Raw genomic sequence first — 57,671 nt, 5'->3', positions numbered from 1 at the left:
TGGCTTACACGGCATCGGTTTTGCGGTTGATGAAATGATACAAGGCTTTTCTGTTGCAATGAAGATGGGCGCGACTAAAGCAGATTTTGATAGTGTCGTTGCAATACACCCTACGGGCTCAGAAGAGTTTGTTACTATGCGTTAAACACATAGTTCATGGTTACACATCATAGACATGAGTTAAAAAACTTATAAATTAAAACGGTATCTGTAAAATTTTATTTTAATCGATACCGTTTTATTATCATTCATTAATGTTACACCTTAATAGATACCTCAACACACACCTCAAGAATATGCCCCAATCTCTATTGATAGCAGCTATCTAGCACTTTAAATATTCGCGCTATCTCACTAAAAACTATTCAGCTTTAAAAAGGGCTTAACCACGTATGTCAGGCTGAATTGTGTAACCAGTTAAAAATATTAGAAGTTAGAGACAAAATGAAGATAGAGATTAAGTAATGTTCAGTTGAATCCTTATTCATTTTTACTTTTTTAAACATAACTTTTATCAATATAGCTGAGCACCATCAGCCTCATCCATAACCGATAGTCGATAACCGATAGTCGATAACCGATAACCGATAACTAAAATAATTACTGATATCCATTACCCCACCTTTAACTCCATCCACCCGAACAATTATTAATACAAAACGATAAATAATGAATAAAGGGCAAATAGCTCTATTTTTCTATTTATTTGAAGGAAAATAAAAAACATACTCATAAGCAAATGAATATAAACAATAAAAATAAAATAATTCGTAAAGTTTTTTTGAAATCATTAGTTATAAAAACTAACTTAAAAAATTATTAACAATTCAAAATGCCTAAAACTCACCTCATTAAACATACAAATAGAGAATGAGAAATGCTGTATAGATCGACTTTACCGCTGATAAAAAGCGACTAATGAGAGCGAGATCATTTTATCAATAAGGAAAAATTGCCCCTCTAGTCTAATTATCGAACAATAAGCAGGTTAAAAATAATATTAAATGATTTAAAGGATTAAATATGAACATCAATAAAAATGGAAAAAAATTCAAATTATCTAAAATAGCAGTCGTTACCTTAAGTGCAGCTTTAGTTTTTGGTTGTGGTGAAGATCTAAAGTTCAAAGGCTCTACTATTGCTGATAATGGCGAAGCTAGTGAAGGCAATGAAGGCAATGAAGGCAATGGTGAAAGTGGGGCAAACCTTTATGCAGCAATTACAGATACACTAAGTATTTCAGATGATGGTGCGGGTTTCTTGAAATATAGCATTGTTGATAATCTTACCAATGAACTTACTAGTGGCGCTATAAGTATTGATGTGATTTATCCAACGGGTCAAGATCAAGACTTCTCAATTGGTCTATATGACTCGACTAATTCCACATCAAACATGGTTGCTGACGTAATTTTAAAGTCTGATGGCAGAATTGTGACGAGAGTTGCAGGTTCGGCTTCTAACACATTAACAGTGAAGCACACATTAGGTGATACAAACAATTTCAAAATAACTTGGGATGCGACAACGAATGAGTACGCCCTATCTTTAAATAATACAGAGATTTATACGGGTGATTATAACAATACTACTGCATCGGGTGTTGCCTATTTCGGCGTTAAACTTGGGTCAAATACTAAAGTAGCAGCTAAAACCTCAATTGTTGACAATATTGTAATTTATTCTGATACAGCCATGGCAACGACCGTCTTTGAAGATGACTTCGAATCAGGTTATATCGTTGGCGAATCACTTGATGGTGATGGCGATGTTTATAGTGGATTACAAGCGGTTGTTGCAGGGTCTGAAGCAGATGAAGAGAATGAAGAGGAAGCAGGAGATTTCCCTACTGCACTGGATGAATTTAGTTTTACGTCAGGATCATATGCTAACAGCGGTTCAGCAACCACTCCACTTAAAGGGTCAGGTAATGATACAAATGTAATATCAAACACAGCAGGTGCAACTTCAGCTGAAAATATGGCGCTAAATCTTGCTCAAGGTAGTTCAGTTTTTGAAGAAGAAAGCTCAGAACCTTATGCATATTTATCTTACACAAGCACAGAAGGCTCTGGTGCAGATCAAATTACAGGCTCATTTACTTTAGAAGCGGTTATAAATCTTTCAAGCCGTGCGATTGCGAGCGATGTAGCTTTAATTGATTACGCTAATACCAGTAACTATTTAGGATTCAAAACTTACATAGAAAGCTCTGATGCCGATGAGGGTGTCGTTAAGTTTAAAATATATGGTGGTGTTATCGATGGAGAAAATCAATCCACAGAGGCCGTTACATCATCACCATTAGCAACAAATTCTTGGAGCCATATCGTCACAGTATATGATGCAGATGCGGCAGATTCAGGGACATATGGTTCTTTAACTATTTATATTAATGGTGTAGAGCAAGTAACTAAAGATGTTAACTTTGTCCCAGTCGAAAATGAAGCAACTGATAAATTTATCGTTGGTGGTGGTTCTGGCAGTTCAGATAAAAACTTAGATGGAGATCTAGACAATATTGCAACTTGGAACGTTGCATTAACTGAAGCACAAGTTATAGAACGAGCAGCTTTGTTCGGTTTATAAGGCTTAGCTTATGCCCTCCTAATTAGGGGGCATAAGCTCACAATTCAAAATACAGCATCTTTTATATGCATGAAATGTATAAATATAAAGCCTAGCTTTATTAATCAGATGCAAAAATAAAAATATTCATCCTCAAAATATATACCTATCTATCGATTATCATGAACATGAACATGGAATTCCACAATGAAACATAAATTAGTCAGTACCGCTTTATTCTCTGTATTCCTTGTCGCGTGTGGAGGAGGTGGAAGTGGAGGTAGCACAAAAACCACTTCTGTTAGTTCAGGTAATAATGCCTCATATACCGGCGTCCCTTATGATTACCCGCAATATATCAATGCACTTAAAATGGCAAACTTACAACAGAGTGAACCATCCGATGGAACAAAAAGTGATGTAGTAAAAGCAGGCCAATATCAATACTACGATAATGATTACTTTTATATTGATAAAAAATCAGGCTGGCTTACTTTTGAAATGAATGGTGAAAGTAACCGTTCGGAATTACGCTTTATAGACAACTTTAAAAGTGACAACAGTGAGACTTATACATTAAGTGCCGAAATACTGCCCATTAATCCCACTCAGTCGGTAATAGAAAGTAATGACGGGCAAGAGATAACTTTATTACAAGTGCATAATAAAGGTAAAAATGGGGACACCGATGATACCGTTTTATCGCATCCTTTGTTGCGCGTAATTTGGGATGGAGAAAGCCGTAGCGACGATAGTACAGGTGATTCTTACAAGAATGCATATTGGGCGATCATTAAAACCAATGCATTAGAATGTAAAAATCAAGACAACCCGAATTACAATGCTAACTGCCCCGATTCATATAACTATTATTATCTAGCTGATTACGATGCTAATAGCCCAACTAAGTTTGGAATAGAAGTAGGTGACAGTAAATTAATCATCAACGTTGATGACTATCAAAAAGTAGATTTTGATATTAGTTACTGGTCTGATTTTTACAGTTATTTTAAAGCAGGTGTCTACAACCAATATCAAAATGGTAATAGTATCGTGCAATTTAAAAGCCTGATTTATAATAACAAGTTACCAATAGCAACCTTAAACCCCTCTTTACCACCCTCTGATAACTTCATCTTAAATGATTGGTATTTGAGTGTGCCCATTGATGATGACAACAGTGGTACGGCGGACTCGATTAAAGAAGGTGAATTAAGCGATGGTTACGAGTCGAGTGACTATTTTTATACCGGCATCGATGGTGGCATGGTCTTTAAAGATTATATTAATGGTTTTAAAACCTCTACCAACACATCTTATACGCGTACCGAATTACGTGAGATGTTGCGTGAAGGAAATACCGATATTGATACCCAAGGTGTTAATAAAAATAATTGGGTTTTCTCAACGGCTCCTAATAGCGAGCAAGCTAAAGCGGGTGCGGTCGATGGTATATTAAATGCTACTTTAGCGGTTAATAACGTCACTACAACGGGAGCTGATTATCAAGTTGGCCGAGTTGTCATTGGGCAAATACACGCCAATGATGACGAACCGGTGCGACTATATTATCGTTTATTGCCAGGACATAGCAAAGGTGCTATCTATTTTGCCCATGAGCCAAGAACAGGCGACGAAGTTTGGGTGGAAATGATTGGTAGTAGAAGTGACAACGCTAGCGAACCAAGTAATGGTATCGAACTCAATGAAAAATTCTTTTATCAAATTAAGTCCGTTGGTAATAACTTAACCGTGACTATCATGCGAGAAGATAAAGCAGAGGTAATCGCCTCCATTAATATGACAAATAGCGGTTATGATCAAGCTGGTCAATACATGTATTTTAAAGCGGGTGTCTACAACCAAAATAATACCGGTGAGAATGATGAGTTTGTTCAGGCCACTTTTTATTATTTAGATAATCAGCATTAAACCATTAATTAATAACAAGATTTTCAGAATAAGTCACTTACTTTAGGCTAAAAAATATTCATTATATTGAAATGAACCAACCTGTTATTGAGCTAGTTACACATAGAGTATCAATAACGGGTTCCCCCCTATTCTCGACTATATCAAAGCACTCAAGATGCTGATAATTAGCACAACTTTAATCTACTGCATACATTTTCATAAAGATTATTAAGCTTTTAGCCCTCCCGTAACTTATATACCGGTTACCAATCAATAGGCATGATTCAATCATCAATTCGAACATCATGCGATGTGGCATGATGTGCCTTGGACATTTGGTGCATTAACTTCCCATCTGAAAGTGTAAAATAAGTATTTTATTTAAATACCTAATTCTCAGTGCTTAATGCTTACTTAGTGCTTATCGAATATTACAACGTCATCCTATATTTAAAATAAGAGTTAGTGCTCCACAGGGCAAGCCGTGATGCACACATCCTTATTCCTATTATAAAAGGGTAATAAAGCAACAATTTAATCCGTTAGATCTTTATGTTTATTGAACCGATTCACCGAAGCGTTAACTAATTTTTGTATCTTGATGGTAACCGATATAAATGGAGGTATGAGGTTTGTTTCAAATAACAGCAAACGAGTGATTTAAGGTGATAGCGGATGTAAAACTGAAGTTAAAGCAGGGTTTATTTAACGCAAAAAAAAGCGGTTAGATAAACTAACCGCTTTATATTAGAAAACAAAATTAAAATTATATACGAATGAAATTAGCTCAATTCAGGCAATTTATCGTTATTATCGTCATCATCATCTTCATTAACAACACTAACAGCTTTCACTAGTAGTAGACCTATAGCGAACACGATACCGCCACATAAAACAAAGATTAAACTTTCGCTAAATGTATTTGGCAAGAAGAACATTCCCATAATACCAATACCAGCAATCGCAATTAATTTACCTAGCATTGTACGTTGTTTGTTATCAAGGTGAGCTTGAGCACTAGACGTATTATGTAAAGGTGTTGCTAAGTTATTAAAGAAAGTATCGATATCTTTTTCACGATGCTCTGCTAAAGGTTTGTAGAACGCCATCGTACAGATAAAGAAACCACCAGTAATAACAATATGACCGATTAGACCAAGAGCAACTTTAAGATCTTTCCATTCACGACCCGTTAAAGCAGTATCTAGATTGAACCAGTTTTGAATATCTCCTGCAGTGATAACTAAACCAACGTAGTAAGATACACAAGCGCCCACTAGTAGTGTTGCCCATGCAGCCCAGTCCGGTGTTTTACGAATGAAGAAACCTAGGAACGTAGGTACTGTCATAGGGAAACTGATCAAGGCACCTACATACATCATCGTATCAAATAAGCTCAAACCTTTAAGTGAGTTGATGAATAATGCAACACCAATGATAATTAAACCAAACACAGTTGAGGTAATTTTAGAACAAGTTACTAACTCTTTCTCAGTTGCTTTAGGACGAACTACAACTTGATAGAAGTTTTTAACAAAGATACCTGAGTTACGATTTAGACCTGAATCCATTGAAGACATTGTCGCCGCAAACATTGCAGAGATAAGTAAACCAACCATACCAGCAGGCATGTACTCATCAACAAAGTATAGGTAAGCATAATCAGCTGCTTTTTTACCCGCGTCAGGGTACATAGCTGATAAGTCAACACCAGTAGATGCAAGGAACCAACTTGGTAGGAACCAAATTAATGGACCCATTGTCATTAATACACAAGCTAATAGTGCAGCTTTACGAGCATTTTTTGAATCTTTTGCTGCAAGGTAGCGGTATGAGTTAAGCATGTTATTAGTAATACTGAACTGCTTAACAAAAATAAAGAATGACCATATAGCAAAGATACTTAAGTAGTTAATCTGTGTACCAACAAGGAAGGTTACTTCACGTGTTTGCTCAAAACCATCAATGATATTTGAAATACCACCACCAAGATTAAGCGCCACAATCGCACAAGTAATAGTTACTGCCATGATGATAACCATCTGCATAAAGTCAGATGCGATAACCGCCCATGAACCACCTGTTACAGACATTGCTAATACAACAAGTCCAGTGGCCCATATAGTATATTCGATATCAACGTTGAATAGACCAGAAGCAATGATAGCGAGTGCGTTTAACCAAATACCAGCATTAATAACACTGGTTGGCATGCTAGTCCAAGTAAACACTTGCTCATTTTTACTACCAAAACGTTGGCGAACTGCTTGAATTACCGTTACAACACGTAGTTGGCGGAATTTAGGAGCAAAATAGGCGAAATTCATAAAGTAACCGAATGCGTTAGCCATGAAGATAATCGCTACGGTAAAACCATCGTTATATGCCTTACCGGCTGCACCAGTAAATGTCCAAGCACTAAATTGTGTCATGAAGGCAGTTGAACCTACCATCCACCAGAGCATGTTACCGCCCCCACGAAAGTAATCACTTGTATTGGTTGTAAATGTTCTAAACATCCAGCCAATGGCAATGAGAAATAGGAAATAAACTCCTACTACTAATAAATTAAAATCCATATTGATGTCCTTTAGAGTTAATAAGATTATGTAGACCATATAACAGAGCTATGTTTATTTGTATTACAATAGTAGAAGTATGTGATTAGAATCATGTTTAATGATGACTGTTTACAAATAACCTAACCTAGATCAAATTCAAGCGGCTTCTTAATAAATGAAATAAATCCAGTGACAAAGCAAAAGCTTAAAAATAATTGCTGCAATTATTTTAATAAAAAAATAAAAATAACATTAAAAAACAATGACTAACTATAATTAAAGAATATTAAAGCTAATTTTTATTAACCTTACGCTAATGGAATTTAAATATAAAAGGCTAAAAATAAAGTTTGGATAGTTTGCGGCATATGAATAAAAAAAGAAGAAACGAAGTATTTATAATAATGTCATTAACAATAAGAAGGCTTTGCCACATAAAAAACACAAAAACAACACACCACCCAAAAGTAACACAAATTAAATCCAATAAATGTTATCCACCTCTCTATAAATACCAATACCTTACATTTAAAAACAAAGAAATTAAATGCAAGCCATTGATATAAAACAAATTTAAAATAAGTAGAAATACAGGGAATAATTTAACTATAAAAATAAGAGCCCTATCACAGAACAAAACAACAAAAATTATGTATTCTATTTGTATTATGAAATGCTAATTAAGAATCGGTATGGAATAAGAGATTTAAGTTTTACTGCTCAAGATGTAACAAAACCTATTTGGTTTTAATTGAATGTAACAACAATCGACTTATTAGCAATAAAACTAAAACATAAATTTAACATATCAACATCAACATGGATGATAACAATGAAATTACAAAATAAATTAATATTTGCTGTTGCAACAACCTTATTATCAGGTGCAGCTTCTGCTGCACAAATCGATTTCCGTCATGAATGGCGTTCGCATGATAATAAAGAAGCAAGTCGCGTAAAATTAGGCACTGGCTTCAATATTGAGAGTGTTGATAACCTAAAAGCAAACGTTGGTATTGAGATGAAGTTTGCCAGCTTTGACAGAACTAAAACGCTGAGCAATACAGAATTGACGGAAACAGAGTTAGACTTAGGTTTAACTTACAAAATGGGTAAGTGGCAAATTAAACCAGGTATGCCCATTGCTTTAACAGATCGTAAAACGACATTTAAACCACAAATTCGTGTTGTTTATAAATCTGATTTTGGTTTAACCACTGCATTACGTTACCGCCATGAATTTGCAAACTATTCAGATCCTACGGATGGTGATACCAACGTTGAAACAGGTTTAAAGGTAAACGATCCAACTAAGTCTAAAGTGACATTAACGGGTTCTTATAAATTTGAATCTTTACCTAACTTAAAGTTAAGTTACGAAGCTAACTACATTAAGTCATGGGATAAAGTTAAACAATTTGATAATAAAGATTGGGAATACGATGCAGGTATTGTTGTCGGCTACCAATTCGGCAACTGGCGTCCATTTGCAGAAATTTGGAGTATAGATGAAGGTTCAAGTTCAAGTAAAAGACAAGCTAAGTATCGCGCTGGTATTAAATACAAGTTCTAAAGCAATAAAATGATTTGGGTCCTTAAAAGGCGGCTTACGTAAAGTGAGTCGCCTTTTTTGCAAATTATAAATATCAACTTATTAATGTGTACTCAGTTGTTTCAACATGTTGTTAAGTGTTTCGAGCATATTGTTAAGTGAGCAAGTATCACACCTCATTTCATTAAGTGTATGAAAAAGTTAAAATACTCTGCTGTAATCAAATTTCATATGACGTACCCTCGAATCTGCACCTTCAAAACATTTTTTTAATAATGCTAAGTACAACTCCCCTGTGGCTAAAGAATCTACCAGTGCACCATGTGCTGAATATTCGGGTAAATTGTGTCGAGCACGAATAGACCCTAATCTAAAGTCATCAGCACCAGAGCTATCTTTATAAGCATGTAAGGATTTCTCCATCTGTAAGGTATCAACCCATAACAAAGGTAAAGGCGGTAATTGATATTGTTGCGCAATGTAGTAGTTTAGAAAACGCTTTTCCACGACACTACCATGCACGATAAGCACTTTTCCTACCAGTTCATCTAATAATGTATCAAGCACCTCAGCCCAAGGTTTACCTTGTTCAAGCATTTCAGGGACAATATGGTTGATCACTGCGGTTTCAGCTTTAATATTTTCTGCACTGTTAATTAAGGTTTCTACAGCTTCAGATAGTAACAATTGTTGATTAATTAATGGTAAGTAACCAACACTCAATAAAGAGTCATATTTAGGGTCAAAACCCGAGGTTTCAAAATCCACAGAGAGGTAATCAAGCGAAAAAATATCTTCGTCTAAATCAGGTAAAGGTGCGGATAATAGCGCTTTTATATTATCAGGCACTTGGTGTTTATTGAGATAACGTTCACGCTCTCGCTTTAATTTATTGAGTGGATGAAAATGTTTTAAAATCAGACGCATAGTTTCCTTTTATTAATCAATAACCCTAACATAAGTCTTTTTACTAACCATTAAACTTTAGCTTGGTGTAATCTTGCAAGTCTGCAATGATCCTAAAGGCATCTTTTAAGTGCTTTCTTTCAAAACTACCAAAAGTTTCAGGAACAATATTATTATCAGGTACTTTACCTTCCTGTAAGGCACTTAACTGATGTGACAAACGTACTTGTGTCAGGAATTGAAATGAACCTTGTACATTTTTAAGCATATCTTCGCTTAATAAATTATGTTCATGAGCATGTTCAAAACGAGCCATTGTTTCTGCTTTTTCTGAGCCCGATGACAATCCGTAAATACGCGCTAAATCAACCAACAAATTAATCGCAAACTTTTTGATATTTAAGGTTTTAGAGTTTTCGCCGCTTTTCTCTAATACTAATGAGTTAAAAATACCTAGTGGTGGACTCACTGAGACTGAGTCTCTCACCATTGAAGATAGAAAAACATTTGAAGCCTTAATACTGGAAAATAGATGTGCTTGAAGTTCTTTGTTGAAGCTTTCATTGCCATATAACCAACGTGTTTCTAAAAAAACAGTGACATTCAAAAGACTCTCGTACTCTGGATTAGCTACCCACTTACTATAAGAGGCTTTCCACACTTTTAATGGCACACACCATTTAGGATTAACGGCCATAAATTTACCACTACACAAAGGATAAGCACAGGCATCTAACGCATTACATACCCACATTGCAACTCCTTGAAAATAAATACGATCTGCCGCCGTTGCATCATCAGCCAAAATAATTGCATTATCTTGATCTGACAACATATGCACTTCATTACGCGCATGGGAACCTGCCACAATCCAAGCAAATTCACAGGGAGGTTTGCCAAAATGGCCTTCTGCTATTTGTAATAAGCGGCGATTATAAGCATCCATGATCATGGTCATAACATGACCAATAATATCGCCACTAACTTTACCTTCCACTAATGCTTCAAAAATAGCTTGTCGCTCGGGTGTCAGTTTTGTCAGGTCTGCGACACTATTGGCGTATTTAATTTTTTCAATTAAGAATACTGCCTGTATTCTATTATTTCGAACTAAATGTGTTGTTGTCAGTACACCAAGTACTTTATTCCCCTCAACCACGGGTAAACTACGTACATTATTTTGCATCATGATTGATGATGCCTTAAGTACTAAGTCATTTGGTCCAATAGTTAGGGGATTCGGAGTCATGATCTCTTTGACTGGGCGGTTATAATCTAATCCAGCGACAATTACCCGTTTAGTCATATCACGGTCAGTTATCAAACCAACAATTTCACCGTTTTCGGTGATCACCGCCGTTGGTGAGCACACTGCCATGATCTCTTCAGCGACTTTTCTGATTGGTGTACTGGAGTCTGCGACTACAATTTTATCACTGGCGACTTCAGAGACTTTTTTAACAAAAATGCCCTTCTCACTATCTGACCAGACAACATCGAGTGCAGAATGCAAGCGTACTTGAACGTTACCAGCAAAGTGTTCTGCAAAATCAGGATACTCTTCTAGTAAGCGTAACAAGTCTGAATGCGGCACCAAATAAAGCAGGGTATTTTCAATAGCAATGGCATTGTAATCCTGTTGAGACTCTTTATGTTTATCTAAAAAAGTAAAACCAAACAGATCTTCAGGCCCTAATTTGGCTCGCAACATACCATTATGCTTACGCTGTTCCATGGAGCCAGTACGGATCACATATAGATAACGCAGCTCCTGATCTCCACCAAATTGAATTTGCTCACCTTTCGCCAAATAAGTTATTTTTATACAACAAGCTATTTTACGCTGTAAATCTTTTGGCAATTTATCAAAGGGATCAATAGTGGCGATGAAGTCATGAACATTGGGGATCAAAGTTTGAGGCATAAACAGTCCTTTAAATGGCATCAATAGACTAAACCCAAAAACCATCTCTAGAGCAGTGGATCTTCCGAGGTTATTTTCAAGTGACTTGTATAAGATACAATCTATGTAATTGAGTAAGTTTATATAAAATAATGTTATATAAACAGATGGCAAGCTTACAAGAAACAGCGAAAGAGAGTGGTTTTAAAATTTAATTAAATTATTATCTGTTTCTTTTCAAGCATACTAGCTGTCTTCAGCGCACTAACTACTTTCAAGCGTACTGAACTAAATGTTTTCAGGCATAGCAATTTTGACAGTTTAGGTATAAACATCTAGACCGCTGGGTATATAAATATTTAGGCATCTAGCTAAACAGACACTTATTCTAAGAGCCTAGAGATCCTACTAGATCCTCTAATTACTGTTCAGTAATCGTTAAAGTACCCTAAGACTAAAAACTAACTTTTATCTTACAAGTCAAAATCCTAATAAAATATTGTAATACAATAAAAATAAAAAAGTTATTATTCAGTACTTGGTAAGCGGCGCTTACTTTTACTTAACAGCTCTACATTTGCTTGCCGCGCTTTGTTTGCATCTCCTGCCATTATTGCAGAATAGATAGCTCGATGCTCTCCAATACAGGTGCTGCCTTTAATTGAAGAATGAGCAATAAAGCTTTTAAACATGGTGCAGAGAACGTTTGCAAGCGGTAAATAAAAACTGTTTCCCGTAGACAAAAATATCAATCGATGAAATTCCATGTCAGCTTCAGTCCAACGCTCAAGGTCGAAGTTTTTAGATATATAATCCATCTGTTGAAACGTAGCAGACAATAAAATACGCTGCTCTGCGGTTGCGTTTTCAGCCGCCAATGCTGCAGCTTCAGGCTCTAATGCATTGCGTAGTGATAAGAAATCACGATAAACAGCATTATTATCACCAATACCTGTCAACCAATCTAACAATTGAGAGTCTAAAAAATTCCAGTTTTCCCGACTTGTTACACGCGTTCCAACTTTAGGTTTTGATTCCAACAGCCCTTTTGATGTCAGCAACTTAATTGCTTCACGCAGTGAGGTTCGGCTGACCTTAAACTGTCCGCATAGTATCATCTCACCTGGAATTATTTCATTTTGAGCTACTTCTCCTGAAAGGATTTTACGCGCGATCTCACGTGCAACTTGCACATGTAGGCTACGTTTTCCTCCAGCGATTTCTTCAAATGCATTATGCATAAGGTATATTCCTTTAATAAAGTCACTTAATAGTAATACAAATAGGGCGACTTTCATATACACAAATACTAAGGCTATTTGTCTTCTGTGATTTATGTAGGTAAATAACTTTCATGTTTTGTAGTATTTGTGAACTAATACTCAGGTATAAATCTAAAGCAAGTCAGAAATGCCATCGTTAATGTGAAAAAATCCTAATTTCATTAAATGAGTTTTGCCAAGGCAGTCGCTAAGAGAAAATAGCTAGTAAAAAGCCCACTATAAAGTGGGCTTGAGTTTATTGTTTCGTGTATTACAAGATTAACGTCTTGAAATGCTTATACTGAGAAAGGATATTTAATCGCCTCATGGCATTGGTAATTAAGCACTTCAAAGTCATCCATCGTTACCCACGTTTCTAAGTCTTCAAGGGATTTAATTTCTGGATTAATCTTCAATTGTGGAGATGGAAAAGGCTCTCTTTTTAATTGTACCTCTTGCATCAAGCTTAATTGGTCTTCATAAATGTGTGCATTAACAATTTTATGATAGGCCTTACCCGCTTTTTTACCGGTGATTTGTGCTATTAATGCTAAGAAAGCAAATACTTGCACTTGGTTAAAATTAAGACCTAAAGGCACATCACACGAACGCTGATAACTAGTGAGGTGCAACGTATCGCCTAATAATGAAAAAGTGTGCGTGTGCATACATGGACGAAGACAGCCCATATCAAATTCACCGGGATTATAAAAAGTAAGTATCTCAGCGCGGTCATCAATACCGTTTCTTAAGTTATCAACAATTTTTCTTAATTGATCTAAGGTAGTTCCATCGGGTTTTGCCCAAGCACGCCCTTGCACGCCATAGACTCTCCCCATATCATCTTCACCTTTACGGTATTTATTATTTAACCATGCCTCATTTAAATTAGCATTCGCATCCCACGTTTTTGTGCCTAAAGCACGGAAATCTGCAGCATTATCATAACCACGGATATAACCCAAAAACTCCGCAATAGCAGATTTATAAAAACTCTTACGAGTGGTGATCATGGGTAATTGATTATTACCGACGTCATACTCTAAATCTGCATTGATCACCGTTAAACAACGTTTACCAGTGCGCTCGTTTTCAATCCAAGTACCTTGATCAATAATGCGTTGGCATAACGCTAAATATTGTTTCATTATTTCTTACCTTTATTTTTTTTAGGTTGGCTTTGCGCTACTTCAACTGGATTGGTTTTGTAAGCATAAACCATCAAACCAGACCCAATCAGGATCATAGGTAAAGATAGAATTTGCCCCATACTCAATCCTAACGTTAATAAACCAAGCTGTGCATCTGGTTCGCGAGCAAATTCAATAATGAAGCGGAATATACCGTAACCTAATAGGAATAAACCAGCGACAGAACCTGCGGGTTTTGGTTTGCGAATAAATAATAATAAGATAATTAAAAGTAATACACCTTCTAATGCAAACTCATAAAGCTGTGAGGGGTGGCGTGCTAAAGGCCCTGCATTTGGGAAAATGACACCAAAAGGTGAATCGGTTACTCTTCCCCATAGTTCAGAGTTAATAAAGTTACCAATACGACCAGCTCCTAGGCCGACTGGTAATAATGGCACGATAAAATCGCCAACGGATAAAATTGAACGTTGATGACGTTTAGCATAAATGATGATCGCAGTAACCACACCGATTACACCACCATGGAATGACATGCCGCCTTCCCAAATCCTAAATAGGTATAATGGGTTATCTAAGAAGCTAGGCAATTGATAAAAGAAAACATAGCCAATACGTCCGCCGAGAATAACCCCCATGAATCCAGCAAATAAAAGATCACTTGCTTGTTCACGAGTCCATACACCATTGGAGTTATCACAAACTCTATTCGCCATCCAAAAAGCATAAGCAAATCCAACTAGGTACATCAGGCCATACCAACGAATATCTAAGGGGCCAAGACTAATAGCGATCGGGTCGATATGGGGTAATACATAATGAGATGATGACATTTTATACTCTGGTTAGTGATTTTAATGGCGATATCATAACGTAATCCTCTCTCTACATTAAGCCGTTTTTGTCTATGATATTTTGAAAGGTAAAGTCAATGTCCAACGCTGCAGTTTTAAATCCACTTGCTATCATTAAATCCACTGCTACCAATGATATTGACTCAAATCCTTTTATTGCCCTAAATGTTATTGTTGACTTATATATTGTGCTCATAGTTGTAACACTGATATGAGATAGCTATTTAACGGTTATCTAAATTCAAGGTCTATTCAGCAAAAATTTTAAGTGATCTTTATTCACTTGTATAAAAATAAAGCAATCGACAGATAAATTTATTGCAACATTTCTTCATAAGGACATCAGCAATTAAGCGTATTACTACCTCTATCACCTTATTAATTAAAAATTAGTAATTACAGCACTATATCGCCGTTAATTATGCTATTTTCTTTGCCAAATTCTGATCTGTAATAATTCCTGACATATATGAGTTGTTACAATCACCCTAAATCAATCATTATAAAAATAACGTTATACCAATTAATTTAATAAGTGTGGTTGGTATTACTTATCGCTGAATGTCTAAATTAAGCATTTATGCCTTAATCGCTTTTAAAATAAAAATAGGAATATTTATGAGTTCAACCCCCACTCTCATCCAACGTATGATGAATGGCAGCTTAGTTTTACAGATTGTTGTCGGCATTATCGCAGGTGTTTGCCTTGCATCTATTTCACCAAGCACCGCAACTTCAGTGTCTTTTCTTGGTGGCTTTTTTGTTAGTGCATTAAAAGCTGTTGCTCCTATCCTTGTTTTTATTTTGGTTGCATCATCAATTGCCAACCAGACTAAAGGTACACATACTAATCTTAAGCCTGTTATTCATCTATATTTAGTAGGCACTCTATTAGCAGCAATTACAGCAGTTTTATTTAGTTACGCTTTTCCAACAGAGTTAGTACTGATTACTACTGATATTAACGCCACTCCGCCAGAAGGTATTTTAGAAGTATTAAATACACTGCTATTTAAAATAGTAGATAACCCTGTTAATGCGTTATTAACAGGTAACTTCATTGGTATTTTAGCTTGGGCTGTAGGCTTAGGATTAGCACTACGACATGCTAACCAATCGACTAAAGATATATTACATGACCTAGCACACGGCGTTTCAAGAATAGTACAGCTGGTTATTCGCTTAGCTCCGATCGGTATCTTTGGTTTAGTGGCAGCAACTTTTGCAGAAACAGGCTTTGATTCGTTAATTGGTTATTCACATTTATTAGCCGTATTAATCGGTTCAATGTTGTTTATTGCTTTAGTTGTAAACCCCATTATTGTGTATATCAAATTAGGCTCGAATCCTTACCCATTAGTCTTTCAATGTTTACGTGAATCAGGTGTAACTGCGTTCTTTACACGTAGCTCTGCGGCTAATATTCCGGTTAATATGGCTTTATGTCACAAATTAAAACTGCATGAAGATACCTACTCTGTATCTATCCCATTAGGTGCAACTATTAATATGGCGGGTGCTGCGATCACCATTACAGTATTAACACTTGCAGCAGTAAATACCCTAGGTATTGAGTTTGATATTCTAACTGCTATTTTATTAAGTGTTGTAGCGGCTATTTCTGCATGTGGTGCATCCGGTGTTGCCGGTGGCTCTTTATTATTAATACCATTAGCTTGTAGCTTATTTGGTGTTCCTAATGAAGTCGCAATGCAAGTGGTTGCAATTGGTTTCATCATTGGTGTGGTACAAGATTCAGCTGAAACTGCATTAAACAGCTCAACGGATGTTATTTTCACTACAGCTGCTTGTCGCGCTGAAGAAGCAAGAGAGTTAGCAGCTAATCGCTAAGTTTTAATCGCATCAAAAGTTAATTTCAAATAATTGGCTTCAAATAAAAAAACCGAGCAATGCTCGGTTTTTTGTTTTTGTTATATACTTTTTTGCTGACTTAAGTTGTTAGTGAAGCTTCACATTAAAGTTTACTTTTTACCTGCTCGAACAAAACCACCCAAACCTTTGGTATCTAAATAATCAATAAAGGTTTTTTTAATAAATGCACCATCATGTCCTTTTAGTGCAACTTGCGTGCATGCTTCTAACTCTGGAATGGTCACTTTATTAAGTAAATATTTAACCTTATTAATATTAAAAGCATTCATACTAAGTTTGCGATACCCTAAACCTAACAACATTAATAAACCGATCGGATCCCCAGCAAGCTCACCACAAATACTCACTTCAATGTTATTTTTTTGGCTCTGCTGTAAAATAAATTGCATTGCTTGTAGTACTGCAGGGTGATAACTATCAAACAGGTCTGCAACACGGCTGTTATTTCGGTCAACAGCCAATAAATATTGTGTTAAATCATTAGTCCCAATGGATAAAAAGTCCACCAGCGGAGCTAATTGATCAATAATAAAGATAGCCGAAGGCACTTCAATCATTACACCAATATCAGGTAGAGGAAATTGTTCAGCGGTTAAATGTTGCTCCCAACAAATCTCTTGCCATGCTTGTTCAATTAAACGCTTCGATTCTTCCACTTCCCCTACAGACCCGACCATCGGTAACATAATGCGCAAATTCTGTGTATTAATACTGGCACGTAACATAGCACGGATTTGAATCAGAAATATCTCAGGGTGATCCAGTGTTAAACGAATACCACGCCAACCTAAAAATGGATTTTCTTCAGTGATTGGGAAATAACTGAGTTGCTTATCGCCACCAATATCCAAAGTACGCATGGTTACTGGTAGATTTTTGTATTGTTCAAATAAAAGTTGATAAGTGCTGACTTGCTCTTGTTCTGTCGGGAAAGCGTTACTGAGCATAAAAGGTAGCTCAGTACGGTATAAACCAATACCAGAAAAATTTTGTTCTATAAACACGTCCGGTGTGGTGTTGAGTCCCGTATTCAGAAGCACTTCAATCTCACAGCCATCTTGGGTAATTGCCGCTTGATTTGCAACCAGTTCAACCAGCGCTTTCATCTCATTTTCTTCATCAAGCAGTATTTGATATTCTGCAATTAAAGAAGGCTCTGGCTCAATAATAATAGTGCCGGCATAGCCATTAATAATAATATTTTTATGCGCTAGATTTTTAACCCTTAAAGACACACCCAATACAGCAGGGATCCCTAATGCTCGCGATAAAATGGCAACATGAGAACTCAAACCACCTCGTACCGAGACGATACCTTTTAGTTTATCAGGTGGGATCATTGCTAGCATCGAAATAGTGACTTCTTCAGCAACGAGAATAATCTCTTCAGTAAAGTCTTGCTTTTCATCATCACGATTTGAGAGATGGTATAATAAGCGCTGGCCAACATCTCTAATCTCAACAGCCCGTTCTCTTAAGTACGGATCACTCATGCTCTCAAACTGTTGAATATAAGTTTCTGCTACGGTTTTAACGGCACTTTTAGCGGTTAAATGTTGTTCCCTGATTTGCACTTCAACTGCCGTTAGTAATGCTTTATCTTTTAATAAATGACCGTAAACATCAAATAACATAAAAGCATCTTTAGACACTTGTTCTTTAAGTGTAATCGAAACTTTAGAAAATTCATCTGCACAAGCTTGTACCGCATTACTAAAAGATTGCATCTCCAAATCAGGATCTTGACTTAACTCGATACTAACATCACTCAGTAATAAATGAGCTTGTAAAACATGTGCTTTATTGATCGATATGCCGGAACTCGCAGGGCTACCTTGTAAATGCACCGAGCGATTTTTGGGTGCTTTTTCATCGGGTAAATCTAATAAAGTCCCACCTAATACACTGCCCAGGTGGACAGCTAAGGTCACTAAAAATGATTCTTCTAACTCATTAAACAATCGTGGTAATCGCTGCTGAGCAACTAATACACCTAAAACTTGACGTTTATGAATAATAGGGACGCCGAGAAATGAACTAAATTGTTCTTCATTACTTGATGGTAGATATTTAAACTGAGGATGTTCTGAAACATTTGCTAAATTAATCGGTTCACCTTTTTGATAAACCAGACCAACAATACCTTCATTAAAATTAAAATGCGTTGCACCAACGACTTGGCTATCTAGACCTTCACTTGCCATCAATGTCAGCTTTTGAGTTTCTTTATTAGTAATAAAAATAGAACAACAATCCAAGATCATTGTACTTTTGGTTTGTTCTACTAATAAGTTCATAGCATCAGAAAGTGTACTTGCCTCACCGAATTGCTCTACGATTTGACGAAGTTGGCTGAACATAAAACTCTCCTATTAATAAGGGAAGAAGCAATTACTTGAAGGAACCTCGGCGAGGTCGTTTATTTCTCTTTTTATCTGATTTGTGCATTAACGAAAATGCTGCATGACAAAATTCAGCGAGTGCTCTTCGGTATACATCGCGTTTAAATGAAACCACTTGACGAACCGGGTACCAATAAGTAACCCATCGCCAATCATCAAATTCGGGATGGCCGCAAGTGTCAAATCCAATTTGCTCTTCTTCTGTTATCAATTGTAATAAAAACCAGCGTTGTTTTTGGCCAATGCATATAGGCGCGGGAGACTCCCAGCGTACTAAACGTTTAGGTAACTTATAACGTAGCCACTGACGGCTACTTACGACTACTTTTACATGCTCAGGTTTTAAGCCGACCTCTTCATATAACTCTCGATACATAGCTTGTTCAGGTGTTTCACCTTCTTTAATTCCACCTTGTGGAAACTGCCATGAATGTTGACCGAAGCGCTTAGCCCATAAAACTTGACCATTTTTATTACAAATGATGATACCTACATTGGAACGATAACCATCAGCATCAATCATTAAAAACCTTAATAAGGTTAAGATCCATCTTCATTTATACACAAGTAAATAGGCGATAACACGGGATGGATGAAATTATAATTATGGATGCATTCTTTCACAGAAACCCTTTACCATCAAACCGATAAACGCTAAAAAAATTAATCGATACTACCTGCATCACGTTTACGGAAAGTGTACTGTGAAATATATCCACTAAATCTGTGCATAACTATGTGCACAATTAAAATTTGATAAAAGATCTAGAAAACAACATAAACTTCAAGATCTTTATTTAATTATTTTACCAACAAAATTTTCAATATAAAACAATAAGTTATCTTTTAAAGATAAACTACCACCTTTTGACCCTGTCATTAGATCCAGTGTTTTTAATTCACAACCCAATGTGAATATCTTACACGTTTAAAAAATAGTCATTATCTATTTGAGTGCCATTTTTTGTTTAAAAAATAAACACTAAAACAATTTATTAGCCTACTTTAAGTTCTTTTTTAAAATAAATCTTAGGATCTTATGATCTATTCAGTTATCCACTAAAATTGTGCATAACTCTGTGTAAGTTCATTTTACAACTATGAATAACCCCAAATAAAAAAAACACGTATAATAAATGGGTCTATGTTTTTAAGCGGTTAAGAGAGTACCTATGAGGCCAACACCCCAATCAGAAGCTGAACTATTAGCCTATTGCGAAGCTATTGCTGGTTATTCATTATCGGAATTAGCTGACATTGCGAATGTTATTGTGCCTGAAAACTTGCGTAAAAATAAAGGTTGGGTTGGACAACTTATTGAATGGCACTTGGGTGCGGCGGCAGGCAGCAAACCAGAACAAGATTTCAAACACTTAGGGATTGAATTAAAAACAATCCCCATTGATAGTCAGGGTAAAGTTTTAGAAACAACTTTTGTTTGTAGTACTCCCATTCTACACACAACACACTTAACTTGGCATAACAGTAATATACGTAATAAGTTAAGCAAAGTATTATGGCTTCCTGTACAAGGTGAACGAAAAATCCCTCTTTCAGAACGTATTGTTGGTAACGGTTTTTTATGGACAGCCTCAACATTACAAGAGCAATTAATGCAGCAGGACTGGGACGAGCTAATGGAAAAAATAGCATTGGGTCAGATAGAGACGATTAGTGCTCGGGATGGACAAGTATTACAATTACGTCCAAAAGCAGCAAATGGTCAATGTGTTACCGATGCATATGGTGCACAAGGACAACTCATTAAAGTCCGCCCTCGTGGTTTTTACCTCAAGAAAGCGTTTACGCAGGACATTATTAACCATCAATTTAATCTAAATTAACTTTCATCGAATAGATGACTAGAATTTATACAGTGTTTAAAGTAAATTAAATACAGGATAATACCTTTAGGGAGCAACAAGTATGAGCATTAAAAAACAATTTTTAAAAAATAAACCAATCGTTAAAGTGACCTTTGAAGTAACAAAAGAGCTCGCAAACGGGGCAGCAAGTATCGATTTGTTGTCTGAACATAATCAATGGCAAGCCATTGAACTGAAAAAGTTTAAAAATGGTAAATTCAAGGTTGCTGAGAATATTTCAACTGAAGAACGTGAAGGTTTACAGTTTATTTACAAAGTAACTTCTGAAGCAGGTGAAGAATCAATACTGCTTCCTGATGGTGCTGATAACTACGTTGATAATGGTATGAATGATGGCGGTAAGAATGCTGTTATATTACTTACTGAATAAATCCTTTGTGGTTTTACAGTTATTTATAAAAAGTCGCTTTTGCGACTTTTTTGTTATCTTCTCTGCAAAACTCTAAAAAGCAGACTAAAAGTAAGTAACAGTCAAAATCTATATTTTAGGATAAATGACCACAGTGTTTAATGTTGGTGTTTAGTGTTGATATTTACTGCGATCACCAAGGTCATAATGCAACGGCATACGTAGTTTTTTGTAGGCCATGTAAGCGCTGATCAGTGCGCTCACTATTGCAAAAGTGGCTGCAATTATAGGTTTTGAAAAAACCACCCCATAATAGAAAACACACAATAATAAGGGATTTATTTTCACTATCATTAATGAAAAACAAAAGCTTTCTTTGTAACTCACACCTGCACAACAAATTAATAGCGCCCCTAGGCTTAAATGAGTGGCGACTTGTCCGCTACTAATAAAGCTTAAAGAAACTAACCACACACCTAACCAAGCACTAGTGACTAGAATATAACGAATATTTTTATCATAGATATGTAGATTAGCCGCCATTAAGAACACCGAAAAAGCTATCCACACTAAGCCATGTTTGTACCATACTGGATAGTACAATTGCTGCAACGCTATTATTAATAAGCTAATAGTGAAAAAGATCATGCCAGCACGATAACTAATGATGCTAACCTTATCGATCAAGGTGAGTTTTTCTTTGACTTTAATATCAGCCATTTATACGCTTTCGTTATGAATAGTAATACAGTTTCTACCGTTCTCTTTACTCTGATACAAGGCATCATCCGCCTGCTTAATAAGTTGCTCTACTGAGCTATTTTGATCTGGTATTACAGCGCTAATGCCAAAACTCATGGTGATAATTCCCCCTGGATTATGAGAATGAATAATGTGACTTTCTTTTAACGCTTGTTTTATTTTATTGGCAATTTGCCGGCCATCTTCTGCATTACTATTGGGTAATAAAATCACAAACTCTTCACCTCCGTAACGCGCACTTAAATCGGCACTACGTGTTGTTGATTGTTTGATCAAGGCACTGGTAATACGCAAGCAGTGGTCGCCATGTTGATGCCCATAAATATCGTTAAACTGCTTAAAAAAGTCGATATCAGCAAGAATTAAACAAAGTGAGCCTTTTTCTCGTTGTAGACGCATCCATTCTTTGGCAATAGTTTGATCGAAGAAACGACGATTAAATAATCCAGTAAGACCATCCTCCTGCGATAATTGTTGCAATGATTTATTAACAGCAATTAGTTCAGCGGTACGTGATTTAACCGTTTTTTCTAATTGATATTTAGCTTTGTACAAATTCAAATACAGTGTGCTTTTATTGACTTGTAAATCATGTACTCGATAAGCTAAGGCTAATGAGAAGACAACTAATTCAATCAACGATCCAAGCATAAAGCCATAACGAGTAAAGAAATTAAAAGGTAAAACCCCAGCATTAACGCCTGCAACAGCAAACACACCTAATGCATACCAACTCAACCCAAACAGAGCATAATTAGCGAGTGGTACTTTCTTAAAGTATGCAATGATATTTACTAACAATAGAAATAAAGTGCTTGGCATGGCGATATAGATAATTAAATAATAATAATGAGTGTTAATGCCACTAACCACACTTTGCAGGATAAACAATGCCATCAAGAACTGTAAACAAAAGTCTATTTTTGGCAAATTACTGCTGGTCTGTAATAATGTTCGAACAAACTGCAATAGAAAAACAAACGAGACGGAAATTGAAATTATATATAAATAATGCACTGATGCAGATTCAATGACGTATAGATCAAAGCCACTGTACATAAAGACAAAAATAATAAAAGTAACGCAGTACAGTACATAATGAAAATATAATTTGTCCCTTAATGATATCAATAAGAACAAATTATAAATAAACATAGCCAAGGACATACCAAAAAATAACCAGTATCCGGCAATCTCTATTTGCTCATCCTGCGCATATTGATAGGGAGACTTTACCTCAAGCCCGACAGTCACCAAATTAATCTCGGTATTGATCTTGGCATATATCGTTTTTATTTCGCCAGGCTGTAATGGCACACTAAAACTCGGTAGCCGATTATGAATATTACGCTCCGCAACAGGGATAGCTAAACCACTTTGATCATGAAACCATCGCGTATTCTTATGTTTCTTTTTAGTTGAGCTCGAATCTTTAACCCGATAGTAAATATCTGCTTGATAGAGAAAGGTTTCATCAAACTTAACGATCCGCTCTATCGCTTGCTCGCTTTGGTTGTGCATTTGAAATACAAACCAATAATTGGCACGTTCAACGGATATATTAATGCGTGAAGTGCTGTTATTTCCATCTAGATTAAGTTCACTGATATCATCAATGGTCATTGATTTAGAGTAATCAATATATAAATGTAATGGGAAATTCTCAGCTAGATAATTAGCTTCTGCAACTTGCAGTGGTTGGTAGTTATGGGCTAAAGAAACAGAACTCAAAAAAAGTGAGTATATAATCAAAAAAATACGTAACATAAAAAACCATCCGGTTTGCTTTAAACTTCAAAATACAAAACAAAAAGATGATTTTAAAGTAAAAATTTAGTAACAAGTAATATATTTTCAAAAATATGCGTTTGCTCCGACTCAATCTTGACTACCACTGTAATAATTCACAGTGTATTATGATTTAAATAAGAAAATCGGTTAACAAATAACACCCTCAACCCACTAGAATATATCTATTATTCAACATAATTAGCGAGTGAGAAGTAATGAACAACATTGAAATCCGCGGCGCAAAAACGCATAATTTAAAAAATATTAGCCTTTCCATTCCTCGCGATAAGTTAGTTGTGATCACCGGTCTTTCAGGCTCAGGAAAATCCTCATTAGCTTTTGATACTTTATATGCAGAAGGTCAACGTCGCTATGTTGAATCATTATCCGCTTATGCTCGCCAATTTTTATCATTAATGGAAAAACCAGATGTAGAACATATAGAAGGTTTATCACCGGCGATTTCAATTGAGCAAAAATCAACTTCTCATAATCCTCGCTCCACGGTCGGTACTATTACCGAGATATCAGATTATTTACGTTTATTATTTGCGCGTATTGGCGACCCTCGTTGTCCAACTCACGGCGTCACATTACATGCGCAAACCGTGAGCCAAATGGTAGATGCTATTTTGGAGCACCCAGAAGGAAGTAAAATGATGCTTCTCGCTCCGATTGTCAAAGATCGTAAGGGCGAGCATGCAAAAATATTTGAAAGCTTAGCGGCTCAAGGCTTTTTACGGGCTCGCATTGATGGCGATATTTGTGATTTAAGCGATCCACCAAAATTAGCATTGCATAAAAAACATAATATAGAAGTCGTTGTGGATCGCTTTAAAGTACGAGGCGACCTTAAGCAGCGTTTAGCTGAATCCGTTGAAACTACATTAGACTTAAGTCATGGGTCTGTGATATTAGCTGACATGGATAATAACCACCCAGAACAACTCTTTTCTGCAAACTTTTCGTGCCCGCATTGTGGTTATAGCATTGCAGAATTAGAACCTCGTATATTTTCATTCAATAGCCCTGCTGGTGCTTGTGAAACCTGTGATGGTTTAGGGGTCGAGCAGTATTTTGATGAAGCACGAGTGGTGACCGACAGCTCACTCAGCCTAGCAGATGGTGCCATCGAAGGGTGGAGCAGTAAATCTAATTACTATTATCAAATAATACAAGCAGTTGCTGCACATTATGATTTTTCAGTAAAAAGTCCTTTTAAATCGCTTAGCAAAAAGCAACAACAAATCGTTTTAAATGGTTCTGGTGCAGATAAAATTTCTTTCACTTATAGCAATGACAGAGGTGATAAAGTCTCTCGCCTGCATTCCTTTGAAGGTGTTATTCCTAATCGTTCGCGTCGCTATAAAGAAACAGAATCTTCTGCCATGCGTGAGTATTTAAGCAAATACATGAACCGTCAACCTTGTTCAAGTTGCCATGGTTCTCGCTTAAAAGAGTCATCACGAAATGTATTTATAAATGACGTCAATCTTGCTTATATTTCCGAGCTTTCTATTTCAGATGCAGAACAATTTTTCAGAAATATCCAACTGCAAGGTCAGAAAGCGCAAATAGCAGAAAAAATATTAAAAGAGATTTTAGAACGTCTCAGCTTTTTGGTAAATGTCGGCCTTAATTACCTCAGCCTAGAGCGAAGCGCAGAAACCTTATCAGGCGGCGAAGCACAACGTATCCGTTTGGCGAGTCAAATAGGTGCAGGTTTAATGGGAGTGATGTACGTATTAGATGAACCTTCCATTGGGTTACATCAACGTGATAACGAGCGTTTACTAAAAACGCTCACCCATTTACGTGATTTAGGTAATACCGTGATTGTTGTAGAGCACGATGAGGATGCAATTCGTCAAGCGGATCATATTATTGATATTGGCCCTGGTGCTGGTATCCACGGGGGAGAAATAATTGCGCAGGGTAATTATCAAAAAATATTAAAAGCTAAAAACTCACTAACTGCCGATTACTTGAGTGGCCGTAAAGCCATTGAGATCCCAGCGCAACGAACGCCACTCACTGGTAAATGGGTAAAACTTAATGCTGCAAGTGCAAATAACTTAAAATCTGTGGATTTAGCGTTACCTATTGGTGTTTTAACCTGTGTAACGGGCGTATCAGGATCTGGTAAGTCGACATTGATTAACGATACTCTATTTCCATTAGCGCAAACCAAGCTCAATAAAGCGACCACAATACAAGCCGCTAAGCATAAGAGTATTAGTGGCTTATCACAACTAGATAAAGTGGTTGATATCAATCAGAGTCCAATCGGTAGAACACCGCGCTCAAATCCTGCGACTTATACTGGTATTTTCACACCAATTCGAGAGCTATTTGCAGCCACACCTGAATCTCGATCTAGAGGTTATAAACCAGGTCGTTTCAGTTTTAATGTTAGAGGCGGACGCTGTGAAGCATGTCAAGGCGATGGCATGATCAAAGTAGAGATGCACTTTTTACCTGATGTTTATGTGCCTTGTGACGCCTGTAAAGGACAACGTTATAATCGTGAAACCTTATCAGTGAAATACAAAGGTAAAAATATTCATGAAACCTTAGATATGACTGTTGAAGATGCATTTAAATTCTTTGAGCCGGTGCCTGTTATCGCACGAAAATTACAAACATTAATGGATGTTGGTCTATCCTATATTCGATTAGGACAAGCAGCGACGACTTTATCGGGTGGTGAAGCGCAACGTATTAAGTTAGCTAGGGAGCTGTCTAAGCGAGATACCGGCAAAACGCTGTATATTCTAGATGAGCCAACCACAGGATTACACTTCCATGACATTGCTCAACTGCTAAAAGTGATCCATACTCTGCGCGACAAAGGTAACACTTTAGTGATAATAGAACACAATTTGGATGTTATTAAAACGGCAGATTGGATCATCGATTTAGGCCCTGAAGGCGGTAATGGCGGCGGCGAAATAATTGCAACGGGCACACCGGAAGAGGTAGTAAAAGTAAAAGGCAGTTATACGGGACAATTCTTAAAAGCGCTTTTAGACAAGAAGAAGTAACTCAATAGCGATTATTTATTATTTGGATTCAATAAATAATCGCATCACAAACAATCCTAAATAAACATGAGAGATAAATGGATTTACAACAAAAATTAACACGTACGTTTTTTATTAGTTTTACACTTTTAATGGGATTCGGAGCGCATTACTTTCAACATAATCAAGGGGGAAGTGGCTTAGAACTTGCGGTTAATAATGTCGTTTGGATATTTTTCTCTCTGTTAATCGGATTAGGATTATGGAAAATAAGTGCACAACAAAAAATAATTTACTCTAAATATACTGCCATTATTTTTATTGCCTTAGGATTATTCTTTGTACCTGTTTTCTACCCCAACAATGTCTTAGCAGATCAAAGTTATACGCGTTTATTGGGTCTATTTGCAGGCATTTTACTGTTTCTCAGTCTGCAGCAATTTAACTTCACTCGGCAACAAGTTGAAAAGATCTTATTGTTAGTTGTATTAGCAGGTTTAATACAAGCTTGTTATAGCCTGATGCAGGACTATTTATTATCCGCCGATAACTACTTTGGTTACAACGTAGGTTATGGGCGCCCCTATGGCATTTTCCAACAACCGAATGTATTAGCTAGCTTTATGGCGACAACACTTATCTTAAGTGGCTATTTACTGCAGAGAATAGACAATAAAAAGCTTCATATATTCTTATTACTCACTGCAATGCTGAATATTTGGGTGATCACCGTTGCCATGTCTCGCACTGGTTATTTAGGCACTGCGATTGCGCTTGTATTGATTGCACCGTGGGCATGGCAAACTAACAAAAAGCGCTTAGGCTTATTTGTACTGGCGATTATATTAGGTACCGGCTTTGCTTCAATGAAGGGTGATGCCTTAGGCGCTCGTAATATTGAAGTAATGAAAGAAGGTGGTGCGCGTGTTCAGATGTATCAAAATTCATGGGACATGATCAAAGAAAAACCTTTACTCGGTTATGGATATGGTAGTTTTGAAAAATCATATTTAGTGACAACTGCTGAAAAAGTAAAGAATGGCCAATCAAAACCTGAAAGTGCAGTACTGACACATCCACACAATGATCTACTTTTTTGGGCAATTGAAGGTGGTGTTGCCCCTATACTGGGTATATTACTGCTAGTATTCACTTTTATACTTTTATTGTGCTCATTTAAGTTAAACAAAGCTTTAGCATTATTGGCTTTAGTCGTGCCGATTGCAGTACATACTCAAACAGAATACCCCCTCTATCATTCCGCCTTACACTGGTTGGTATTGATAGTATTGGTTTTTTATGTCGATTACGAATCCGAAACAACGCATCAAAAACGCTTTACCCCGACTTTTTTCCTGCGTGTTACTGGCACCTTGATTCCGCTTTTCACTGCTATTTTTATGGTGACCAATTTATTTACTATTGCAAAAATAACCGCATTTGAACGTAGTCAAAATCCAGATATTAGAATCTTAATGCATATTGTTAACCCATTAGTTTTTGATACGAATTTCACTTTCCACCTTTATAACTTTCGCTTAAATGGCGCCATACAAAGTGGTAATGAAGCAGAAATAAAACAAATTATTAACGAATTAGAGACAACTGTTTATCGCTCTCCAAAACCTTTTTACTTTCATATTTTATATCTCGCTTATAAACACAGCGAACAACCAGAAAAAGCACTTCAAACATTACAATATGCTCGATTTTTATATCCCAAAGATAAAGGTTTAAAAAATGCAGATGTAGTACAAAAATCAGCTTCAAGCCCAGTTTCAACGGCTTTAACAACACATTCACAAAAAGCAGATGTAAGTAGTAATGAGCTCAGTATTAACAAGATGGCTTCTGACCCAATCAATAGTGATAATGAGGTTTCTCAGTAATATGTTGAGAAATCTCTTAAAGTCACGATTACTCTCTCAAATGAAGATAAAGTTAAAGCTGATATTACCTTCATTTATCTGCTTATTGAGCTTAATTACAAGTGTATTTGTATCCACTGCAAGCGCCGATATTTATATGTATACGGACAAAAGTGGTAACAAATTTTTCTCCGAGCGGAAGGAAAACAAAAATTATAAGTTATTACTTCGCAGTGATAGCAATAGAGCGCCACCTAGTTTTAAAAACTGGAAAGCTAAGAGTTATACCAATATCGCCATTCCACGTAATAAAACGCTACAGAGAAAATATCATCCGATTATTGTTAATGCAGCCAACAAACATCAGTTAGATCCGGCATTTTTACACGCGGTGATCACTGCGGAGTCTGCTTATCAACGAAAAGCAATATCATCGGCAGGTGCTCAAGGGTTAATGCAACTAATGCCTGAAACAGCAAAGCGATTTGGTGTTAACGACCCATTCGATCCCACGCAAAGCATTTTTGCTGGGGCACTTTATTTAAAAACATTATTAAAAGAATTTCGTAGTAAGGATTTAGCATTAGCGGCTTATAACGCAGGGGAAGGGGCTGTAAGACGATATAAACGTCAGATTCCACCTTATCCGGAGACACAAAAGTATGTTTCCAAGGTGCTGACGTTTTATCAATATTATAAACACAATTTATAGCAGTGTTGGTCAGATAAAAGAGAATATTAAACGCATGAAAGATAAGGTAATAAAGCACAGCTTAACAATCTTATCTTTCTTATTTTTCTTATTTTTCTTATTCTTTAAGCAGTCCTAATCTACGATGACTGTTCGCATTCAAGCTGAGTGCATAAACGGTATATTATTGACTAATACGTAGTTTGAATTGTTCACGCGTTTTTCGATCTGCTTTCTGGTACCAATAATCTAACATTTTACCCGCAACATCTACTTCAGACTGAGTACCTGGAGTGGTAATAATTGTAATACGCTGTTGTAATGAAGCAGGTTGAGAGGTCAGATTATAATCTTTCATTTCTGCCACTAAATCGCGGTCAAACTGCATACCGTTTTTCAATAGTTTTCCCTGCTCAAATAGTACGTCCTGTGACTGGCTATCTTTTAAGCTAATACTGGGCTTTTCATTAAAAGCATCACGTTCAGCTTGTGATGTTAATTTAGGTATAGCCATCACATAATTATCATTCTTTCCCGCAAAGGTCATAATGATAATGTCAGAAGAATAAAATACATCATCTCCTCCTACGCGATAACGATCTTGATAGCGAAATGCGATTTGGTTTTGACCATTTTTTAATAATACCGGTGAGGCACTAGATGACTTTTCACCATTAACAAGCTGTAATTTAACTTGTGAAGGTATGGTTAACTGGATATCCGCTAACACCTGTGAACTTATGCAACAGGCCATTGCGATGCTCAAAACATTCCAAAATTTCATCTTTAATTATCTCCAACTAAAACTAAAAAAGCACTCAAAAAGAGTGCTTTTCTGAATGAACTATATCGTGAACAATAACTTAGAAGCCGTAACGAGCACCTAGTTGTAGTTCATTTTCACGTTTGTCGTTACCAGCAGACATATCGTTATTTAGTGCTAATTTGTAACTACCGTATACAGCAAAGTTACCGATGTAACGTGCATATTCAACAGCAACAAAGTTAGTCTCTAACGACGCGATGTCATCGGCTGAATAGTAGCTATAACCAATATTGACCAAGTTACCATTATCTTCACCAAAGTAGTAACCTGCATAAGCGTCCGCAGCAACAAAATCAGAATCTGCAATAGGATCTGGATTAGTATCGTCCCCATTGTTAGCAGAAATATTACCAGTCATCCCAGTAACCGCTAAATACACATTACCTTTTGAGTATCGTGCACCGAGCATATAAGAATCAGATTGTCTTTTTTCCGCACTATTACCGTATTCTTGGTTACTGCTTGCTACACCAGCAGCTAATTCTACTTCAGGCGAGATTTTATATGCAGCCATTACACCAAAACCATCTGCGTTATTATTTGCATTTTGAGTGCCAGATGCCTGAAAAGTTAACTTATCAGCTTCATAGATGTAACGTAATGTGTTCTTTGAACGGTCAGCTGATGTTTCTGTGTTGTCATTAATATAACCACCAAACGTTTCAGCTACATCGGTGAAGTCAGTTAGGTAGGTAACGGCATTACTTTGATGACCGTAAATAACAGTACCAAATTGAGTATCGCCACCCACATAAAGATGACGTGTTGTTAGGTTTGCTTCATTGTCATCTTTGTTTTCTTTAATTTCAAATTCATAACGACCAAAAACAGTCAAATCTTCATTTAACTTGTTTTTACCGTTTACATTCAAACGTACACGAGATTTATCAGTGTATTCGCCATCAGTTAGGTTACCACGTACTTCTACACGTCCACCTACATTGAATTCTTGGGCATCGTTTTTGTAAATAGTAGCAGCAGAAAGCGGAGCAGAGAGAATAGCACCAGAGGCAACGGCAATTAAATATTTATTGAATGTCATATTCATTTTCCTATAGTTTAGAATCATTTTTATTGATGATTTTGAGAGATAAGTGCTCGAATAAGCACCATTACTTTAGTCAAAAATGTAGACGATCCGTGTCCCTGTTAAGTAACGCCCCTAACTTATATAAGTTTTCAAAGAAATTCATGAAAAAATGATATAAAAAACAAAAATAGTGACCGGCATCACACAAATAAAAAGGTTCAAATTTAAACTATTGAAATATAAATAAAAAAATGTAATTTTTATCAACGACAATTAACTATTGTGATCCTTAAAAGCTAATTGGTTTTCGATTTTTTTTAGCAGCTTGTGGTAATTCTGATTGCTTATCTTGTTTGCCATTATTATTCGTAATCGGCTGCTCCTGCTCTACAAACTCATAATCAGCTGTTTCACCTTGTACGGCAATCTGAAAATATTGTTCATTAAAGTAAATCAGATCGCCCGCATAAACTTTTTTACGCTTTTGAGTTTCGACTTCTCCATTCAGTGAAACATAACCTTCTGCGATCACTTGCTTCGCTTCGCCACCACCGGAAACAAGGTTTTCAATTTTTAATATTTTATATAACTCGATCGGTTCACGCTTAATTTCTACTAACGTCGCATAAATCTCTTCTTCTTGTTCGAACTCTGTCATCTTTATTTTCCTTATATCCGTTACTCATCAAAATACATTATTTTTGCACTTAAATGGTAACGGGAATAGCCATTATTTTGCAGTTAAACTATGATCCCAATCTTTCCAGACCACTTCATAACCTTGTTTTTTAACAATCTCCGCCATCATAGCAGGTGAACGCTCATCACTGATCTCAAATTGCTCTAATGCCACCTCTGATTGCTCTGCATAACCGCCTGGTTGAGTACTTGAACCAGCGCTTAGAGAGGTAATACCTAAGGGTAAAACATGGTTGCGAAAGTGTTCAGATTCACGTGTTGATAATGACAATTCAACTTCGGGGTTAAATAAACGATAGGCACAGATTAACTGTACTAGCTCTTTATCGTTCATCACTGACTTTATTTCCATTCCACCTTCACAGGGGCGCAAACGCGGAAATGAAATAGTATAACGACTTTGCCAATATTTTTTCTCCAAATAACTTAAATGCGCCGCTACATAAAAACAGTCCGTACGCCATTCTTCTAGGCCAATCAGACTTCCTAATCCCATTTTATGAATACCCGCTTTACCTAGTCGATCATGCGTATCCAATCTGTAGATAAAATCAGATTTTTTACCTTTAAGATGGTGCTCAGCATAGGTGACTGGATTGTAAGTTTCTTGGTACACCAATACTGCGTTGACTCCATATTCAATCAATTCACTGTATTCGTTTTGATCAAGTGGTTGTACTTCGATGGTGATGTTTGCAAAGTGTTTTTTGATAACAGGTAAAGCTTGCTTGAAATAATCCATACCTACTTTACGTTCAGATTCCCCGGTCACAATTAAGATATGATCAAACCCCATTTTTTTAATGGCGAGGCATTCATTCTCAATTTCTTGCATGTCGAGAGTTTTACGACGCAATGCATTGTGCATTGAAAAACCACAATAAGTACAAATGTTACTGCACATGTTAGACAGGTAAAGTGGAATATAAAACTGCTGCGTTTTACCAAAACGTTGCAAAGTTAACTGCTGTGATTTTTGCGCCATTTGCTCTAGATAAGGTTCAGCAGCTGGACTTATTAACGCTTTAAAATCTTCTAAATCTAAACGCGGCTTTGATAAGGCACGTTGTACATCGGTATCTGTTTTAGCGTAGATAGATAAGCGAATATCGTCCCATTGATACTCTTTTATTTTGTCACTGAAATTCATAGACTTGCCTCAAGAAATGCCGTTAACGGGCTTGAAGCAATAGCTTGTGAGCTTTGTCCGCCTAAGCCAGCTAAATATCCTTGACGACCAGCTTGAACCGCTCTAGCAAAGGCTTCACTCATCGCCACAGGATTGCCAGCCACGGCAATTGCAGTATTCACTAATACAGCGTCGGCGCCCATTTCCATAGCGAATGCTGCATGAGATGGACTACCTAATCCAGCATCGACAATCACAGGAATATTGGCTTGTTCAATGATAATTTCTAAAAAATCACCAGTTTTAATGCCTTTATTTGAGCCAATCGGAGCGCCTAATGGCATCACAGCAGCACAACCTGCTGCCTCTAAGTGCTTACACAAAACAGGGTCAGCATGAACATAGGGCAAAACAACAAAACCTTTATTAGCTAACATTTCGGCTGCTTTTAAGGTTTCAATTGGATCGGGTAGTAAATACTTTGGATCGGGATGAATTTCTAATTTAACCCAATTCGTTTGCAATGCTTCACGGGCTAGCTCTGCAGCAAATACGGCTTCTTTGGCATTACGGGCACCAGAGGTATTTGGTAATAGGTTCATGCCATTTTTAATGAGGGGCGCAAGAATGTCATCATCTCGATGTTGCATATCCACACGTTTTAACGCCATTGTGACTAATTCTGATTGCGATGCTTTTAAGGCTGCCACCATAGTTTTTTGGTCGTTAAATTTTCCAGTCCCTGTAAATAAACGAGAAGAAAACGTTTTATCACCAATGATTAATTGGTCATTTTTATTCATTTCATCAAATAACATGATTTACCCACCTGCAATCACTTGGAATAGAGAGATATTGTCACCCTCGTTAAGAATAGTGTCGGCCCAATGAGAGCGACTGATAATGTCTTGATTAACCGCAACAGCACTGCCCATAAGGGGTTTATTTAAATGTGCTAATAATTGCTCGATATTGGTATTCTCTGCGAGCTCTACTACTTGTTCATTAATTTGTATTTTCATTACTTACCATCCAATTAATCTTTTTCTATCAGTGCAATTTAATGAGCGTAACCAGATTAATGCTGTCCACATACTTTGCATTTTGGATCTTTATTAACCGTAAAAGTTTGCCAATCTAGTGACTTTCCATCGAATAACTTTAATTTATTTTTAATCCCTGAAGGCAAACCCACAAAGTATTTAATCGCTTCTAATGCTTGTAGTGTCCCAATGGTACCAACCACAGGGCCAATAATGCCTGAGTTACTACAATTGAGTGCTTGCTCTTCTGAACTTGGAAATAAGCAATGGTAACAAGGTGAATTTACTTCACTATGATCAAAGAACATTAGTTGACCTTCAAAGCGGATCGCGGCGCCTACAATTAAAGGCACTTTTGCATTAACACAGGCTTTATTAATCAACTGTCGACTCGCCATGTTGTCAGTGCAATCCAACACTAAATCCGCCATGGTCAATTCCATGGTCAATTGCATCTCGTGCATTTCTTTATTGATACTTCGAACTTTAATTTCTGGGTTGATTTGTTGTAATTTACGCTTAGTCACTTCAACCTTGGACTCACCAATATCTGAACTTTGATATGCGATTTGACGCTGTAAATTACTGACTTCAATATGGTCAAAATCATTCAACACGATATGCCCAATACCTGCAGCCGCAAGATATAGTGAAGCAGGCGCACCCAACCCACCCATCCCAATAATCAGTACTTTGGCATTCTTGAGAGCCTGTTGACCCGTTTCTCCAACATCTTCTAATAAAAGATGGCGGCTATAACGTAATAATTCGTCGTCATTCAACATATTTTTATCCTTTATTCACTACTAGCACATGATCTCATTAAACTGATTAATCACCTGTTTAGGGTCATCTGCTAATGTAATTGCTGTTACAACCGCAATACTACCAATTCCCGTCTGCCATACTGCTGGAGCACGTTCTAAACTAATACCTCCGATTGCAACGGTTGCCATATCTGACATCAAGTTCGCATACTTAGACAAACGTGTTAACCCTTGTGGATCGGAAGGCATATCTTTCGTTTGTGTTGGGAAAATATGACCTAGTGCGATATAACTTGGCTTGAGTTGTCTTGCACGTAACATTTCATAATAACCGTGTGTACTAAGCCCTAAACACAATCCTGCATCGGCAATTAAAGGCAAATCAGCTACATCCATATCTTCTTGACCTAGATGTACTCCATAAGCATTATGTTTAATCGCTAACTGCCAATAATCATTGATAAATAATCTTGCGTCATACTTTTTACCTAACGCAATAGCATCAATAATTTGTTGTTCTACTTGCTCAGGCTGTTTATCTTTAATACGCAACTGTAGTGTTTTCACACCCATTTTTAAAGCTCGCTCGACCCACTCCACAGAGTCTAAAACAGGATATAAACCTAGCTTAGTCGTATCACAAGGCTCGAAACCAGGACCCGCTTCTAAGTTACCAGGTAGGTCAAGTTCGTAACCAATAGAGGATTCAGGTAAAACGACTTCAGGAAAGTTTTCTCTTAGTGTTGGCCAGCCACAATGAGCGACAGAGCCTTCACCAGCACCCAGGGCTTTAGATGCTTTTAAACCTTGGTTTAAATAAGCTTTTGCAATAACGAGAGCATCCTCAATAAAATAATCGAGTGCCATTGCTGCAGCAATCGCACTGGCTAAGGTGCAACCTGTCCCGTGTGTATGAACATTATCTAAACGTGGGCTGGTTAATGCTATTTCTCTGCTTCCATCACTCCAATAATCAAGTGCAATATCATCCACCAGCTCAAAGTGCCCCCCTTTAATCAGAACACTAGCGCAACCCATGCTGATTAACTTATCCACTGCCGGTTTAAAGGATTCACCAGAAATTAATGCATGACCAGATAACGTAAGGACTTCATTTGCATTAGGTGTTAGAAGATCAATTTGCGGTAATAATTGTTTTTTAATGACCTCAAGAATTCCCTCTTCAGCCATTTCATCACCCGTTGAAGCGACGGCGACAGGGTCGTAAATAACAAAGGGCTTATGCGCCCAAGTTTGCTTATATAAAGCTAACTGTTGAGCTAGTATTTTGACGTGCTCAACACTTGCAACCAAACCTATTTTAATGATTTTAGCGGGCATATCTTCCGCTAAGCTAGCTAACTGTTGTGTGAACATTTTTTCTGAAACACTTTCAACTAACTGCACGGCTTGAGAATTTTGTGCAGTCACAGCGGTGATCACAGAGCAACCATCAGCCCCTAAATCATGAAATGTACAGAGATCGGCTTGGATCCCTGCACCGGCACTAGAGTCTGATCCAGCTATTGTCCACACTATGTTATTCATATTTAACCTTAAACTTGTTTGTAAACCGGCGATCAGTAAAGGACTAATCGCCGATAATTTTTTGCCATCATACTTTATCTAAGCTTTATATTTTATCCACAAAAGCTGGTTGATAAATTTCAGCACCATTGTCATTAAATTCTTTAGCTTTAAGCGCCATACCTTGTTCCGCTGTCATTTCTGTCGTCATAACAATGGTTTCATCTAATATTTTGATCGATATTTCACCTGAATCTAACTTTGCAGTAAAGTCGCGTACATCTTGGGTAATTTTCATTGAGCAAAATTTAGGACCACACATAGAGCAGAAATGCGCAACTTTCCCCGATTCTTGCGGTAGGGTTTCGTCATGATACTCACGTGATGTTACGGGATCTAAACCTAGATTGAACTGATCTTCCCAACGGAATTCAAAACGTGATTTTGATAGTGCATTATCACGAATTTGTGCACCAGGATGACCTTTTGCTAAATCAGCAGCATGTGCAGCGATTTTGTAAGTAATCAACCCCACTTTTACATCATCTTTATTAGGTAACCCTAAGTGCTCTTTAGGTGTCACATAACAGAGCATTGCACAGCCATACCAGCCGATTTGGGCAGCGCCAATACCAGAAGTAATATGGTCGTAACCCGGTGCAATATCCGTGGTTAATGGACCTAAGGTATAAAATGGGGCTTCAAAACATTCTGTTAACTGTTTATCCATGTTTTCTTTGATCATCTGCATCGGTATATGACCTGGGCCTTCGATGATCACTTGCACATCATATTCCCACGCTACTTTAGTCAGCTCACCTAATATTTCTAATTCAGAAAATTGTGCTTGATCATTTGCATCAGCAACCGAACCTGGACGCAAGCCATCACCGAGTGATAACGACACATCATACTGCTGACAAATTTCACAGATTTCACGGAAGTATTCGTAAGCAAAGTTTTCTTTGTGATAGGTCAAACACCATTTCGCCATGATTGAACCACCACGAGACACAATACCAGTCACACGTTTAGCCGTCATCGGAACAAAGCGTAACAATACACCGGCATGAATAGTGAAATAATCCACCCCTTGCTCTGCTTGCTCAATTAACGTATCGCGAAACACTTCCCAACTTAAATCTTCGACCACCCCATTCACTTTTTCTAGAGCTTGATAGATAGGGACAGTGCCAATTGGTACTGGAGAATTACGCATGATCCATTCACGTGTTTCATGAATGTTACGACCCGTTGATAAGTCCATTACCGTGTCTCCGCCCCACAGCGTTGACCACACTAATTTTTCCACTTCTTCTTCGATGGAAGATGAGACAGAAGAGTTACCGATATTAGAATTAACTTTAACTAAAAAGTTACGGCCAATGATCATCGGCTCTAATTCTGGATGGTTGATATTTGATGGGATGATTGCACGGCCTCTCGCCACTTCTGAACGTACAAATTCAGGTGTGATCGATTCCTGTAAATTCGCCCCGTAACTTTGCCCTGCATGTTGTGAATGTAATGCTTCACATTTAATACGCTCACGGCCTTGGTTTTCACGAATCGCAATATATTCCATTTCTGGTGTGATAATACCCTGACGAGCATAGTGCATTTGTGTTACGCACTGCCCTTTTTTCGCACGCAAAGGCTTAGGTAAATTTGCGAAGCGTAATTCATCTAATGAATCATCCGCTAAACGTGTTTGTGCAAACGCAGACGTCACTCCGTCAAGTTTTTCAACATCATCACGCGCTTCTATCCAGCTTTGGCGTAGTTTTGGTAACCCCGCATGAACATCTATTTTAGTATTCGGATCAGTATAAGGGCCTGACGTATCGTAAACAGGAATGGGCTCATTTTGTTCATAAACTGGATTATCTTCACTGCCGCCAACAAACGTATCGGTTTGGTGGATCTGACGCATCGCGACCTTGATAGGATGGATATCCCCATCGATAAAGATTTTTTCAGAGTTGGGGTAAGACTCATTATTCAAATTTTGAATATAGTCTTGTGCAGCTTGGCGTGATTCTCGGCGTGATAGACCTTTACGATCGGTTGTTTTTAATGTTGAGTTAATATCTTTAGACATAGCATTCTTTACCTGTTTATTATAAAAAGCTTATAAAAAATTAGAAGAGTGCTTGTCGAATTTGTGTGGAAGTTAAAAAAGATCAATGGAATGAAATTTTCTACTTGTTCCCTTCGTAGGTATTAGCCCAATCAGGTTCCACGGATCCCACATAATTTTGTTAACACTGATTAGTACCATGTATTAAAAAATTATTTAATGTGGTCTCAGCCTTTGGGACATTCCCATTAGCACTCCGACAAGATGCAGGCAGTATAGAAGAAAAAGCAATCAAGTTAAACAGGTGAAGAGAATTAAGCAAAAAAGACCTTAACCCTTTAATCGTGTTTCTATTTAGTAATGGGCAGGAAGTAGTTAAGTGATTTAAACCAATAAACTAAACCACTTATTATTTAAAGCTAACTCAACATTTTAGCATTCAAAATGCAAAAATCCTCAAGGCCTGAAGCATGTAGATCTAAGCTATAAAATTGATGAATAACGAATATATTATCTAATGATGACTACAGCATCGACCACCAGCATTTTTATGTGATGCTTTTTTCAATACCCCTTGCTCAGGTGTATTTAAAGAACGACGAAGTAATTTAGCACTTTCCAATAATGTTTCAATATCATCCCTTGTATTACCTTGCTCTACTTTTAAACCTGCATTCAGTAGTTTTGCTAAGGTTTTCTCACCTACTTTTCTAACAATCACAACATCGCAGTGCATTTCTTGTAAGAGTTGAATAATCAATAACTTTGCAGAACAACCGCTAAGGCCTAAAGCTGGATTATCATGCACAGCTATTATCTGATTGTTTTCATTATAAAAGGCGAAGTTCTCAGATTTTGAAAACTGGTGAGAGAGCTTATTATTACTCATTGCGACAGCATAAATCATGGTATTTTCCTTAATTATCTAGGTTGACTAATTCATTGGGTAACACTAATGCATGACCGTTAATCAATGCATTACTTATCTTAAAACGTGACTTTTTTAAAATATTGGCAAAGGTTTGTCGTGAAACTTGCATTCTTTTGGCTGCATCCTGTTGCGAAAGCCCTTCAATATCTACCAAGCGGACAGCCTCCAATTCATCACTTTCAATGCTGATTTTGATTAGCTTAGTTGCTGGAATGCCATTGGGTTTAAATAGACTGCATTTAGCAAATTTTTCAGCACAGATATGTCGCTTTATTTTAGGTCTCATTTACAGTTATCAATCCTTAGTTCTAAATTTCAGTTATCAGTTATCAATTACCTTTTGATATGTTATCTTAACCAAGTAATTAGCATATGCCAATTACTTTATTGTCAATAATGAATGATAGAGGTCAATATGTCTGCTACTCATGACTCAGAAAAAACACAATTATTAAAAGAATTACAGTCACTTAATAACAATAATATCCCTCAGCCACTAACCTTAGTACGCAAGAAAAAAAGTCATCAAGGTTGCATGTTGTGTGGGCCAAATGCCGTATTAGGTTTGAAATTAGATTTTTACAGTGATCCTAATCAGCAAGTCTGGGCTCATTTTAAAAGCTCAATTCACCAACAGGGTTATGAAAGTATATTGCATGGTGGTTTTTTAGCGGCATTATTAGATAGCAGCATGTGCCAAGCAGTTTTTAATCAAGATATTGAAGCTGTAACAGCGGATATGAATATTCGTTTTTTACATGAAATGAAGATCAACAGTGATATTTTGATGACAGCTAAAGTTCTGCCTTCTCGCCCTCCTCTTTATAAAGTAGAAGGTGAGTTATATGTAGATGGCCTATTGATGGCAAAAAGTAATGCGCGTTTCATGACAAAAGGATTTGCTAAAAGCAAAGTAAATTAAGTGTCTGTCAGCATAGCTTTTATCACAACTATAGCGTAGTTTTAGTGCCCATTATTATTCGAAATATAACCCCTAACTCGAATACTTACGAAGCTTAAAATATCTGCGATTAGATATTGGGATAAGCAAACATCCCCTTACAAGGGTAAGGAGATGTTTGCTTATTAATTACACATGGAAAACTGAAACTTTAGCACTTAATAAATTAGCTTGGGCGTTCAATTCACTCGCTTGTAATTTAGATACCGTAGCGTCTTCAGTTAACTTATCAGTTACATCTTTAATGGATGTAGTATTTTTAGTGATCTCAGAGGTTACTTGATTTTGTTCTTCTGAAGCGGTGGCGATATGAGTTGCCATATTACTAATCACTTCTACTGAGTCCTTAATTTTAGCTAAAGATTGTGCGGCCTGCTGTGCATCATTCACCGTACCTTTCGCTAATAAAGAACTGTTATTCATCAATTTCACTGCATTATTAGTGCTCGTTTGCAAAGTGCCGATCATACTCTGAATTTCTTCAGTAGAACTATGGGTGCGCTGCGCTAAACCACGCACTTCATCAGCGACCACAGCAAAACCACGTCCATGTTCACCAGCTCTTGCCGCTTCAATAGCAGCATTAAGAGCCAATAAATTAGTCTGATCCGCAATACCTTGGATAGTTGTTAAAATTCCATTTATATCTTGTGCATGCTGATGTAGTGCACTAATAACATCAGTTGCCTGAACGATTTCAGTAGCTAAGTTGGTAATCGAATGTTGTGTTTTTTCTACTTCTGATTGACCTTGTTGTGCATAATCAGCTAAAGAATAAGCGGCCTGTGCTGTTTGCTCTGCATTTTCGGCAATTTCATGCGTTGCTGATGACATCTCAGTCACAGCCGTTGCTACCATAGTTACTTCTTGCTGCTGCAATTGTAACCCTTTAACTGATTCATTAGCTCGCCCTTCACTGTCACGCGCTTCTATTTTAAGCTGTTCAGCCAAAGCAAAAACATCTTGAATAAGCATTTGTAAGCTACCCATAAACTGATTGAAATGCTTCCCCAATGTACCCACTTCATCATTACTATCAATATCAATACGTCTAGTTAAGTCACCTCCACCTTGTGCAATCGTTTCCAGAGCGCGAGATACACCTTGTAATGGTTTGAAGAGATAATTACAAAATAGATTAAAAGCTAACAAACAAACTGCAACAATCACTAATGCTCCTAACAATTGTTGCCAGAGTGCTGTAATTAAAGGGGCTACAACAGATTCCTTATTAATTATCACAATCGTTTGTAAACGCGTTCCCTTAATAGGAGCGACATAAACATAACTCTCTTGATCCGCCACCGTCATGATTTGTAATTTAGCATTTGCGGAGGATAAATTTGATAATCCTTGGCTCAATTCAGGATCCATTGCACTAAGCGGTTTATTTAATAACGAGCTATCGGCATGTGCAAAAATATTACCTTTATTGGTTGCGATAAACATATAACCTGTGCCAGGCAAAACAGCACTTTGTAATTGCTCAATGATATCGCTGATCTGTACATCTGCACCTAAAACGGCAGTTTCGCCTATAACCTGAACGGCTTTACCAAGAGAAACAACATTTGCACCTGTCGCGGCTGCTACTGTTGGGTTATCCATAAAGACAGCCTGTGGCTTAGCCATCGCATTTTTATACCACCCCCACTTTCTAGGATCATCATTGCCTGAAGGTAGAATTACGCCATTTGCATTTTTTTGACTACCATCTTGAAATGCTAAAAATACATTATCAAAACCAGCTCCAACTCGTAGCTGCTGTAAATGTTTTTCTAATTGATCAAGTTCGACGGTAGCGGGTAGAGACTTTAGAGCTTCTCCTTTTGCCGCAAGCCAGTCACTTACGTACCGATTATAATAGCTAGTACTACTTAGAAGACGCTGATTTAATTCAATATCTAATCGTTTGAGTGAACCTTGAAAAGAGATTGTCATCACTAATATAGCGCCAACTAAAATGGCAAAGCTAGCGGAAAAAGCTAACTTTTGCTTAAGTGTAACTCGACCAAAAATCATAACTAACTACCTATTATTGAATATAAATTTATTATTGATGCGAGGATAGTTTAAAGTGTCATATAAGTAAAAATAAAAAATCATATCAATAAAAACAGAAAAGCCCACTCAACTTTCATTACGAGAGAAAAGCTAAAAATTATTTTTAGCCGCTGCTTTGTGAGCTTTAACTTTCTCGACTTACTCTGGCTATAGACATCAGATACTGAAGCAGGACAAGGCATGATTTTTTTGAGCCCCATGCAGAACTGACCACTTCATGAAGCCATTACTGGCAATGAAGTTAATGTTCGAACATTTCTAGAATTTAATATAAAGCATAAAAAAACCCTCACTATTTTCATAGCAAGGGTTTATCAACTTAAAAATATTTCTTTATCCTAATTTAGGACAGAAATTATTTTTTAGCCGCTGCTTTATCAGCTTTAATTTTTTCGACTTACTCTGGGTATAGACATCAGATACTGAAGCAGGACAAGGCATTGTGTTTTTGAACTCAATGGAGAACTGACCACTTCATGAAGTCATTACTGGTAATGAAGTTAATGTTCGAACATTTCTAGAATTTAATATAAAGCATAAAAAAACCCTCACTATTTTCATAGCAAGGGTTTATCAACTTAAAAATATTTCTTTATCCTAATTTAGGACAGAAATTATTTTTTAGCCGCAGCTTTATCAGCTTTAACTTTCTCAACTTACTCTGGGTATTAGACATCAGATACTGAAGCAGGACAAGGCATGTTTTTTTTGAGCCCCATGCAGAACTGACCACTTCATGAAGTCATTACTGGTAATGAAGTTAATGTTCGAACATTTATATAATTTAATATAAAGCATAAAAAAAACCTCACTATTTTCATAGCAAGGGTTTATCAACTTAAAAATATTTCTTTATCCTAATTTAGGACAGAAATTATTTTTTAGCAGCTGCTTTATCAGCTTTAACTTTCTCGACTTACTCTGGGTATTAGACATCAGATACTGAAGCAGGACAAGGCATGTAGTTTTTGAACTCCATGCAGAACTGACCACTTCATGAAGTCATTACTGCTAATGAAGTTAATGTTCGAACATTTCTATAATTTAATATAAGTATAAAAAAACCCTCACTATTTTCATAGCAAGGGTTTATCAACTTAAAAATATTTCTTTATCCTAATTTAGGACAGAAATTATTTTTTAGCCGCTGCTTTATCAGCTTTAACTTTTTCAATCACAGCATCAGATACTGAAGCAGGACAAGGCATGTAGTTTTTGAACTCCATAGAGAACTGACCACGACCTGAAGTCATTGTACGTAGTGAACCGATGTAACCAAACATTTCTGAAAGAGGTACGTCAGCTTTAATACGAACACCAGAAGCACTAGGCTCTTGACCAGCGATCATGCCACGACGACGACTAAGGTCACCGATTACATCACCAACATGATCATCAGGAGTGAACACGTCTACAGCCATCATAGGCTCAAGAAGTTGTGCGCCTGCTTTAGGGATAGACTGACGGAATGCACCACGAGCTGCTAATTCAAATGCTACTGCAGATGAATCCACGGCATGGAAACCACCATCAAAAAGTTCAACTTCAACATCAAGTACAGGGAAACCAGCAAGTACACCAGTATCCATCATGCTTTTAAAGCCTTTCTCGATAGCTGGGAAGAATTCTTTAGGTACGTTACCACCAACAACAATTGATTTAAACGCAAAACCAGAACCAGGTTCGCCAGGCTTGATACGGTAATCAATTTTACCGAATTGACCAGAACCACCAGATTGTTTCTTATGTGTGTAAGAATCTTCGATTGCTTGTGTGATTGTTTCACGGTAAGCAACTTGAGGTTCACCAACAACTAAATCAACACCGTATGTACGTTTAAGGATATCAACTTTGATATCTAAGTGAAGCTCACCCATACCAGACAGGATTGTTTCACCAGAGTCGATATCAGTTTCAACTTTAAATGTAGGATCTTCTGCAACCATTTTACCGATAGCAATACCCATTTTCTCAGTAGAACCTTTATCTTTTGGTGTAACAGAGATAGAGATTACTGGGTTAGGGAAAACCATTGCTTCTAGAATGATTGGATCTTTTGGATCACATAATGTGTGACCAGTTTGAACGTTACCTTTCATACCAACGATAGCGATGATATCGCCCGCTTGTGCAGAAGTAAGTTCGTTACGATCATCAGCTTGCATTTCACACATACGACCAACACGCTCAGTTTTACCTGTAGCAGCGTTCATGATGGTATCGCCTTTCTTCAACGTACCAGAGTAGATACGTACGAAAGTTAATGAACCAAAACGGTCATCTGTAATTTTAAATGCTAGTGCTTTAAAGCTTTCTTCAGCAGAAACAAGTGCGAATTTACCGTTAGGCTCGCCTTCTTCATCTGTAAGAGGTTGTGGATCAACTTCTGTAGGTGAAGGTAGGTAATCAACAACAGCGTCAAGGATGTTTTGCATACCTTTGTTTTTAAACGCAGAACCACAGTAAGTAGGGAAGAATTCCATTGTGCGCGTACCTTTACGGATACAACGTTTAATGTCTTCTAGAGATGGCTCTTCACCTTCAAGGTAAGCTTCAAGTAAGTCATCGTCTTGACCTAGTGCTTCTTCAAGCAACATTTCACGGTACTCTTCTACTTTATCAACCATGTCCGCAGGAACATCTTGGATAGAGTAGTTTTCAGGAAGACCTGTTTCATCCCAAACGAATGCTTGACGAGTTAATAGATCTACAACACCACAGAAGTCATCTTCTATGCCGATAGGTAGAACCATAACTAGTGGGTTAGCACCTAAAACGTCTTTAGTTTGTTTAACTACACGGTAAAAATCAGCACCCATACGGTCTAATTTATTTACGAAGATAATACGTGCAACTTTTGAGTCATTCGCGTAACGCCAGTTAGTTTCTGATTGTGGTTCAACACCACCAGAACCACAGAATACACCGATGCCGCCATCCAATACTTTAAGTGAACGGTAAACTTCAACAGTGAAGTCAACGTGTCCAGGAGTATCGATTACGTTAAAACGATGATCTTTCCAGAAACAAGTTACAGCAGCAGATTGTATAGTAATACCGCGCTCAGCTTCCTGTTCCATGAAGTCAGTTGTAGATTCGCCATCATGTACTTCACCAGTTTTGTGGATCTGTCCAGTAAGTTTCAAGATACGCTCTGTAGTAGTAGTTTTACCCGCATCAACGTGCGCGAAAATACCAATGTTTCTGTATTTACTTAAATCTGTCATTTTTTATACTCTGTATTTAAAAAATTGGAGGCTATATTCCCGCGGCATTATACAATCTTTGTAGTTAAACAGAACACAGTATTTAGAAAAAAGCGGAAATATGTTGTTTTTTTCGACTTTATTTTGTCATCTTTTATGAAAATAGCAAAATAAACCCTAATAACTGGTTTTAAAACCAGTTATTAGAATAATAATTAATCGATTTTAAGCGATAAGAACAATTGCAAATAATAATGAAAATACAAAAGCACTGATTGCAGTGTTTTTCAGTTGTTCATTAAAAATCGAACCTTCTCGATCATCTTTCTTGATTGCTTCAGCAATTTGAATGCAGCTTTTCGCTAATGGGCTAGTAATTAATAAAAATAGATATTGCCAAAATTGGCTTCCCTCAAGCTGATAAATATAAAGTGAACTACATAACATTGCAGTACTGATAAGCATTAAGTGATAAACAAATGCTTTTTTACGCCCTAATAAAACCACTAAAGTGATTTTATTAGCCGCTTTATCACTATAAACATCACGCATGTTGTTAATATTTAAAACAGCTGCACTTAATAAACCAACACTGATAGCAGGTAATATTAAAGAAATAGGCAGCGTTAACGCTTGTAAATAAAAGCTCCCGAGTACACCTAATAACCCAAAGAATAAGAAAACAGCAATATCGCCCATGGCACGATAACCATAGGGTAATTTACCCATGGTATAAGTAATTGCAGCAATAATAGCAGCTACACCTAACCCTAAGAAAACCAGCCAACGAGTTAAATCGCCGGCAAACGAAACGCTTAATAATGAAAGTCCAGAAATGAGGCATAACCCTGTGACCAGTACTATTGCCTTTTTCATCGATGCGGCACTAATCAAACCACTTTGCATCGCCCTTTCTGGGCCCGTCCTCTGATCATCTGCACCCGTTAACGCATCACCGTAATCATTGGCTAGATTAGACAATATTTGTAGTAATAAAGCAGTTAATATAGATAATAAAAAAATACTCGCACTAAAAACTTGATGCTGTACCGCTAAGCCAGCGGCAACAATAATAGAAGCAACAGCTAGCGGTAAGGTACGTAATCGACACGCTTGAATCCAAACTTGAAATGATTTCACTAAAAGTCCTATAAAAATGGTGATAATTGATAACGGCACTAGGAATAAGGTTAATATCGCGCTACATTAGCAAACATGAATAGATAAATATAGCACTGGGTTATAGTCGAAGATATGAACCAACTTCAACAACTACAAAAAACATTAATACAGCAATTACAATCATTTAGTCTTATTCACGGACACTTTCCGAGTACCAATTTAACAGTAACTATTGAACCAATCAGTTTATTACCTTTATTAAAAGGACAAAGATTGGCTGGCCAAGAAAACTTACCTTTATTACCGCATATCTATTGGCAAAATAAAGAAAAAAGTAAAACTCTTGCCTGTTTTGGCGCTATTGAAACGTTACATCATATCCCCAAAGCCACTGAACAAGCATTTTATATAGGTGGTTTAGCTTTCCAACAGCAAGGTCAACAATGGCCTGACTTTCCAGCCATTCTATTCATCAGGCCGTTAATGGTATTTGAACAATTAAGAGCGACTGACGAAGACAAAGAACAAACACAAGTCACTTTCCATTTTAATGGAACCAATAGCATTATAAAAACAATTGATAGTGTTAAATTATTACAACCTACAGTGCCTTTAGTCGCATTTAATTCACAATTTCTGAAACGTCAAGATAGCCCTAACCAGCAACAATGGGCTAAATTAGTTGAACTTGCCATAGAATATAAAGCTTTATTACCCAAAGTCGTGTTATCAAGAGAAACTGAATTATGCTTTGATACCCCAATCAACACTTGGGATATGATGGCACTTTGGCAGCAAGCTAACCCTAATAGTTTCCATTATGTTTTAAAACTATCTAATAAGCAGAGTTTTATTAGCTGCTCTCCGGAGCGCCTTTTCTCTCGTCGGCAGCGAACGGTAACAACTGAAGCTTTAGCAGGCACAGTGAATAGGGGTATAAATAAACGTGAAGATGATCTTTTATTACAAAGTTTATTAAATGATAAAAAAATAGACCGTGAAAATCATATTGTCCAAGAATTTATTATTGCTAATTTAAAACAACTCAAAGCACAAGTAAGTTACGCACCTGCTCAGGTTATGCAACTACACAATGTACAACACTTATGTGTGCCGATCACAGCTCAACTACTTGATGAAACCGAAGATAGGGATCTGTTATACAAATTACACCCTACTCCTGCAGTTGGTGGCACACCTAAATTACCCGCATTACAATTCATTAATGATAATGAGCCCTATCAACGAGGTTGGTACGCAGGTGCTGTTGGTTGTATAACTGAACATGAAAGTGATTTTAGTGTTGCCATAAGAAGCGCATTGGTGACTCAAAACTGTATTAAATTATTTGCAGGGGCAGGCATTGTCACCGGCTCTATTGCAGAACAAGAGTGGCAAGAGTTAGATAATAAGATTCGAACAATATTAACCATATTGGGAACATATTAGAGGGCATGCAATGACACAGGTAGATCACCAATATACCTTTCCCCATCAGCATCATAATATTAATTTATTATGGTCTAGCCTGTTTATTGAAGAGTTAACTCGATATGGTATCAGTGACTTTTGTATTGCACCGGGGTCTCGCTCAACCCCATTGACGCTGGCTGTTGCTAATCACCCCAAAGCAATAACACATGTTCATTTTGACGAACGAGGCTTAGGGTTTCTTGCATTAGGTTTGAGCCAAGCTTCATCAAAGCCGGTTGTAATCATCACTACATCAGGCACCGCAGTGGCTAATTTATATCCAGCAGTGATAGAAGCAAAACAAAGCCATATTCCACTGATCATTATTTCTGCAGATAGGCCTCCTGAACTAATTAATTGCGCAGCAAATCAAGCAATAGATCAGTATAAAATTTTTGCCGATTACCCAATATTTTTTGCACAAATCCCAACGCCGACGGAATCTATTAAAAGTAATTATTTATTAACAACGCTCAACCAAGGTTTATTTCAGCAACATATAGATAAAGGCCCTATTCACTTTAATATGGCAATTGCTGAACCTTTTTATCCCGAACACAAAACCATTAACTTCAAAAATTATCTCAGTAGTTTAAAGGGATGGGATAGTCATCATCGTCTTTACACGACTTACCATTCAACACAACACGATAAAGTTGTAGATAAAAATATTAACTTGAATGCAGAGAAAGTTTTAGTGGTTGTAGGGCGCATCAGTAATAAGCAGCAGGCAATGGCAATCGCACAGTTTTGCCAACAATTTGATCTCTTAATGTTCGCAGATGTTCAATCTCAGTTGCAGGGAGCAATAAATAATATAATCGGCTACGATTTATTACTGTGCAGTCCATCATTTAAGCAACACATTGATGAAGCAGATCTGATTATACAATTTTCAGATCACTTAGTAAGCAAAAGGCTAACACAATATATCGGCTCAACAGTCGTTCCTATTTGGGTGGTTTCTGAATATACACAACGCATAGATCCCGCACATTGTGTCACTCAACGTTTTGTAAGCAACGCAAAAAACTTCATAAAAAAAACCTACAATAATAAAAAAACAGATAAAAATTGGCTTGAAAAAGTAAAAATATATCAAGATCGATTACCAGACATTATTAATCCCTATTTACAGGATAATCAGATTAGTGAAGCAAATAGTACTGCGCATGTATTAAATCATAGCAAAGATAATATTATGCTAGGAAACAGCCTCGCGATCCGCTTAGCTGATATGTTTGCCAATACAAACGCAACGATTTATAGCAATCGTGGAGCAAGTGGAATAGATGGTGTTATTGCAACGGCAGTAGGTATTGCAAAAAATAAACAAGGGGCAACGACGCTATTAATTGGCGATACCTCTTTTTTATATGACTTAAATTCCTTAGCTTTATTAGCACAATTAAAGCAGCCATTTGTGATCGTACTTTTAAATAATGATGGTGGGGGTATTTTCAATCTATTGCCCGTCCCTAAAGCACAACAGCAAGCATTTTATCAATTACCACATGGTTTAACGTTTGCCCAAACCTGTGCGCAATTTGCAATAGCTTATCAACAGCCTAAAACGTTGTCAGACTTTAAACAGAATTACCAACATGCGGCTTCAATAAACACAGAAAATAAAGCGACACTGATTGAGATCTGTATTAGTAATTTAATAACACCGACGCAGTTACAAGAGATCAAGGAGCAACTACAAAATGCCATTATATAGTGAACAGCAAGGCTCACCAGACCACCCTACTTTGGTTTTTTTACATGGCTTTTTAGGCAATAGAAAAGATTGGAAAAGGACCATTGAACATCTTAAAAATGACTTTCATTGTGTCACCATCGATTTGCCAGGTCATGGTTCATCAGTTGCTAATGTAGCACCTTTAGAAGGCGGCTTTGAACACTGCCATCAATTAATCAAATTCACCTTGGCATCACTTAACATTAACTCGTTTTGTCTAGTCGGATACTCACTGGGTGGGCGGATTGCATTAGATTACGCTCGAAGCCAACAGGACCCTCGTTTAAAGCATTTGATTTTGGAATCATGTCATATCGGATTAACGGATCAAGCATCCAAACAAAGTCGCTATCAATTTGATCTAGCCTGGGCAGAAAAATTTTCAACTCAATCTATCGAAGAGAGTTTACAACAATGGTATGCACAGGCCATTTTTAATGACTTAAGTGAGCAACAAAAACAAACAATAATAAAGAAAAGAAGCCACAATTATGGTGTTTTCTTAGCGAACATGTTGCTTTCAACCAGTTTATCCCAACAATACTGTGCACAAGACTTTCTAAGCAAAACAACGTTAACGATTAGTTATTTTTATGGGCAAAAAGACACCAAATTCACGCAGATAGCTAAACTTATTCCACAAACAAACAATATAAAAACCCACTGTTTTAATGGTTTAGGTCATAACACTCACCAACAAGATCCCATAAACTACGCCAATAATATTAAACAACTATTCTTAACAGAGCATTTTTAAACATTAAGTTGGAGCCAATATGACTGATGCAGATTTCTATGCAGCGATAACGTGGAACGAAAGTTCTTTACCATTTGAAGATATTATTTATCACAAGGCCGAAGGTATTGCGAAAATAACCATCAATCGACCACAAGTTCGGAACGCCTTTCGTCCTCAAACTGTCAATGAAATGATGCAAGCTTTACATGACGCACGATATGATCAAAAGATTGGCGTAATTATTCTGACTGGTGCTGGAGATTTAGCATTTTGTTCAGGTGGTGATCAAAGTGTCCGTGGTGATTCAGGTTATAAAGATGAAGAAGGCGGCCATCATCTTAATGTTTTAGACTTTCAACGTCAGATCCGGACTTGTCCTAAACCTGTTATCGCAATGGTTGCTGGTTATGCTGTAGGAGGAGGTCATGTATTACACATGATGTGTGACTTAACGATTGCAGCGGATAATGCAAAGTTTGGTCAAACAGGCCCGAAAGTAGGATCTTTTGATGGTGGTTGGGGAGCCAGTTATATGGCACGTATTGTAGGGCAGAAAAAAGCACGTGAAATCTGGTTTCTTTGTCGTATGTATGATGCTCAAGAAGCAGTTGATATGGGTTTAGTGAATACAGTCGTTCCATTGATTGACCTTGAAAAAGAAACCGTGAAATGGTGCCGAGAAATATTACAAAACAGCCCAATGGCATTACGTTGTTTAAAAGCAGCACTGAACGCGGATTGTGATGGTCAAGCTGGATTACAAGAATTAGCTGGCAACGCAACCATGTTATTTTATATGAGTGAAGAAGGACAAGAAGGAAGAAATGCCTTTAATGAAAAACGTAAACCTGACTTCAGTAAATATGGACGAAACCCTTAATGCTTAGACTAAGCAACTAGTACAAGCACAAATAAATATCTGAATAAACCCGCCTTAATAAGCGGGTTTATTCATTCAGAACATAAAAACAACATTTCAATAGCTAAAAACTATCAAATTAATCGCTATAAACAATTCGCATATTTATTCCATTTAACGCATTCTACAGAAGTTATGCCTGATAAAAATTGTGCATGGCTTCATTTAAATCTATATAAAGGAAAATCTCATGGTATTAGTAGGTAAGCAAGCTCCTGATTTTACAGCAGCAGCAGTATTAGGAAACGGTGAAATTGTTGATAGTTTTAACCTAAAAGAATTCGCAAACGGTAAAGAAACAGTTATCTTCTTTTACCCATTAGATTTCACTTTTGTATGTCCTTCAGAACTAATTGCTTTCGACAAACGTTTTGGTGATTTCCAAGCACGTGGTGTTGAAGTTATTGGTGTATCAATTGATTCACAATTCACTCACAACGCATGGCGTAACACTGCTATCAATGATGGCGGTATCGGTGCAGTTCAATATCCACTAGTAGCAGACGTTAAGCACGAAATTTGTAAAGCGTACGATGTTGAATTAGAAGAAGCTGGCGTTGCATTACGTGGTTCTTTCTTAATTGACAAAAACGGCGTTGTTCGTCATCAAGTAGTTAACGATCTACCTTTAGGTCGTAATATTGATGAAATGTTACGTATGGTTGATGCATTACAATTCCACGAAGAGCACGGTGAAGTTTGTCCTGCGCAATGGGCTAAAGACAAAGCAGGTATGGAAGCGACTCCAGAAGGCGTAGCAAAATACTTATCAGGTCACTCTGACGACCTATAATATTGATATTTAACTATCTTTTATTATGAATAAAAATGGCCTCATTGAGGCCATTTTTAATCGAGGTGTAACATGAATATATTTATTTCAACGAAGAATAATAAGCAGCTAGGTTAGCGATATCAGTATCACTTAAAGCTGCAGCCTGCGGTATCATCAATGCAGACATCCCCCCTTGTCGTTGTGAAGCTTTATACGCTTTTAAAGAAGAAGCTAAATACACTTCTTTTTGCCCTTTGAGGTTAGGATAAATAGGTACAGCAGAAATACCTTCTGCACCATGACAAGCTACACAAACTGCCGATTTTGCTTTACCAGCCTCAATATCCGCAGCACTTGCAAAAAAAGGCAGGCCAACTAACAACAAACCAATTAATTTTTTGTTCATATTCCACTCCATTTGAATTTCACTATTTATTTTTGTACAACTAGCCTATTACTACAGGGCTATTAATTAATATGATATAAATCATTAATACTGTCGATATTATCAAAATTCACTTGTAAATCTTTTAAACGTCCGTTTTTTACAGAATAAATCAATCCGTGCACCGTTAGATCTTGACCTTTAAGCCATGCGTTTTGGACACAGGTGGTATGGCAAACGTTTTTGACTTGTTCAATAATATTAAGCTCAGTAAGGTGATCTAATTTCTGCTTATCAGTCATTGACTCTAAAAATTCATGACGATGATTTACATACACATCTTTAATGTTTCTTAACCAGCCATCTATCAATTCAAAAGATTGTTTTTCCATCGCTGCGCGTATTCCACCACAGTCATAATGACCAGTTACTATGATATGCTTTACCTTTAATACATCAACAGCATATTTAATCACAGACATACAGTTCAAGTCGGTATGAATCACTAAATTAGCAATATTACGATGTACAAAAACATCACCGGGCATCAGACCTAATAATTGATTGGCAGGCACTCGACTATCGGAACAACCAATCCATAAATACTCTGGTGATTGCTGCTCAGCTAAATGTGTAAAAAACTCAGGATCTTCTTTTAAGATATCCTCAGCCCATTGCTTATTATTTTTAAGTAAATCATTTAACAAACTCATACTTCACCTTTAAATTAATGTATTGTTAAAGAAAAGCCTAGATGAGCCCTTTTATGTTAATACCTTACCAACAACTTGATGCAATGACATTAAACAATTTAATAGAACAATATATTTTACGTGAGGGTACTGATTACGGAGAAGTAGAGTTTTCATTACAACAAAAAACACAACAAATTTTAGCTCAAATAAAAAATGAAGAAATATTTATCATGTATTCGGAGCTAAATGAGAGTGTCACTTTGATTAGTAAGCAAGAGTTCAAACAGACTCAAAATAAATAAATAAATCATAGATCTTTGGTTAATTCCGAGAGCATAAGTGCAGAATTAATCAAAACCATAATAAATAAATCTTGTTTATGACCAAGATCTAATTTATTGCACAACTAATGTTGAGAAACATTATAGAGTTTGAAAAAAAAGCGATACAATTCATATACAAGTCTATTCGTGCAACAAATGAAAAGAAATAGCCATTAGCTATTCAATACAGATAAAGGGAAGTTTATGATCATTACCAAACCTCAAACCGATCCTACTTTAGAATGGTTTTTATCACATTGTCATACGCACAAATATCCGGCAAAAAGTATGTTAATTCATGCAGGTGAAAAAGCTGACACGCTGTACTTTATTGTTAAAGGATCTGTTGCTGTTGTAATTAAAGATGAAGATGGAAAAGAAATGATCCTATCTTATCTAAACCAAGGTGATTTCATCGGTGAATTAGGTTTATTCGACAAAGAAGAAGAACCAATTCGTAGTGCTTCTGTAAAAGCCAAATCAGCATGTGAAGTAGCTGAAATTTCTTACAAAAAATTTACTCAGCTAATTACAGTAAACCCTGAAATTCTAATGCGTCTTTCTCGTCAAATGGCGAACAGACTACAAGTTACTAGTCAAAAAGTAGGTAACTTAGCATTTTTAGATGTAACAGGTCGTATCGCAAACACATTATTAGATTTAGCTAAGCAACCTGATGCAATGACACATCCAGATGGTATGCAAATCAAAATTACACGACAAGAAATTGGTCAAATCGTGGGTTGTTCACGTGAGACTGTTGGACGTATTTTGAAAATGTTAGAAGAACAAGGCCTTATCTCTGCACATGGTAAAACAATCGTAGTATTTGGTACGCGTTAATCGTATAAAAATACAACAATAAAAAACCGCTTAATTGCGGTTTTTTTATATCCATATTTTTTGTTTCTAACAATAAAGAACAATAAAATAGCGATATTTCACAATCATGATTCACACCGCAAAAAAACAAAAGCATTATGTTAAAATAACAATGATATTGTTTTTACTCTAGTCGAGATGTGTATTTCATATCAATGCCACCCAAACATCACAACCTGCATACATCTAATATATAAAATAGTAACAATACATTATTAAGGAGATGGCATTTGAATATTCCAGATCTACCTAATAATCATGCACTTGCAGTGTTATTGATCACCGTACTCGCATTATATTTATTTCGTCGTGAAGATATCCCTCTAGAAACATCCTCCCTTTCAATCATAGCGGCCCTCTGTCTATTATTTGTTTTCTTCCCTTTCTACGACGAGAAAGTCGCCCATTACTTTGAACCAAGTTCATTATTTTTAGGATTTGGGCACGAAGCTTTAGTCACGGTTTGCGCATTAATGATTATTGGCCATGGTATTGTCCGAACTGGCGCATTAGAGCCTATCGGTAGATACATAGCCAAACTATGGAGAATAAGCCCAAAATTATCTTTATTATTAACGTTAATCTTAGCGGGTGCGCTAAGTGCATTTATTAATAACACACCTGTTGTTGTTCTATTACTGCCCATTTTAATCAGTGTCTCGTTACGTACTAAAACAGATTCATCACCATTACTTTTACCAATGGGATTAGCTACGTTAGTTGGGGGTATGGCAACAACCATAGGAACGTCAACAAACTTATTAGTCGTTAGTATTGCAAAAAATATGGGGGTTATTGAATTTGAGTTATTTGATTTTATTCAACCAGCATTGATCGCTGCCGTTGTCGCAGTTTTTTATTTAGGACTTATAGCCCCTAAATTATTACCTACTCGTACACCTTCAATGCCAGATACTTCACCACGATTATTTACGGCGTATTTAAATATCAATGAAGACAGCACTGCTAATGGTAAAACCATTACAGAAATAATTAAACTGACCGATGGCGTGATAAAAATTGGAGGAATCCAACGTAATCAAAACCAGCAAAATATCATCCCTTTACCAGATACAGTGCTTATTGCAGGTGACCGTTTAAAAATACACGATTATCCTGATAATATTAAAGAGTATGAATCTGTATTGGGGGCGACTTTATTTTCTGATTCGGATAAGACTGATCAGCTACATGCTTTGGAAGCAGGAGATCAAACACTAGCTGAAATTGTGATCATCACAGGATCTGGGCTAGAAGGAAGAACTTTACAACAAACGAATTTTCTTAATAGAAATGATATATCAGTAATTGCATTACATCGAGCAGGAAAACCCATGGTGACGGCCCGCAGTGGTATTCCTAATACCTCTTTGAGAATTGCTGATGTGTTATTAGTACAGGGTAAAACAACACAAATAGAACGACTAAAATCTCAACAAGGTTTATTAATCATAGATGGTGCAGAGCAATTACCACAAACTAGTAAAGCGCCATTAGCGTTAGGGACATTACTTGCTGTTGTGCTCTCTTCTGCATTCGATTTATTACCAATTGAAATTAGCTCAGTATGTGGCGTACTAGTATTATTAGTAACTAAATGTTTAAACTGGGAAGAAGCTTCTTCCGCCTTAAGTACCCAAGTCATTTTAATAGTCGCCGCCTCTTTAGCACTTGGTGCTGCGATGATGTCTACAGGAGGAGCTGAATATATTGCACAAGTCTTTGTCGCAGTATCCTCTGATCTTCCACCAGGCGGAGTTTTATCGGCTTTGATGCTACTGCTAGCTATCTTAACTAATATTGTTTCTAATAACGCTGCGGCAGTTATTGGAACCCCCATTGCCATTTCTGTTGCTACTCAGCTTAATCTTTCACCAGAACCATTTATACTTGCTGTATTATTTGGGGCTAACTTAAGCTATGCAACTCCAATGGCTTATAAAACTAACCTATTAGTTATGAACGCAGGTGGTTATCGGTTTTCTGATTTTTTACGTATTGGTATTCCCTTAGTCGTATTAATGTGGATAACCCTCTCATTATTATTAAATTGGATGTATTTATAGCTACTATCCACTGAAGATTTAACAATATTGTTTAAGGCTAATGATTGTATTAGACATCTAGCAGATTTGTAGGGGATATTGTCGATGCAAAGATACCGCAGCATTCCACCATTCGCGAACTATTGCTGTTGGAACCGCCAAAGTAGACAAAGCCTAGCCCACTTATTAAACGATGCTATCTGCAAATTCAACCCTATCCTTTGCACTTATCTAAAGCGCTAAAAACATTAAAAGAAAAAATCCCTGCTGATGTCAGTCAAAAGGGATTGTTATGAATATAATGTAAGCTTGGCGATGGGTGGACATTGCTCATGACCCATCGTTGTCGCGATATCACCAGGGCACGCAGAGCTTGGCCCGCTCATAAAACGATGCTGTCGCATCATTCGCCCCTATCTATCACACTCAAGGATAGCCACTACGTGCCGCTTTAGTTATCCCCTGCTCAAGCTGGACATCACCACCAAAACCACTAAACGAAAAAATCCCTGCTGACATCAGTCAACAGGGATTTTTCGTATTAGGCGCTTGGCGATGGGTGGACATTGTTCGTGCCCCTTGCCTGTCGGCAAACTCACCCTACTTTCTACGTAGGTCATAAATCAACAGAATTAAAAAAGCCCCACCGGAACTAACCAGTGGGGCTATTTTAAATTAGGCGCTTGGCGATGACCTACTTTCGCATGGGGAGACCCCACACTATCATCGGCGCAGCTGCGTTTCACTTCTGAGTTCGGCATGGGATCAGGTGGTACCACAGCGCTATTGTCGCCAAGCATAAAAACGGTGAATGTCTTTTTATTCAACGGCCATGAGGAGATTAACGTCTTTTGGTTAATGTCCGTTGGCGGTTCTAAATAAAAAAAACACTCTTAGGAAAACTAACAGATATCGTTCTAAATCAATCAATGTTGTATGTAAATACATTTCACAAGCGCATATTTTAACG

General features: G+C 37.0%; 45 protein-coding genes, 1 rRNA gene and 1 riboswitch (1 of these 47 running past the window's edge). Of the genes, 19 read left to right on the top strand and 27 right to left on the bottom strand.

Annotated elements, in window-relative coordinates; translation table 11 throughout:
* From gorA to GQR44_RS10145, 3 genes are all read left to right on the top strand, one after another.
* A protein-coding gene (gene gorA / locus GQR44_RS10155) for a glutathione-disulfide reductase (protein WP_166371715.1) crosses the window boundary here: on the top strand, positions 1-145 show its 3' end. The gene continues 1,220 nt to the left of window position 1, outside the view; 145 of the gene's 1,365 nt are visible here — the last part of the coding sequence; the start codon falls outside the window, past its left edge; the stop codon is at positions 143-145.
* Positions 146-1,023: 878 nt separating this feature from the next.
* Positions 1,024-2,589 carry a LamG domain-containing protein gene (locus tag GQR44_RS10150; protein ID WP_166371714.1) on the top strand — a complete coding sequence of 522 codons (1,566 nt, stop codon included), beginning with the start codon at positions 1,024-1,026 and terminating at the stop codon, positions 2,587-2,589.
* A gap of 186 nt (positions 2,590-2,775) precedes the next feature.
* A complete protein-coding gene (locus GQR44_RS10145) occupies positions 2,776-4,500 on the top strand; it encodes a polysaccharide lyase family 7 protein (protein ID WP_166371713.1) in 1,725 nt (574 codons plus the stop codon).
* 764 nt (positions 4,501-5,264) lie between these two features.
* On the opposite strand, the gene GQR44_RS10140 is transcribed toward GQR44_RS10145, so the two are convergent.
* Entirely contained in the window at positions 5,265-7,061 is a 1,797-nt protein-coding gene (locus GQR44_RS10140; protein WP_166371712.1) for a transporter, read from the bottom strand.
* Between the two features lie 814 nt (positions 7,062-7,875).
* Between GQR44_RS10140 and GQR44_RS10135 the strand changes: the two genes are divergently transcribed.
* On the top strand, positions 7,876-8,616 hold the full coding sequence (locus tag GQR44_RS10135) for an oligogalacturonate-specific porin KdgM family protein (RefSeq protein ID WP_166371711.1): 741 nt from the start codon (positions 7,876-7,878) through the stop codon (positions 8,614-8,616).
* Between the two features lie 180 nt (positions 8,617-8,796).
* Here GQR44_RS10135 and GQR44_RS10130 read toward each other — a convergent pair whose 3' ends face one another.
* The 5 genes from GQR44_RS10130 to lgt form a co-directional block, all read right to left on the bottom strand.
* The gene (locus GQR44_RS10130; RefSeq protein WP_166371710.1) at positions 8,797-9,522 is read right to left on the bottom strand and encodes a 3'-5' exonuclease; all 726 of its coding nucleotides are present in this window, start codon (positions 9,520-9,522) and stop codon (positions 8,797-8,799) included.
* A gap of 43 nt (positions 9,523-9,565) precedes the next feature.
* Positions 9,566-11,425, bottom strand: a complete 1,860-nt coding sequence (locus GQR44_RS10125; RefSeq protein WP_166371709.1) for a putative nucleotidyltransferase substrate binding domain-containing protein — start codon at positions 11,423-11,425, stop codon at positions 9,566-9,568.
* A 506-nt stretch (positions 11,426-11,931) separates the two neighbouring features.
* Positions 11,932-12,645, bottom strand: a complete 714-nt coding sequence (locus GQR44_RS10120; RefSeq protein ID WP_166371708.1) for a FadR/GntR family transcriptional regulator — start codon at positions 12,643-12,645, stop codon at positions 11,932-11,934.
* A gap of 317 nt (positions 12,646-12,962) precedes the next feature.
* The gene (locus GQR44_RS10115) at positions 12,963-13,814 is read right to left on the bottom strand and encodes a thymidylate synthase (RefSeq protein ID WP_166371707.1); all 852 of its coding nucleotides are present in this window, start codon (positions 13,812-13,814) and stop codon (positions 12,963-12,965) included.
* Positions 13,814-14,650 carry a prolipoprotein diacylglyceryl transferase gene (gene lgt, locus GQR44_RS10110; protein ID WP_166371706.1) on the bottom strand — a complete coding sequence of 279 codons (837 nt, stop codon included), beginning with the start codon at positions 14,648-14,650 and terminating at the stop codon, positions 13,814-13,816. The genes GQR44_RS10115 and lgt overlap by 1 nt, the downstream gene beginning before the upstream one ends.
* Positions 14,651-15,289: 639 nt before the next feature.
* Here lgt and sstT point away from each other — a divergent pair.
* Positions 15,290-16,522: a serine/threonine transporter SstT gene (gene sstT, locus GQR44_RS10105; RefSeq protein WP_166371705.1), complete on the top strand. Its 1,233-nt coding sequence runs from the start codon at positions 15,290-15,292 to the stop codon at positions 16,520-16,522.
* Between the two features lie 131 nt (positions 16,523-16,653).
* Here the strand turns inward: sstT and ptsP are convergent, their stop codons facing one another.
* The gene (ptsP, locus tag GQR44_RS10100) at positions 16,654-18,924 is read right to left on the bottom strand and encodes a phosphoenolpyruvate--protein phosphotransferase (RefSeq protein ID WP_166371704.1); all 2,271 of its coding nucleotides are present in this window, start codon (positions 18,922-18,924) and stop codon (positions 16,654-16,656) included.
* A 31-nt stretch (positions 18,925-18,955) separates the two neighbouring features.
* Positions 18,956-19,489 carry an RNA pyrophosphohydrolase gene (gene rppH / locus GQR44_RS10095; protein WP_028868637.1) on the bottom strand — a complete coding sequence of 178 codons (534 nt, stop codon included), beginning with the start codon at positions 19,487-19,489 and terminating at the stop codon, positions 18,956-18,958.
* Positions 19,490-20,138: 649 nt separating this feature from the next.
* Here rppH and mutH point away from each other — a divergent pair.
* Both mutH and GQR44_RS10085 read left to right on the top strand, forming a co-directional pair.
* Positions 20,139-20,810, top strand: a complete 672-nt coding sequence (gene mutH / locus GQR44_RS10090; RefSeq protein ID WP_166371703.1) for a DNA mismatch repair endonuclease MutH — start codon at positions 20,139-20,141, stop codon at positions 20,808-20,810.
* An 82-nt stretch (positions 20,811-20,892) separates the two neighbouring features.
* Complete coding sequence (locus GQR44_RS10085) at positions 20,893-21,222, top strand: hypothetical protein (protein ID WP_166371702.1); 330 nt, start codon at positions 20,893-20,895, stop codon at positions 21,220-21,222.
* A 150-nt stretch (positions 21,223-21,372) separates the two neighbouring features.
* Here the strand turns inward: GQR44_RS10085 and GQR44_RS10080 are convergent, their stop codons facing one another.
* Positions 21,373-21,921 carry a DUF2301 domain-containing membrane protein gene (locus tag GQR44_RS10080; protein WP_166371701.1) on the bottom strand — a complete coding sequence of 183 codons (549 nt, stop codon included), beginning with the start codon at positions 21,919-21,921 and terminating at the stop codon, positions 21,373-21,375.
* The gene (locus GQR44_RS10075) at positions 21,922-23,730 is read right to left on the bottom strand and encodes a diguanylate cyclase (RefSeq protein WP_166371700.1); all 1,809 of its coding nucleotides are present in this window, start codon (positions 23,728-23,730) and stop codon (positions 21,922-21,924) included.
* 239 nt (positions 23,731-23,969) lie between these two features.
* On the opposite strand from GQR44_RS10075, the gene uvrA reads away from it, so the two are divergent.
* The 3 genes from uvrA (at position 23,970) to GQR44_RS10060 (ending at position 29,357) form a co-directional block, all read left to right on the top strand.
* Complete coding sequence (gene uvrA, locus GQR44_RS10070; RefSeq protein WP_166371699.1) at positions 23,970-26,798, top strand: excinuclease ABC subunit UvrA; 2,829 nt, start codon at positions 23,970-23,972, stop codon at positions 26,796-26,798.
* A gap of 77 nt (positions 26,799-26,875) precedes the next feature.
* Positions 26,876-28,666: a PglL family O-oligosaccharyltransferase gene (locus GQR44_RS10065; protein ID WP_166371698.1), complete on the top strand. Its 1,791-nt coding sequence runs from the start codon at positions 26,876-26,878 to the stop codon at positions 28,664-28,666.
* A 1-nt stretch (position 28,667) separates the two neighbouring features.
* The gene (locus GQR44_RS10060) at positions 28,668-29,357 is read left to right on the top strand and encodes a lytic transglycosylase domain-containing protein (RefSeq protein WP_240923615.1); all 690 of its coding nucleotides are present in this window, start codon (positions 28,668-28,670) and stop codon (positions 29,355-29,357) included.
* A gap of 163 nt (positions 29,358-29,520) precedes the next feature.
* Here the strand turns inward: GQR44_RS10060 and GQR44_RS10055 are convergent, their stop codons facing one another.
* The 11 genes from GQR44_RS10055 to GQR44_RS10005 all read right to left on the bottom strand — a co-directional run bounded on the left by GQR44_RS10055 (position 29,521) and on the right by GQR44_RS10005 (position 39,654).
* Positions 29,521-30,120, bottom strand: coding sequence for a DUF2057 domain-containing protein (locus GQR44_RS10055; protein ID WP_166371697.1), 600 nt, complete (start codon positions 30,118-30,120; stop codon positions 29,521-29,523).
* A 79-nt stretch (positions 30,121-30,199) separates the two neighbouring features.
* Positions 30,200-31,204 (bottom strand): porin, encoded by a 1,005-nt coding sequence (locus tag GQR44_RS10050; RefSeq protein WP_205963032.1) that lies wholly within the window; start codon positions 31,202-31,204, stop codon positions 30,200-30,202.
* A gap of 277 nt (positions 31,205-31,481) precedes the next feature.
* Positions 31,482-31,850 (bottom strand): RNA-binding S4 domain-containing protein, encoded by a 369-nt coding sequence (locus GQR44_RS10045; RefSeq protein ID WP_166371695.1) that lies wholly within the window; start codon positions 31,848-31,850, stop codon positions 31,482-31,484.
* Positions 31,851-31,922: 72 nt separating this feature from the next.
* On the bottom strand, positions 31,923-33,041 hold the full coding sequence (gene thiH, locus GQR44_RS10040; RefSeq protein WP_166371694.1) for a 2-iminoacetate synthase ThiH: 1,119 nt from the start codon (positions 33,039-33,041) through the stop codon (positions 31,923-31,925).
* Positions 33,038-33,838, bottom strand: a complete 801-nt coding sequence (locus GQR44_RS10035; RefSeq protein ID WP_205963031.1) for a thiazole synthase — start codon at positions 33,836-33,838, stop codon at positions 33,038-33,040. The genes thiH and GQR44_RS10035 overlap by 4 nt, the downstream gene beginning before the upstream one ends.
* Before the next feature lie 3 nt (positions 33,839-33,841).
* Positions 33,842-34,042 (bottom strand): sulfur carrier protein ThiS, encoded by a 201-nt coding sequence (thiS, locus tag GQR44_RS10030; protein ID WP_166371693.1) that lies wholly within the window; start codon positions 34,040-34,042, stop codon positions 33,842-33,844.
* A 56-nt stretch (positions 34,043-34,098) separates the two neighbouring features.
* Positions 34,099-34,848 carry a HesA/MoeB/ThiF family protein gene (locus tag GQR44_RS10025; protein WP_166371692.1) on the bottom strand — a complete coding sequence of 250 codons (750 nt, stop codon included), beginning with the start codon at positions 34,846-34,848 and terminating at the stop codon, positions 34,099-34,101.
* A gap of 21 nt (positions 34,849-34,869) precedes the next feature.
* A complete protein-coding gene (thiE, locus tag GQR44_RS10020; RefSeq protein ID WP_166371691.1) occupies positions 34,870-36,378 on the bottom strand; it encodes a thiamine phosphate synthase in 1,509 nt (502 codons plus the stop codon).
* 85 nt (positions 36,379-36,463) lie between these two features.
* On the bottom strand, positions 36,464-38,458 hold the full coding sequence (gene thiC / locus GQR44_RS10015) for a phosphomethylpyrimidine synthase ThiC (RefSeq protein ID WP_240923614.1): 1,995 nt from the start codon (positions 38,456-38,458) through the stop codon (positions 36,464-36,466).
* 91 nt (positions 38,459-38,549) lie between these two features.
* Positions 38,550-38,706, bottom strand: a riboswitch (TPP riboswitch).
* A gap of 245 nt (positions 38,707-38,951) precedes the next feature.
* On the bottom strand, positions 38,952-39,344 hold the full coding sequence (locus GQR44_RS10010; protein ID WP_166371690.1) for a NifB/NifX family molybdenum-iron cluster-binding protein: 393 nt from the start codon (positions 39,342-39,344) through the stop codon (positions 38,952-38,954).
* A gap of 10 nt (positions 39,345-39,354) precedes the next feature.
* The gene (locus tag GQR44_RS10005; protein WP_166371689.1) at positions 39,355-39,654 is read right to left on the bottom strand and encodes a DUF134 domain-containing protein; all 300 of its coding nucleotides are present in this window, start codon (positions 39,652-39,654) and stop codon (positions 39,355-39,357) included.
* A gap of 129 nt (positions 39,655-39,783) precedes the next feature.
* Here GQR44_RS10005 and GQR44_RS10000 point away from each other — a divergent pair, with 129 nt between their 5' ends.
* Positions 39,784-40,290, top strand: a complete 507-nt coding sequence (locus GQR44_RS10000) for a PaaI family thioesterase (protein WP_166371688.1) — start codon at positions 39,784-39,786, stop codon at positions 40,288-40,290.
* Between the two features lie 168 nt (positions 40,291-40,458).
* Here the strand turns inward: GQR44_RS10000 and GQR44_RS09995 are convergent, their stop codons facing one another.
* The 3 genes from GQR44_RS09995 to menA form a co-directional block, all read right to left on the bottom strand.
* Positions 40,459-42,351 (bottom strand): methyl-accepting chemotaxis protein, encoded by a 1,893-nt coding sequence (locus GQR44_RS09995; RefSeq protein ID WP_166371687.1) that lies wholly within the window; start codon positions 42,349-42,351, stop codon positions 40,459-40,461.
* Between the two features lie 1,175 nt (positions 42,352-43,526).
* Entirely contained in the window at positions 43,527-45,620 is a 2,094-nt protein-coding gene (fusA, locus tag GQR44_RS09990) for an elongation factor G (RefSeq protein ID WP_166371686.1), read from the bottom strand.
* A 204-nt stretch (positions 45,621-45,824) separates the two neighbouring features.
* Positions 45,825-46,739: a 1,4-dihydroxy-2-naphthoate octaprenyltransferase gene (gene menA, locus GQR44_RS09985; RefSeq protein ID WP_166371685.1), complete on the bottom strand. Its 915-nt coding sequence runs from the start codon at positions 46,737-46,739 to the stop codon at positions 45,825-45,827.
* A gap of 114 nt (positions 46,740-46,853) precedes the next feature.
* On the opposite strand from menA, the gene GQR44_RS09980 reads away from it, so the two are divergent.
* From GQR44_RS09980 to GQR44_RS09960, 5 genes are all read left to right on the top strand, one after another.
* Positions 46,854-48,170 (top strand): isochorismate synthase, encoded by a 1,317-nt coding sequence (locus GQR44_RS09980; RefSeq protein WP_166371684.1) that lies wholly within the window; start codon positions 46,854-46,856, stop codon positions 48,168-48,170.
* Between the two features lie 10 nt (positions 48,171-48,180).
* Positions 48,181-49,917, top strand: coding sequence for a 2-succinyl-5-enolpyruvyl-6-hydroxy-3-cyclohexene-1-carboxylic-acid synthase (gene menD / locus GQR44_RS09975; protein ID WP_166371683.1), 1,737 nt, complete (start codon positions 48,181-48,183; stop codon positions 49,915-49,917).
* Positions 49,904-50,695, top strand: a complete 792-nt coding sequence (gene menH, locus GQR44_RS09970) for a 2-succinyl-6-hydroxy-2,4-cyclohexadiene-1-carboxylate synthase (protein ID WP_166371682.1) — start codon at positions 49,904-49,906, stop codon at positions 50,693-50,695. Before menD ends, menH begins: the two co-directional genes overlap by 14 nt.
* A 19-nt stretch (positions 50,696-50,714) precedes the next feature.
* Complete coding sequence (menB, locus tag GQR44_RS09965) at positions 50,715-51,557, top strand: 1,4-dihydroxy-2-naphthoyl-CoA synthase (RefSeq protein WP_166371681.1); 843 nt, start codon at positions 50,715-50,717, stop codon at positions 51,555-51,557.
* Positions 51,558-51,786: 229 nt separating this feature from the next.
* Positions 51,787-52,389, top strand: coding sequence for a peroxiredoxin C (locus GQR44_RS09960; protein WP_166371680.1), 603 nt, complete (start codon positions 51,787-51,789; stop codon positions 52,387-52,389).
* Between the two features lie 82 nt (positions 52,390-52,471).
* Here GQR44_RS09960 and GQR44_RS09955 read toward each other — a convergent pair whose 3' ends face one another.
* Positions 52,472-52,777, bottom strand: a complete 306-nt coding sequence (locus GQR44_RS09955; RefSeq protein WP_166371679.1) for a cytochrome c — start codon at positions 52,775-52,777, stop codon at positions 52,472-52,474.
* Positions 52,778-52,839: 62 nt separating this feature from the next.
* Positions 52,840-53,469, bottom strand: coding sequence for a carbonate dehydratase (gene can, locus GQR44_RS09950; RefSeq protein WP_166371678.1), 630 nt, complete (start codon positions 53,467-53,469; stop codon positions 52,840-52,842).
* A 53-nt stretch (positions 53,470-53,522) separates the two neighbouring features.
* Here can and GQR44_RS09945 point away from each other — a divergent pair, with 53 nt between their 5' ends.
* The 3 genes from GQR44_RS09945 to GQR44_RS09935 all read left to right on the top strand — a co-directional run bounded on the left by GQR44_RS09945 (position 53,523) and on the right by GQR44_RS09935 (position 56,722).
* Positions 53,523-53,753, top strand: coding sequence for a YheU family protein (locus GQR44_RS09945; RefSeq protein ID WP_166371778.1), 231 nt, complete (start codon positions 53,523-53,525; stop codon positions 53,751-53,753).
* 225 nt (positions 53,754-53,978) lie between these two features.
* On the top strand, positions 53,979-54,617 hold the full coding sequence (gene crp, locus GQR44_RS09940) for a cAMP-activated global transcriptional regulator CRP (RefSeq protein WP_028868783.1): 639 nt from the start codon (positions 53,979-53,981) through the stop codon (positions 54,615-54,617).
* A gap of 269 nt (positions 54,618-54,886) precedes the next feature.
* Positions 54,887-56,722: an SLC13 family permease gene (locus tag GQR44_RS09935; protein ID WP_166371677.1), complete on the top strand. Its 1,836-nt coding sequence runs from the start codon at positions 54,887-54,889 to the stop codon at positions 56,720-56,722.
* Positions 56,723-57,382: 660 nt separating this feature from the next.
* Here the strand turns inward: GQR44_RS09935 and rrf are convergent.
* Positions 57,383-57,498 (bottom strand): 5S ribosomal RNA (gene rrf / locus GQR44_RS09930).
* Positions 57,499-57,671: the final 173 nt, after the last annotated feature.

The sequence above is a fragment of the Psychromonas sp. SA13A genome, assembly GCF_011378715.1.
In the GTDB taxonomy this organism is placed as follows: Bacteria; Pseudomonadota; Gammaproteobacteria; order Enterobacterales; family Psychromonadaceae; genus Psychromonas.
This window is presented reverse-complemented; position numbering and strand designations above follow the sequence as displayed.

Coding starts and splice junctions, on each gene's coding strand:
- rppH (WP_028868637.1), bottom strand. CDS start 19,489: ATGATTGATGCTGATGGTTATCGTTCCAATGTAGGTATCATCATTTGT.
- GQR44_RS10115 (WP_166371707.1), bottom strand. CDS start 13,814: ATGAAACAATATTTAGCGTTATGCCAACGCATTATTGATCAAGGTACT.
- GQR44_RS10085 (WP_166371702.1), top strand. CDS start 20,893: ATGAGCATTAAAAAACAATTTTTAAAAAATAAACCAATCGTTAAAGTG.
- GQR44_RS09955 (WP_166371679.1), bottom strand. CDS start 52,777: ATGAACAAAAAATTAATTGGTTTGTTGTTAGTTGGCCTGCCTTTTTTT.
- GQR44_RS10000 (WP_166371688.1), top strand. CDS start 39,784: ATGTCTGCTACTCATGACTCAGAAAAAACACAATTATTAAAAGAATTA.
- GQR44_RS10005 (WP_166371689.1), bottom strand. CDS start 39,654: ATGAGACCTAAAATAAAGCGACATATCTGTGCTGAAAAATTTGCTAAA.
- thiC (WP_240923614.1), bottom strand. CDS start 38,458: ATGTCTAAAGATATTAACTCAACATTAAAAACAACCGATCGTAAAGGT.
- GQR44_RS10025 (WP_166371692.1), bottom strand. CDS start 34,848: ATGTTGAATGACGACGAATTATTACGTTATAGCCGCCATCTTTTATTA.
- GQR44_RS10035 (WP_205963031.1), bottom strand. CDS start 33,838: ATGTTATTTGATGAAATGAATAAAAATGACCAATTAATCATTGGTGAT.
- can (WP_166371678.1), bottom strand. CDS start 53,469: ATGAGTTTGTTAAATGATTTACTTAAAAATAATAAGCAATGGGCTGAG.
- GQR44_RS10075 (WP_166371700.1), bottom strand. CDS start 23,730: ATGTTACGTATTTTTTTGATTATATACTCACTTTTTTTGAGTTCTGTT.
- GQR44_RS10145 (WP_166371713.1), top strand. CDS start 2,776: ATGAAACATAAATTAGTCAGTACCGCTTTATTCTCTGTATTCCTTGTC.
- menH (WP_166371682.1), top strand. CDS start 49,904: ATGCCATTATATAGTGAACAGCAAGGCTCACCAGACCACCCTACTTTG.
- GQR44_RS10120 (WP_166371708.1), bottom strand. CDS start 12,645: ATGCATAATGCATTTGAAGAAATCGCTGGAGGAAAACGTAGCCTACAT.
- thiS (WP_166371693.1), bottom strand. CDS start 34,042: ATGAAAATACAAATTAATGAACAAGTAGTAGAGCTCGCAGAGAATACC.
- GQR44_RS10125 (WP_166371709.1), bottom strand. CDS start 11,425: ATGCCTCAAACTTTGATCCCCAATGTTCATGACTTCATCGCCACTATT.
- GQR44_RS09995 (WP_166371687.1), bottom strand. CDS start 42,351: ATGATTTTTGGTCGAGTTACACTTAAGCAAAAGTTAGCTTTTTCCGCT.
- ptsP (WP_166371704.1), bottom strand. CDS start 18,924: ATGTTCAGCCAACTTCGTCAAATCGTAGAGCAATTCGGTGAGGCAAGT.
- menD (WP_166371683.1), top strand. CDS start 48,181: ATGACACAGGTAGATCACCAATATACCTTTCCCCATCAGCATCATAAT.
- GQR44_RS10060 (WP_240923615.1), top strand. CDS start 28,668: ATGTTGAGAAATCTCTTAAAGTCACGATTACTCTCTCAAATGAAGATA.
- lgt (WP_166371706.1), bottom strand. CDS start 14,650: ATGTCATCATCTCATTATGTATTACCCCATATCGACCCGATCGCTATT.
- sstT (WP_166371705.1), top strand. CDS start 15,290: ATGAGTTCAACCCCCACTCTCATCCAACGTATGATGAATGGCAGCTTA.
- GQR44_RS10045 (WP_166371695.1), bottom strand. CDS start 31,850: ATGACAGAGTTCGAACAAGAAGAAGAGATTTATGCGACGTTAGTAGAA.
- GQR44_RS10050 (WP_205963032.1), bottom strand. CDS start 31,204: ATGACATTCAATAAATATTTAATTGCCGTTGCCTCTGGTGCTATTCTC.
- thiH (WP_166371694.1), bottom strand. CDS start 33,041: ATGAATTTCAGTGACAAAATAAAAGAGTATCAATGGGACGATATTCGC.
- GQR44_RS10130 (WP_166371710.1), bottom strand. CDS start 9,522: ATGCGTCTGATTTTAAAACATTTTCATCCACTCAATAAATTAAAGCGA.
- GQR44_RS09980 (WP_166371684.1), top strand. CDS start 46,854: ATGAACCAACTTCAACAACTACAAAAAACATTAATACAGCAATTACAA.
- fusA (WP_166371686.1), bottom strand. CDS start 45,620: ATGACAGATTTAAGTAAATACAGAAACATTGGTATTTTCGCGCACGTT.
- menB (WP_166371681.1), top strand. CDS start 50,715: ATGACTGATGCAGATTTCTATGCAGCGATAACGTGGAACGAAAGTTCT.
- GQR44_RS10135 (WP_166371711.1), top strand. CDS start 7,876: ATGAAATTACAAAATAAATTAATATTTGCTGTTGCAACAACCTTATTA.
- mutH (WP_166371703.1), top strand. CDS start 20,139: ATGAGGCCAACACCCCAATCAGAAGCTGAACTATTAGCCTATTGCGAA.
- uvrA (WP_166371699.1), top strand. CDS start 23,970: ATGAACAACATTGAAATCCGCGGCGCAAAAACGCATAATTTAAAAAAT.
- crp (WP_028868783.1), top strand. CDS start 53,979: ATGATCATTACCAAACCTCAAACCGATCCTACTTTAGAATGGTTTTTA.
- GQR44_RS10080 (WP_166371701.1), bottom strand. CDS start 21,921: ATGGCTGATATTAAAGTCAAAGAAAAACTCACCTTGATCGATAAGGTT.
- GQR44_RS10010 (WP_166371690.1), bottom strand. CDS start 39,344: ATGATTTATGCTGTCGCAATGAGTAATAATAAGCTCTCTCACCAGTTT.
- GQR44_RS09960 (WP_166371680.1), top strand. CDS start 51,787: ATGGTATTAGTAGGTAAGCAAGCTCCTGATTTTACAGCAGCAGCAGTA.
- GQR44_RS10065 (WP_166371698.1), top strand. CDS start 26,876: ATGGATTTACAACAAAAATTAACACGTACGTTTTTTATTAGTTTTACA.
- GQR44_RS10055 (WP_166371697.1), bottom strand. CDS start 30,120: ATGAAATTTTGGAATGTTTTGAGCATCGCAATGGCCTGTTGCATAAGT.
- GQR44_RS10150 (WP_166371714.1), top strand. CDS start 1,024: ATGAACATCAATAAAAATGGAAAAAAATTCAAATTATCTAAAATAGCA.
- GQR44_RS09945 (WP_166371778.1), top strand. CDS start 53,523: ATGTTAATACCTTACCAACAACTTGATGCAATGACATTAAACAATTTA.
- GQR44_RS10140 (WP_166371712.1), bottom strand. CDS start 7,061: ATGGATTTTAATTTATTAGTAGTAGGAGTTTATTTCCTATTTCTCATT.
- thiE (WP_166371691.1), bottom strand. CDS start 36,378: ATGAATAACATAGTGTGGACAATAGCTGGATCAGACTCTAGTGCCGGT.